Source organism: Vibrio sp. 10N.261.55.A10, assembly GCF_041470825.1.
Lineage (GTDB): Bacteria > Pseudomonadota > Gammaproteobacteria > Enterobacterales > Vibrionaceae > Vibrio > Vibrio crassostreae_C.
Genome location: NZ_JBFRNC010000007.1, coordinates 115343 through 164861, shown reverse-complemented (window position 1 = coordinate 164861; position 49519 = coordinate 115343). Strand labels below are relative to the sequence as shown.

Annotated in this window: 42 protein-coding genes and 1 pseudogene (1 of these 43 only partly in view); 14 read left to right on the top strand and 29 right to left on the bottom strand. The window is 44.5% G+C overall.

From position 1 onward, the window contains the following. Window positions 1-24: 24 nt before the first annotated feature. Both AB4274_RS02350 and AB4274_RS02345 read left to right on the top strand, forming a co-directional pair. Window positions 25-519 carry a hypothetical protein gene (locus AB4274_RS02350; protein ID WP_372110800.1) on the top strand — a complete coding sequence of 165 codons (495 nt, stop codon included), beginning with the start codon at window positions 25-27 and terminating at the stop codon, window positions 517-519. Window positions 520-617: 98 nt separating this feature from the next. Next, window positions 618-809 carry a hypothetical protein gene (locus tag AB4274_RS02345; protein ID WP_372110798.1) on the top strand — a complete coding sequence of 64 codons (192 nt, stop codon included), beginning with the start codon at window positions 618-620 and terminating at the stop codon, window positions 807-809. 44 nt (window positions 810-853) lie between these two features. Here AB4274_RS02345 and AB4274_RS02340 read toward each other — a convergent pair. Then, a pseudogene (locus AB4274_RS02340) lies at window positions 854-1185 on the bottom strand (DUF6575 domain-containing protein). A 312-nt stretch (window positions 1186-1497) separates the two neighbouring features. Between AB4274_RS02340 and trxB the strand changes: the two are divergent. From trxB to azu, 4 genes are all read left to right on the top strand, one after another. Beyond that, window positions 1498-2457: a thioredoxin-disulfide reductase gene (trxB, locus tag AB4274_RS02335; protein ID WP_017063580.1), complete on the top strand. Its 960-nt coding sequence runs from the start codon at window positions 1498-1500 to the stop codon at window positions 2455-2457. A gap of 161 nt (window positions 2458-2618) precedes the next feature. Beyond that, window positions 2619-4403 carry a heme ABC transporter permease/ATP-binding protein CydD gene (gene cydD / locus AB4274_RS02330; protein WP_017063579.1) on the top strand — a complete coding sequence of 595 codons (1785 nt, stop codon included), beginning with the start codon at window positions 2619-2621 and terminating at the stop codon, window positions 4401-4403. Then, window positions 4396-6117, top strand: a complete 1722-nt coding sequence (gene cydC / locus AB4274_RS02325; protein ID WP_372110795.1) for a heme ABC transporter ATP-binding protein/permease CydC — start codon at window positions 4396-4398, stop codon at window positions 6115-6117. Before cydD ends, cydC begins: the two co-directional genes overlap by 8 nt. A 274-nt stretch (window positions 6118-6391) precedes the next feature. Beyond that, window positions 6392-6844 (top strand): azurin, encoded by a 453-nt coding sequence (gene azu, locus AB4274_RS02320; protein WP_017063577.1) that lies wholly within the window; start codon window positions 6392-6394, stop codon window positions 6842-6844. Window positions 6845-6915: 71 nt separating this feature from the next. Here the strand turns inward: azu and AB4274_RS02315 are convergent, their stop codons facing one another. The 9 genes from AB4274_RS02315 to AB4274_RS02275 all read right to left on the bottom strand — a co-directional run bounded on the left by AB4274_RS02315 (window position 6916) and on the right by AB4274_RS02275 (window position 18890). Then, complete coding sequence (locus tag AB4274_RS02315) at window positions 6916-8799, bottom strand: methyl-accepting chemotaxis protein (RefSeq protein WP_017070254.1); 1884 nt, start codon at window positions 8797-8799, stop codon at window positions 6916-6918. Window positions 8800-9122: 323 nt separating this feature from the next. Further along, window positions 9123-10694, bottom strand: a complete 1572-nt coding sequence (locus tag AB4274_RS02310; RefSeq protein ID WP_017060963.1) for a BCCT family transporter — start codon at window positions 10692-10694, stop codon at window positions 9123-9125. 271 nt (window positions 10695-10965) lie between these two features. Next, entirely contained in the window at window positions 10966-12564 is a 1599-nt protein-coding gene (locus tag AB4274_RS02305; protein ID WP_017066829.1) for a BCCT family transporter, read from the bottom strand. 158 nt (window positions 12565-12722) lie between these two features. Then, window positions 12723-13361, bottom strand: a complete 639-nt coding sequence (locus tag AB4274_RS02300) for a response regulator transcription factor (protein WP_017060961.1) — start codon at window positions 13359-13361, stop codon at window positions 12723-12725. After that, window positions 13354-14709, bottom strand: coding sequence for a cache domain-containing protein (locus AB4274_RS02295; protein ID WP_017072488.1), 1356 nt, complete (start codon window positions 14707-14709; stop codon window positions 13354-13356). The genes AB4274_RS02300 and AB4274_RS02295 overlap by 8 nt, the downstream gene beginning before the upstream one ends. Before the next feature lie 104 nt (window positions 14710-14813). Next, window positions 14814-16097: a TRAP transporter large permease subunit gene (locus AB4274_RS02290; protein ID WP_029235146.1), complete on the bottom strand. Its 1284-nt coding sequence runs from the start codon at window positions 16095-16097 to the stop codon at window positions 14814-14816. A 9-nt stretch (window positions 16098-16106) separates the two neighbouring features. Next, entirely contained in the window at window positions 16107-16652 is a 546-nt protein-coding gene (locus AB4274_RS02285; protein ID WP_017060958.1) for a TRAP transporter small permease subunit, read from the bottom strand. A 197-nt stretch (window positions 16653-16849) separates the two neighbouring features. Then, window positions 16850-17944, bottom strand: a complete 1095-nt coding sequence (locus tag AB4274_RS02280; RefSeq protein ID WP_017060957.1) for a TRAP transporter substrate-binding protein — start codon at window positions 17942-17944, stop codon at window positions 16850-16852. Between the two features lie 553 nt (window positions 17945-18497). Next, a complete protein-coding gene (locus AB4274_RS02275) occupies window positions 18498-18890 on the bottom strand; it encodes a hypothetical protein (RefSeq protein WP_017060956.1) in 393 nt (130 codons plus the stop codon). A 220-nt stretch (window positions 18891-19110) separates the two neighbouring features. On the opposite strand from AB4274_RS02275, the gene AB4274_RS02270 reads away from it, so the two are divergent. Next, the gene (locus AB4274_RS02270) at window positions 19111-19911 is read left to right on the top strand and encodes a DUF2982 domain-containing protein (protein WP_372110792.1); all 801 of its coding nucleotides are present in this window, start codon (window positions 19111-19113) and stop codon (window positions 19909-19911) included. 111 nt (window positions 19912-20022) lie between these two features. On the opposite strand, the gene AB4274_RS02265 is transcribed toward AB4274_RS02270, so the two are convergent. From AB4274_RS02265 to nrfB, 15 genes are all read right to left on the bottom strand, one after another. After that, window positions 20023-20676 carry an MBL fold metallo-hydrolase gene (locus AB4274_RS02265; RefSeq protein ID WP_017060954.1) on the bottom strand — a complete coding sequence of 218 codons (654 nt, stop codon included), beginning with the start codon at window positions 20674-20676 and terminating at the stop codon, window positions 20023-20025. Window positions 20677-20881: 205 nt separating this feature from the next. Continuing rightward, window positions 20882-21430, bottom strand: coding sequence for a YcbK family protein (locus AB4274_RS02260; RefSeq protein WP_017060953.1), 549 nt, complete (start codon window positions 21428-21430; stop codon window positions 20882-20884). 198 nt (window positions 21431-21628) lie between these two features. After that, window positions 21629-23167 carry a murein L,D-transpeptidase gene (locus AB4274_RS02255; protein WP_372110789.1) on the bottom strand — a complete coding sequence of 513 codons (1539 nt, stop codon included), beginning with the start codon at window positions 23165-23167 and terminating at the stop codon, window positions 21629-21631. Window positions 23168-23247: 80 nt separating this feature from the next. Next, window positions 23248-24336, bottom strand: coding sequence for a DUF1513 domain-containing protein (locus AB4274_RS02250; RefSeq protein ID WP_372110786.1), 1089 nt, complete (start codon window positions 24334-24336; stop codon window positions 23248-23250). Further along, complete coding sequence (locus tag AB4274_RS02245) at window positions 24326-25387, bottom strand: imelysin family protein (protein ID WP_372110784.1); 1062 nt, start codon at window positions 25385-25387, stop codon at window positions 24326-24328. Before AB4274_RS02245 ends, AB4274_RS02250 begins: the two co-directional genes overlap by 11 nt. Window positions 25388-25545: 158 nt before the next feature. Continuing rightward, the gene (locus AB4274_RS02240; protein WP_372110781.1) at window positions 25546-26934 is read right to left on the bottom strand and encodes a di-heme oxidoredictase family protein; all 1389 of its coding nucleotides are present in this window, start codon (window positions 26932-26934) and stop codon (window positions 25546-25548) included. Window positions 26935-27045: 111 nt separating this feature from the next. Then, the gene (locus tag AB4274_RS02235; RefSeq protein WP_017063566.1) at window positions 27046-28305 is read right to left on the bottom strand and encodes an imelysin family protein; all 1260 of its coding nucleotides are present in this window, start codon (window positions 28303-28305) and stop codon (window positions 27046-27048) included. Between the two features lie 176 nt (window positions 28306-28481). After that, window positions 28482-29078 carry a GTP cyclohydrolase II gene (ribA, locus tag AB4274_RS02230; RefSeq protein ID WP_009848836.1) on the bottom strand — a complete coding sequence of 199 codons (597 nt, stop codon included), beginning with the start codon at window positions 29076-29078 and terminating at the stop codon, window positions 28482-28484. Window positions 29079-29327: 249 nt separating this feature from the next. Further along, window positions 29328-29504: a hypothetical protein gene (locus AB4274_RS02225; protein WP_017063565.1), complete on the bottom strand. Its 177-nt coding sequence runs from the start codon at window positions 29502-29504 to the stop codon at window positions 29328-29330. Between the two features lie 89 nt (window positions 29505-29593). Further along, window positions 29594-30034 (bottom strand): heme lyase NrfEFG subunit NrfF, encoded by a 441-nt coding sequence (gene nrfF / locus AB4274_RS02220; RefSeq protein WP_017063564.1) that lies wholly within the window; start codon window positions 30032-30034, stop codon window positions 29594-29596. Further along, window positions 30031-30585: a DsbE family thiol:disulfide interchange protein gene (locus tag AB4274_RS02215; protein WP_372110778.1), complete on the bottom strand. Its 555-nt coding sequence runs from the start codon at window positions 30583-30585 to the stop codon at window positions 30031-30033. The genes nrfF and AB4274_RS02215 overlap by 4 nt, the downstream gene beginning before the upstream one ends. Then, window positions 30578-32482, bottom strand: coding sequence for a heme lyase CcmF/NrfE family subunit (locus AB4274_RS02210; RefSeq protein WP_372110776.1), 1905 nt, complete (start codon window positions 32480-32482; stop codon window positions 30578-30580). The genes AB4274_RS02215 and AB4274_RS02210 overlap by 8 nt, the downstream gene beginning before the upstream one ends. Before the next feature lie 167 nt (window positions 32483-32649). Continuing rightward, entirely contained in the window at window positions 32650-33624 is a 975-nt protein-coding gene (gene nrfD / locus AB4274_RS02205) for a cytochrome c nitrite reductase subunit NrfD (RefSeq protein ID WP_017063561.1), read from the bottom strand. A gap of 2 nt (window positions 33625-33626) precedes the next feature. Continuing rightward, on the bottom strand, window positions 33627-34313 hold the full coding sequence (nrfC, locus tag AB4274_RS02200; RefSeq protein WP_017060985.1) for a cytochrome c nitrite reductase Fe-S protein: 687 nt from the start codon (window positions 34311-34313) through the stop codon (window positions 33627-33629). Between the two features lie 3 nt (window positions 34314-34316). Further along, window positions 34317-34901 (bottom strand): cytochrome c nitrite reductase pentaheme subunit, encoded by a 585-nt coding sequence (gene nrfB / locus AB4274_RS02195; RefSeq protein ID WP_372073720.1) that lies wholly within the window; start codon window positions 34899-34901, stop codon window positions 34317-34319. Window positions 34902-35383: 482 nt separating this feature from the next. Between nrfB and nrfA the strand changes: the two genes are divergently transcribed. Together nrfA and AB4274_RS02185 are read left to right on the top strand one after the other, a co-directional pair. Further along, window positions 35384-36814, top strand: coding sequence for an ammonia-forming nitrite reductase cytochrome c552 subunit (nrfA, locus tag AB4274_RS02190; RefSeq protein ID WP_372110773.1), 1431 nt, complete (start codon window positions 35384-35386; stop codon window positions 36812-36814). Between the two features lie 125 nt (window positions 36815-36939). Further along, window positions 36940-37284, top strand: a complete 345-nt coding sequence (locus AB4274_RS02185) for a rhodanese-like domain-containing protein (protein ID WP_017060988.1) — start codon at window positions 36940-36942, stop codon at window positions 37282-37284. A gap of 39 nt (window positions 37285-37323) precedes the next feature. On the opposite strand, the gene AB4274_RS02180 is transcribed toward AB4274_RS02185, so the two are convergent. Beyond that, window positions 37324-37953, bottom strand: a complete 630-nt coding sequence (locus AB4274_RS02180) for a tetratricopeptide repeat protein (RefSeq protein ID WP_017060989.1) — start codon at window positions 37951-37953, stop codon at window positions 37324-37326. A gap of 174 nt (window positions 37954-38127) precedes the next feature. Next, window positions 38128-40788 carry a DNA topoisomerase (ATP-hydrolyzing) subunit A gene (gene gyrA / locus AB4274_RS02175; RefSeq protein WP_017060990.1) on the bottom strand — a complete coding sequence of 887 codons (2661 nt, stop codon included), beginning with the start codon at window positions 40786-40788 and terminating at the stop codon, window positions 38128-38130. Between the two features lie 258 nt (window positions 40789-41046). Here gyrA and ubiG point away from each other — a divergent pair, with 258 nt between their 5' ends. The 4 genes from ubiG to yfaE all read left to right on the top strand — a co-directional run bounded on the left by ubiG (window position 41047) and on the right by yfaE (window position 46096). Then, a complete protein-coding gene (gene ubiG, locus AB4274_RS02170) occupies window positions 41047-41790 on the top strand; it encodes a bifunctional 2-polyprenyl-6-hydroxyphenol methylase/3-demethylubiquinol 3-O-methyltransferase UbiG (RefSeq protein ID WP_170926849.1) in 744 nt (247 codons plus the stop codon). Between the two features lie 508 nt (window positions 41791-42298). Continuing rightward, window positions 42299-44581: a class 1a ribonucleoside-diphosphate reductase subunit alpha gene (gene nrdA, locus AB4274_RS02165; protein WP_017060992.1), complete on the top strand. Its 2283-nt coding sequence runs from the start codon at window positions 42299-42301 to the stop codon at window positions 44579-44581. A gap of 103 nt (window positions 44582-44684) precedes the next feature. After that, window positions 44685-45818, top strand: a complete 1134-nt coding sequence (gene nrdB / locus AB4274_RS02160; protein WP_017063554.1) for a class Ia ribonucleoside-diphosphate reductase subunit beta — start codon at window positions 44685-44687, stop codon at window positions 45816-45818. Continuing rightward, entirely contained in the window at window positions 45818-46096 is a 279-nt protein-coding gene (yfaE, locus tag AB4274_RS02155; protein ID WP_010438115.1) for a class I ribonucleotide reductase maintenance protein YfaE, read from the top strand. The genes nrdB and yfaE overlap by 1 nt, the downstream gene beginning before the upstream one ends. Before the next feature lie 172 nt (window positions 46097-46268). On the opposite strand, the gene napF is transcribed toward yfaE, so the two are convergent. Next, window positions 46269-46784: a ferredoxin-type protein NapF gene (napF, locus tag AB4274_RS02150; RefSeq protein ID WP_017060994.1), complete on the bottom strand. Its 516-nt coding sequence runs from the start codon at window positions 46782-46784 to the stop codon at window positions 46269-46271. After that, window positions 46784-47350: a molecular chaperone gene (locus tag AB4274_RS02145; RefSeq protein ID WP_102393399.1), complete on the bottom strand. Its 567-nt coding sequence runs from the start codon at window positions 47348-47350 to the stop codon at window positions 46784-46786. The genes napF and AB4274_RS02145 overlap by 1 nt, the downstream gene beginning before the upstream one ends. A gap of 198 nt (window positions 47351-47548) precedes the next feature. Between AB4274_RS02145 and AB4274_RS02140 the strand changes: the two genes are divergently transcribed. Next, window positions 47549-49519, top strand: the 5' portion of a protein-coding gene (locus tag AB4274_RS02140; protein WP_372110769.1) for a DmsA/YnfE/YnfF family dimethyl sulfoxide reductase. It continues 468 nt past the right edge of the window; 1971 of the gene's 2439 nt are visible here — the first part of the coding sequence; the start codon lies at window positions 47549-47551; the stop codon falls past the right edge of the window.

Sequence of the window (49519 nt, the reverse complement as noted above, 5' to 3'; positions counted from 1 at the left end):
GGAAAGCCGCGATGAACCATTTTATTGGGGCCTGCTTACATTCTCCCAGTAGTAAGTCCTGTTTTCTTTGTAGGGCTGTTTATATTAGGGATCCAGTCCTCAACAAAAGAAAATACACGGCAAAAAAATACTTCGGGAATTAACAGCGCAGGTACGAAAACAGCCAATAGCACAGCAGCCACGGCCATAGCTACAGCCGCTACCTTAGACCTACTGGCGGATGATGACTCGCTATATGACAGTTCTAATTCATTCTCAGATCAGGATTCTCCAATCATTAACCCTGCTACGGGCTTAACTATGATGGGAGGGATTGATTCAGCTGGTAACCCATTTGGTACCGATTTGACCGATACATTACAAGATAGTTTTTCAAGTTTAGGTAGCTCAACCAGCTCTACGGGTTTTGATGATCCTTTCTCAAGCTCTTCTATAGATTTTGACGATTCTTTTTCAAGTTCTTCTATAGATTTTGACGATTCTTTTTCAAGCACTTCTATGGATGACGATTTTCTTTAGAACACTTAGGAAGCTACCGTTAAGGTTGTGCTATCAGAAACATAGCACTGACGAGATAGTTTAGGCTTACCACTAATGAAAATGAGGCAGGGAAAAGAATGAGACTATTCAGTAATAGTGAGCTAATCGGGCTCTTGTTAGGTTCAACAGCAGTTACCTGCCTATTAAGCGTTGGTACAGAATCGATACCAAAACTACTCTTTAACATCCTTATGGGTGTGGTTCTCGCCCATGTGTTAAAAGCAGGCCACAACATGATCAAAAGAACCCCAGAATCGAAAGCTGATTAAAACAATTATGTGAATTGAAGAGACCTTAACTCCCCTTGTACAAACTAAAACATACAAGCTTCTTCAAGGTCGATTTCAAAATCAACGGGCGGTAGGTTTACCAAGTGCTTGTTCATAGCTGTCAGCAGTTCGACTTTTGCGGGCTTCCCTACTTCGTTTGTATAGATAGTCGCTAAGTAAAGCTTGTCTGAACGGTGGAACGCATCATGAAAGCCCACTTAATGCACTGGCCGTTGTCGTAATCCCCACTCCAATACACCATAAACCTTTGGGTGTTTTCATTCTTAACCGTGAAGCATTTCGGCCCTAAGACGTCTTGATACACTTCCAGTAATTCCAATTTACCTAGCTGTGTGCCTGTTGGGAGTAAGTTCATTGCTCGTTCCTCATCTTTCTAACGTTGCCTATCAAACGTGCGTGCAATCTTATAATTAAATACTGTTTTTATATACAGTTATTTTGGCGTATTTTGACATGGCCGTTAGAAATCAAAAAGGCGGCAATAAGAATCCTCGAGGAAGACGGTGGTTTAGGCGATCTTCCAGCCACGAAAACGTTTGTCTCCATTAAGTTCTAAACTATAACGATTAATTACACTTCAACCCTTGTTTAACCTTTTATTGCCTCCATATTTTCCATACAATCCTAAGCGATTATAAATTAAAACAAATTCAATTTCGGAGTCCTCATGAGCGACGTAAAGCACTGTAATTTATTGATTCTTGGTTCTGGCCCTGCTGGCTATACAGCTGCAGTTTACGCTGCTCGTGCAAACCTAAACCCAGTTCTGGTTACTGGTATGCAGCAAGGTGGTCAGCTTACAACCACAACTGAAGTGGAAAACTGGCCGGGTGATGCGGAAGGTTTAACAGGCCCAGCACTAATGGATCGCATGAAAGAGCACGCAGAGCGCTTTGAAACAGAGATCCTGTTCGACCATATTAACGAAGTCGACCTTTCAAACCGCCCTTTCCGTCTTAAAGGCGATTCTGGCGAGTACACTTGTGATGCGTTGATCATCTCAACAGGTGCATCAGCTAAATACCTAGGTTTAGATTCTGAAGAAGCATTCAAAGGCCGCGGCGTTTCTGCTTGTGCAACGTGTGATGGTTTCTTCTACCGCAACCAGAAAGTAGCGGTTGTTGGTGGTGGTAACACTGCAGTTGAAGAAGCACTTTACCTATCTAACATCGCATCTGAAGTTCACCTGATTCACCGTCGTGATACGTTCCGCGCTGAAAAGATTCTTGTTAAGCGTTTAATGGACAAAGTAGAGAACGGCAACATTGTTCTTCACACTGACCGCACGCTAGACGAAGTTCTTGGCGACGATATGGGCGTAACTGGCGTTCGTATTAAAGATACTCAGTCTGACAAGACAGAAGATATCGACGTAATGGGCGCGTTCATCGCTATCGGTCACCAACCGAACACTGAAATCTTCAAAGGCCAAGTAGATATGAAAGATGACTACATCATCGTTCAGTCTGGTCTTGAAGGTAACGCGACACAAACAAGCATCCCAGGCGTATTTGCTGCGGGTGATGTTATGGACCACAACTACCGCCAAGCGATCACTTCTGCTGGTACTGGTTGTATGGCTGCTCTGGATGCTGAACGCTTCCTAGATGGCCTTAACGATAAGTAAATCTGAGATTGCAGATTTGATTATCGACGCTCTCGCCTTAGTAGATGCAGGGCGTCATCACATTTTGTTGTAAATCCCTAAAGCCCAGTGGTATATCCACTGGGCTTTCTTTTGTATACTAGCCGCCCTCAACGAATAATAATTATCATTAAGCCTTCATAATGGATAAGAAAAAACAACGCAGCTTGAATAAGTGGCTTAAGCAACAAAGTAAGTTAGCAAAACGCTGGCTTATGATTGCGATTAGCCTTGGCGTACTTTCAAGTGTGTTTTTAATTGCTCAAGCAGCGCTTCTCGCCTCTATTCTTCACCAGCTGATCATCGAGAATGTCGATAAATCTGAACTGGTTGGTCATTTCGCAGGCTTGGCATTATCGGTCGTTGGCCGTGCTGGCTGTACATGGGGACGTGAGATCGCAGGTTATCGCTGTGGTGAACAGATCCGTGTTTACATCAGGCAACTCATCCTTGATAAGTTACGTGAGTTAGGCCCTGCTTATATCAAAGGCAAACCTGCCGGTACGTGGGCAACCCTGTTGCTAGAACAAGTAGAAGACATGCAGGACTTCTTCTCTCGTTACTTACCTCAGATGTCTTTATCGGTAATGATTCCATTCATTATTTTGGTCGTGGTATTCCCTGTAAACTGGGCAGCTGGCCTTATCTTCTTGCTGACTGCGCCACTGGTGCCGATGTTCATGGCATTGGTTGGCATGAAAGCAGCCGATGCAAACCGTAAAAACTTCAAAGCACTGCAACGTCTTTCTGGTCACTTTTACGACCGTTTGCAGTCAATGACAACCATCCGTCTATTTGACCGCACAAACGCTGAAACAGAAGTATTGAAAGGTGCATCTGAGGTGTTCAGAACGCGCACCATGGATGTATTGAAGATCGCTTTCTTGTCGTCTGCAGTACTTGAGTTCTTCACGTCTATCTCGATTGCGATGACGGCGGTTTACTTTGGTTTCACTTACATCGGCGAGCTTAACTTCGGCCACTACGGCGTTGGCATTACGCTATTCGCAGGTTTGTTTATCCTTATCTTGGCGCCAGAGTTTTACCAACCTCTGCGTGATTTAGGTACTTTCTACCACGCGAAGCAACAAGCGGTTGGCGCAGCTGAAAGTATTGTCGAGTTCCTAGAAACCGACATCACTAAGGTTAAATCAGGCGACACTCAGCTTGATCCGGCTCAAGGCATCAATATTGAAGCTCAAGATCTCAAAGTGTTAAGCCCTGAAGGTGTTCAACTGGTTGGCCCTATCTCGTTTGCACTGAATACTCGCCAATCGACTGCGTTAGTTGGTCCAAGTGGTGCGGGTAAAACAAGTTTGATCAACGCCATTCTTGGTTTCATGCCTTATGAAGGAAGCTTGAAAATCAATGGCATTGAACTGCGTGACCTAGACTTAGCCTCTTGGCGTAAAACGATTAGTTGGGTTGGTCAAAACCCGTTGCTACTGCACGGCACAATTCGTGACAACGTTACTCTAGGTAAGCACGATATCACTGACCAAGTTGTCGAGAATGCACTTGAGCAGTCTTTTGCTAACGAATTCGTAAATGAGCACGGCTTGGATTACATGATTTCTGATCGCTCTGGCGGTCTGTCTGTGGGTCAATCTCAGCGTTTGGCTCTAGCTCGCGCAATGATTCAAGACGGTCAGTTCTGGTTGCTCGATGAACCCACTGCCAGCCTAGATACTCGTAGCGAACAGTTGGTAATGAAAGGCATCAATAGCAACATCGAAAGCCGCACTGCCTTACTTGTGACGCACCAACTTGCCCCGCTTCAATCGGTCGATAACATTCTGGTTATGCGCGATGGTGGTCTTGTTGAACAAGGTCATTACTCTCAGCTTTCGACTGCGGGTGGTTTATTCGAAGAGATGCTTAACGCGAACTTAGCTCAACAAGATAATAAGGGTAATTTAGATGCGTGATTTACTGCCTTACCTGAAACTCTATAAAAAGCATTGGTTTGGCCTATCGCTAGGCATGCTATTGGCTTTTGCTACTCTGTCGGCTTCTATTGGCTTGTTAACGCTATCAGGCTGGTTCATTTCAGCTTCTGCGGTTGCAGGCCTTACGATTGCACGTGAAACCTTCAACTACATGCTACCGGGTGGTGGTGTACGTGGTTTGGCAATGAGCCGTACTGCGGGTCGTTGGGGTGAACGTGTTGTCAGCCACAATGCAACATTCAAATTGTTAACTGATCTGCGTATCTTCTTCTTCAAGAAGCTGGCTCCGCTGATCCCAGGTCGTATTTCAAACCTTCGTGATGCTGATCTTCTGAACCGCTTGGTTGCTGATGTCGACGCGATGGATCACGTGTACTTGCGCTTAGTAAGCCCTGTGACGGTGGGTGTGTTCGGGATTTTCTTCCTGACTCTGTTCTTAATGTGGTTCGATAGCTCACTAGGTTTAATCTTAGGTTCTATCCTTCTGATCATGCTGTTGGTTTGGCCAATCTTGTTCTACAAATTGGGTAAACGTAACGGTGGTGAGCTGACACAGAACAAAGCGGATCTTCGTGTGACAACGCTAGATTGGATTGAAGGCTACAGCGAGCTAACTCTGTTCGGTGCTGAAGAGCGTTACCGTAATGCGATTCTAGAAACGCAACGAAAGCTGATGGCGAATCAGTTTGTGAATGCTAACCTAACCGGTATGGCTTCAGCTGCGCTAATGCTGTTCAACGGTTTGACGCTGGTTCTTATGCTTTGGCTTGCGGCAGATGGCGTGGGCGGTAATGCTCCAGACCCGTTCATCGCGCTAATGGCGTTCGCAACCATGGCAAGTTTTGAGCTATTGATGCCAATCGCAGGCGCGTTCCAGCATTTAGGTCAGACTCTGTCTTCTGCACGTCGCTTGAATGAAGTGATTCTGTCAGAACCTGAAGTTCAGTTCGCTGAAGAGAAACTCGACATCAACAAGCCGCTTGATATTACGTTCTCAAACGTGACGTTCAACTACCCTGACTCTGAGCGCAGTGTTCTGAACGCTGTCGACCTAACGATTCCGGCAACGAACAAAGTAGCGATTGTGGGTCAAACAGGTTCTGGTAAATCGACTCTGATCCAGCTTCTGACTCGCTACTGGGATCCTAAAAAGGGCTACATATCAATCGCGGGTATTGAACTGACGCAGTGGAACGAATCGCAGCTTCGTGAATCAATCAGTGTAGTAAGCCAACGTGTCGACATTCTAAATGGTACTTTGCGTGACAACTTGTTGATTGCAAGACCAGAAGCGACCGATGATCACTTAGCGAATATCCTAAAAGACGTTGGTCTAGAAAAGCTGCTTGAGAATAACGCACTTGATAGCTGGTTAGGTGACGGTGGTCGTCAACTATCTGGTGGTGAGAAGCGCCGTATTGGCATCGCACGTGCGATTCTTCATGATGCCCCTATCCTGCTTCTCGATGAGCCAACAGAAGGCTTAGATAAGCAAACAGAACACAGCATCATGACGCTGTTCGAGAAGCACTTTGAAGGCAAGACGGTTATCTTCATTACGCACCGTTTGATTGGTCTAGAGTCGATGGATTCTATCGTTCTGATTGAACAAGGCGAGATTGTTGAAAACGGCTCTCACGAGAAGCTGTTAAACGAAGAAGGACGTTATTTCCAACTTCGTCAGGCAATCTAGCTTCCCCTTAAGCTATAAAGAAAACTATTCAAGGCTCGAGTTTATGCTCGGGCTTTTTGTTGTCTGCGATTCTAGTCTCGAGCAACCATTCCCCCCTAAACGGTTGTTCATGCGCTGATTAGTTTTGCCCTTTCCTACAAAAACTTACCATTTACAAAGCAACGAGTTGCACACAATTCAAGTCGTAGCACATTACTATGATCATCTTTCTAGGATAATACGTATCAATCAACCTCATGGAATAACCTCCCCCTAAAATAATGGAGAACAGTGTATGTCTTTACGATTAATCGCAACAACGATAGCGCTTGTAGGTGCTAGCTTTACCGCTCAAGCGAGCTCGGAATGTGAAGTATCGATTGATGCTAGTGATCAAATGAAATTTTCAACTGACACATTAAGCGTTCCAGCGAGCTGTAAAGAAGTGAAGCTGACGCTAAACCATACTGGTTCTATGCCAGCCCAATCAATGGGCCACAACGTCGTTATAACAGACACTGCGTCGCTACAAGCAGTAGGCATCGATGGTATGTCGGCAGGTATCGACAATAACTACGTAAAACCTGACGACAGCCGCGTTTACGCCTTCACTCGTGTTATCGGTGGTGGCGAGTCAACCTCAATCACTTTCAGCACAGAGAAAATGACAGCCGGTGGCGACTACTCTTTCCTATGTTCATTCCCGGGCCACTGGGCAATCATGAAGGGCAAGTTTGAGTTTAAATAACTCGTTAGTCTAGATTGTACAGATACATCAAAGCCCGAACCTAAGTCGGGGCTTTGTTATATTGGCTTCGATTACAGCTTGAAGCGGCTGATTTCGCTTTCTAGCTCGTGAGACAGTTCAGATAACTGAGCAGCTTGCTCTGCAGCTTGGTGCGCTTCGTCTGCTAGCTCGTTAGATACGTCACGGATTCCTTCAGTATTACGAGTAATCTCAGACGTTACTGACGCTTGCTCTTCTGCAGCAGAAGCAATCTGTGTTGCCATGTCGCTGATGCGTTCAACAGCAGCATGGATTTGCGTTAGGCTTGCAGCCGCTGAGTTCGCGTCATCAACACTGGTTTCAGCAAGAGTACGGCTATCGTTCATGATGTTAACCGCTTTGCCTGTTGTACCTTGCAGCAACTCAATCGTTTGTTGAATTTCTTGCGTTGAACCGTGTGTACGTTGGCTCAGAACTCGAACTTCATCCGCTACTACTGCGAAACCACGACCTTGCTCACCGGCACGTGCTGCTTCAATAGCGGCGTTAAGTGCAAGTAGGTTCGTTTGTTCTGCAATACCTTGAATGTTAGACAAGATAGCGTTGATGCTGTTGCCGTGCTCTTCAAGCTCGAGAATCACGTTAGTTGCGATTTGAACTTCTTGAGCAAGGTTTTGGATAGAGCTTTGAGTCTGTGTCACTTGACCAGTACCGTGCTCACACGCGCCAACCGCTTCAGATGAGTTCTGTGCAGTGTGGTCTGCGTTACCTGCGATCTCTTGTGTTGCTGCAGCCATTTCATTAACGGCTGTTGCTACCATGTTGATCTCGTCTTGTTGCATTTGGATACGAGCACTACGTTCTTCAGCTTGAGAAGCCGTTTGACGTGCTTGGTTGCCTAGCGCAGCAGATACTTCGCTTAGCTTGATCACCATGGTGTGCATGTTACCCACAAAGCGGTTGAAGTTTGCTGCAAGCTGACCAATTTCGTCGTCGCTCTTAGGCTCAAGGCGTTGAGTAAGATCGCCCTCACCTGAAGCAATTTCTTCAAGTGCTGCTGAAACACGGTTCAAATCACGGAATAGGAAGCTTACTAACCAAGACACGAGTACGATTACGATGAGCGTAATAACGACAGCAGTGATGATCAGCTGAGTAAGTAGCGTTGAGTGGTTCGCTTCTTCTGTTGCTTTGTCCATCTGAACCGCGAAGATCCAGTTAGTGTTAGGCACCTTCGTGAAGTAAAGCAGCTTGTCTGCGCCGCGCTCTTTGATGATCTCGATGCTACCCGTACGCACTGCGTTTTCGATGATAGGCATAGAGATATCGTTTGAAAGCTGGCTTACCGGCTTCAAGCTTAGTGCTGAATCTGGGTGTGCTAGGAATGTGCCGTCAGAGGCATCAATTAGCATTGCGTAAGCGTTGTCACCAACATCAAGGCTGATTACATCGTTAACCAACTGGTCGATCAGTACGTCTGCACCAACAACACCAACAAGTTGGCCGTTGTGGCGAACAGGTTCTGCGATCGTTACTAGAAGTGCTTTGGTGATTGCATCTTGGTAAGCCGTAGTAATGATTTGCTTACCTGCAGCGTTTGCTTCTTGGTACCAAGGACGTTGACGAGGATCGTAATCTGCACGATTACGTTCAGGATGTGAACGGTACATTCCACCTTCTGGAGTACCTAAAAAGATATCGTCAAAGCCACCCGCTACACGAGCTTGTCTAAGGAAAGGAACAACATCATCCTCTCGTGAAAAGTCATTAAATGCTGATGCGATATCAGTACGGATATCAATCCAGTTTTTAATACCTTCAGATGCTGCTTCAGATACGCTTTCAGCTCGTAGGTATACGCCATTACGAGTCTGTTCAAATAATTGGTTTGCTGACAACCAAGTCAACGCTGTAGCCATAACGACAACAGCAGATAGGCTAGCGCCTATCAACTTCTGCTTTAGTGTTAGTTTCATGTCAAAGTTTCACGAGTGGTGGGAAATCTCGCGCATACTACCCAATATCAGTATTAAATTCGAGCAATTTTATAATTTAATATCGGAATATAATTTTAAGCAAACCATAAGCTTACCTAATGTCAATTCCTTGGCTTGTCGCCAAATTTAAGGCGGCATTATCTCTACGGTTATTAGTATTTTTATCGCACTTCACATGTTAAAAAGAGACAAGAAAACACGGTAAAGAAGAAACAAAAAAGGCAGAAGAGTTTCCTCTTCTGCCTTCATATTATTTACCACTCTACTGCGTATAAATTGCAGTAGATTTCAGCTTACAAAGCCTAGCGTTTTTCTGTACGCATACCCATTAGCAAGCTCACACACATCAGTAATAGAATGATGGTGAATGGCAATGCTGTAGAGATTGCACCCGCTTGTAGAGCTTGTACTGCTTCAGTACCACCAACCCACAATAGAGCCACAGCAATCGCACCTTCTAGGAACGCCCAGAACACACGTTGAGGCACAGGCGTATCAACTTTACCACCCGCGGTGATGCTGTCGATTACTAGAGAGCCTGAGTCAGACGATGTAATGAAGAATACTAGAACCAATACAACCGCAATGATTGAAAGCAGAGTCCCGAACGGCAGTGCATCAAACATTTGGAACATTGCTAGTGATACATCTGTTAGGCCGTCTTGACCAAGAATACCAACGTTATTCACGATTTGGTCAATCGCCATGCCACCGAATACTGACATCCAAATGATAGTCACTGTAGTCGGTACAATCAGTACTGCTGTGATGAACTCACGAACCGTACGACCTTTAGAAACACGTGCGATAAACATACCTACGAATGGAGACCATGAGATCCACCAAGCCCAGTAGAATACAGTCCAACCGTGCATCCACGTTTCATCTTCACGACCGTGAGGGTTACTCAACGGAATGATGTTTTCAATGTATGCCATCAATGTCGTTGGGATAGAACCTAAAGTCACCGCGTAGCCGATTAGAGCCACTAAGATAAGCAGTAGGAAAGCCACCAACATGTTGATGTTACTGATAACTTTAACGCCACCATCAATACCACGAAGTACTGATACTACCGCCAATAAAGTCACCGCTGTAATCACAATAACTTGCAGACCTAGGCCCGCTTCAATGCCGAATACATGCTGAATACCACTTGCCGCTTGTTGTGCACCAAGACCTAACGATGTCGCCAGACCAAATAGCGTTGCAAGTACAGCAAGAATATCAACAATGTGACCTGCCCAGCCCCAAGCTCTATCACCTAAAATTGGGTAAAAGATAGAACGGATAGAAAGAGGCAATCCCTTGTTGTAAGAGAAAAACGCAAGTGACAGTGCTACTACGCCATAAATCGCCCAAGGGTGTAGACCCCAGTGATACATGGTTGCGCCCAATGCCAGTTTTGCAGCTTCTGGTGTGTTTGGTTCAACACCTAACGGAGTTTCAAACCAACCCGTGAAGTAAGCCGCTGGCTCTGCCACACTCCAGAACATCAAGCCGATACCCATACCTGCGGCAAACAGCATCGATAGCCAAGAGAAGAATGAGTAATCTGCCGTCGCATCAACACCACCAAGGCGGATTTTGCCGTACGGAGAAACAATCAAACCTAAGCAGAAAATTACGAAAATATTACCCGACCAGATGAAAAGCCAATCAAACGAATTGATAATCTGGCCTTTAACGCCATCTAGCGCAGCCTTTGCTGAAGCGGTATCTGTAATAAGAACACCGATCAGGAACAAAGCGATAAGTCCCGCACTAATACCAAATACTGGGTTATGAACATCAAAACCCCATTTTTGGACGTTATCTTGACCGACAGTGTAATCCGTACTGTCGATACTGTATTTATCTATACCTTTAGTCATTATCCCTCTCTACGGAATTCTATTAGGGTCTATTGACCTCGTATTCCTTACTTACCTGCGACTTAATTACAAACTCGAACCTACGATCCAAGTAGTACAAGCTGTTGTCACAATAATTCAAATACTTGGATGTCTGAAGTTTAGCAGGTTAACTTGTTGTTTTCAGTAAACTAGAATCGGCTCGATGGAATTTCAAACAATATTCACGTAATTACTCAAGTTTATGACGAAAAAAAGGTCGACCCTGTCGACCTTTTTATCAAAAATACTTTTAACTCAAAGCATTTTGGTGCTTAACCAATTGATTTTCAGTTCGTAAACCTAGCAATAAGCTTAGGCACATAAGCAATAATATGAAGGCAAATGGTAGCGCCATCGATACCGTTCCAGCTTGCAGTGCTTGAATAGATTCCGTACCACCAACCCATAGTAGAACCGCTGCAATCGCGCCGCCCATCAACGCCCAAAATACACGTTGTGGAACCGGTGCATCCACTTTACCGCCAGAGGTAATGCTATCGATAACCAATGAGCCTGAATCAGAAGAGGTGATAAAGAACACCATAATCAAACCAATCGATACCACTGAAAGCACAGAGCTCATTGGCAGAGCATCGTAAGTATGGAAAAGAGAAAGTGTAATATCTTGCAGACCATTCACACCAATCTCGCCCACCTTGTTCGCCACTTGATCAATCGCGATGCCACCGAAAATAGCCATCCAGATGATGATTACTGTCGTTGGGATGAACAATACAGCAACGATGAATTCACGAATCGTTCGACCTTTAGAGATACGAGCGATGAACATGCCTACGAATGGTGACCAAGACATCCACCATGCCCAGTAGAATACCGTCCAACCTTGCATCCACGTTTCGTCATCACGACCGTGAGGATTGCTTAAGGGAATGAAGTTTTCAATGTAGCCCATTAGCGCGGTTGGGATTGCTTTAATACCCGCCATGCCACCAGCGATGGTAACGAAGATAAGTAAGCCCAAAGCAACCAGCATGTTCACATTACTCAGAAGCTTTACACCACCGTTGATGCCACGAACCACGGACATTGTCGCTAAGAAAGTAACCACAGCGATAACAATCAGCTGCATGCCAATACCGCCATCGGTACCAAATACATGGTTAATACCACTTGTTGCTTGTTGAGCACCTAAGCCCAATGAAGTTGCAAGGCCAAATAGCGTTGCAAGCACAGCGACGATATCAACAATATGACCAAACCAACCCCAAGTTCTATCACCCAAGATAGGGTAGAAAATAGAGCGGATTGATAGAGGTAAACCTTTATTGAAGGTGAAGAAGGCAAGCGCTAGAGCAACAACCGCGTAAATCGCCCAACCGTGCAGACCCCAGTTGTAGATGGTTGCACCAAGAGCCAACTTCGCCGCTTCAGGAGAGTAAGCTTCAACACCTAGTGGTGTTTCATACCAGCCAGTGAAGTAAGCTACTGGCTCAGCAACACCCCAGAACATTAAGCCAATACCCATTCCTGCGGCGAATAACATCGACATCCAAGATAGGTTTGAGTGCTCTGCTTTGGCATCATTGCCACCAATACGTATCTTGCCATACGGGGAGACAATGAGGGCAAAACAGAAAATTACGAAGATGTTTGCTGCCCACATGAAGAAACCATCGAAGTTACCAATGACTTTCCATTTGATTCCATCAAGCGCCGCTTTTGCGGTTTCAGGGTCTGCGACTAGAAGTGCCAACAGGAAGATAATGATCGCCCCTGCACTGATTCCAAATACTGGGTTATGAACATCAAAACCCCATTTCTGAACGTTATCTTGTCCTACTGTATAATCGGTATTTTCAATACTATACCTATCTTTTACAGGCTCCATGCTTCCTCTCTAATTTGCAGCGCACAGTTTGCAACATTGCATTCGGCGCTTAAATTTCGAAAAGAAGAATATCAACCTGTCGCAAAAATACTAAAAAAACCTCCATAAAGGAGGCATTTAGTAATTAAATTACACATTTAACGTTATTTAGCGTAAGATCAGTCCACAAGCCCGGAGCTGACCGCATATTTAGCAAGCTCTGCCGTAGAGTGAATATCGAGCTTATGCTTAATATTTTGCCTATGGGTTTCTACCGTTCGATAGCTGATATTCAGCGCCTTTGCGACCTCTTTACTGCTCTCCCCTTTTGCGACTAATTTCAGCACAGCCTCTTCACGTCTGCTCAATGGATTCTTGACAGATGGCGTGGGAGTAATCGGCTGAGTAAACAAATTCTGCGTGACTTTTTCACAGAAATAGGTCGATCCTTGATTGACCGTTTTGATTGCCTGTACCATTTTTTCAGCCGAAATCTCTTTCAACATGTAACCGACTGCACCCGACTGCATCACCTTCATGATGTATTCACGGTTGTTATGCATGGTCAGCATCAGGACCTTGGCTTCTGGGTCTTCTTCTTTAATCAGATGGGTGGCATCAATGCCATTCATGATAGGCATGCTGATATCCATCAACACCACATCGGGACGTAAAGACTTAACAACCTCTACCGCTTCTAGTCCATTGCTGGCGGTACCTATCACGCTAATATCTGGCTCGAGTTCCAATCTCGCCATAAAGCCATCCAGTACCACTTGGTGATCGTCAGCAATCACAACTCGAATAACTTCACTCATTCATTAATCCCTCTAGTGTCAGTAACACTGTAATTTCCGTTCCGAGGCCAATCTCACTCATCAATTCAAAGTCACCACCGATGAACTCCACTCGCTCTCTCATGTTACGCAGCCCGATCCCTCGTTTTTCCATCGCTTTATAGGTGTTGAAACCGACACCGTTATCTTGAATCAGTAGTTGCAACACATTACCAATTTGCTGAGCGATAACCGTTACTTTGGTCGCTTGCGCGTGTTTCTCGATATTATTCAGCGACTCTTGCACCACTCGATACAAGGTTGTCGCAGCCTCAGATTTCAACTTACCCTGTTGAGTGCTAAACAAGGTTTCTACTTCAATACCCGAATGCGCCTGAAAATCTAACAACAATGAAGACAATGCCGCCTCTAAACCAATATCATCCAACGAACTTGGACGAAGTTGATGCGAGATGTGCCTCACTTCTTCGATTGCTCGCATCAGTGAATGCTGCGACTTATTCAAATGTGCTTTAAGGTCTTCATTTTGTAGCTTATTACCGAGCAGTTCCAAATGGCAACGACTCGACACTAATAATTGGTTAATACCATCATGCAACTCACGCGCTAGATGCTTCTTCTCGTCTTCTTGGAACATCACCGTCTTATGCGCCAGCTCCTTTAAGTTGTTATCAGCAATCCGATGTTCATGCATGTTAATAGCCAAGGTCAGCACGATGATGACCGCGACCGTTACGCTCAAAATCACCACAATCGAAAAGAACGTGGTTTCAATATTCTTATTTATCGCAGCCTGCATCGAAGCCACTTCTTGGTGTACGTCTTCAATATACAAGCCGGTGCCAATCATCCAGTCCCAACGCTCTAACCAAGCGGCGTAGCTCAGCTTAGACACCACCTCACCCGTCGACGGTTTTTGCCACAAATACTGGTGAAACCCGCCTCCGGTTTGCGCTTCTCTTAACAGAGCCTCTATCAGAAAATCGCCATCTTCATCTTGCAGTTGGAGTAGGTTTTGGCCTATCAATTCTGGCTGAATTGGATGAACCAAGTTGGTCCCGAGGCGATCGTATGCGAAGAAGTACCCATCAGAGCCATATCTAAGTTTAGACAATATGGTTCGAACTTTTTTTTTGGCTTGGGCTTCTTGGATATTTGGATCGTTATAGACGTGTTCTATGGCGTCGAACGCGAGATCAACCGTGTCTTTGAGGGCGTTTTCACGCGACTTGATTAGGCTGTCTCTAAAGATCTCGACTTCTTTAGCGCCTAACGTCTTAGTCTGGTGCAGCGAGATCCAACTAATACTCGCCGTTACCAGCAGCAACGGGAGCAACGTCAGCAAAATCAGCTTGGCTTTTAGAGGCATTCCTTTCCCTCACAAAAAACGGCTTACTGAACATCAATAAGCCGTTTTACTTTAGCAATTTATAGATAGCCGTCGAAACATATCATTCACATTCTTGGCTTCACTCACATTCCATAGAAAGATGGGAAAGCGAGAAGTGATCCAAGTACGAGGATTTGAATCAGAATGAACGGCATCACACCTCGGTAGATGTCCTTAGTCGTCACGCCTTTCGGTGCTACGCCTTTTAAATAGAACAAACTAAAACCAAATGGCGGCGTTAAGAAGGAAGTTTGTAGGTTCATCGCAATAAGGATAGCGAACCATGTCATGTTGATGCCCATCAGTTCAGCAACTGGCGCAATGATCGGCACGATGATGAAACAGATCTCTACGAAGTCGATGAAGAAACCCAGAATCAGAATCACCAGCATGGTAATGATCAGGAAGCCCCATTTTTCACCTGGCAGTTGTAGCATCCACTCTTCAACCAGATAGTCGCCACCAGTGTAGGTAAACGCCATTGAGAATGCCGTTGCACCCAACAAGATAGCAAATACCATCGCCGTTACTTTCACCGTCTCTTTCGACGCCTCGTACACCATCGACCAACTAAATTGACCGTAAAGCAGTGCAAGTATCATCGCACCCGCGCCACCTAATGCGGCTGACTCTGTTGGCGTAGCAACACCTGCGAAGATAGAGCCCAGTACAACAATGATTAACGCTAGAGGCGGAAGAATCGCTTTCAGTGCATTAAACACTTCCTGCTTACGGCTGATGGAGTCATCACGTTCAATAGGTTGAGCCGCTTCAGGGTGTAGCTTTGCGTATATCAAGATATAAACGATGTACGCGCCGACCAGCATCACGCCCGGCCAAATCGCCGCTTGGAACAAGTCGCCTACAGGAACACCTAGAACATCACCCAATAGAATCAATACGATGGAGGGTGGAATGATCTGCCCTAGCGTACCAGACGCACAAATAGTGCCGCAGGCTAAGCCTTTGTCGTAATTGTACTTGAGCATTACAGGTAGGGAGATAAGTCCCATAGCAACAACAGAAGCACCAACCACGCCAGTAGAAGCCGCAAGTAGTGAACCTACTAATACGGTTGAAATCGCGATACCACCACGAACGCCGCCAAACAGTCGCCCCATAGACTCAAGCAACTGCTCAGCAAGCTTGGTCTTTTGTAGAACGAGCCCCATAAAAACAAACAATGGAACGGCCATCAGAACCGTGTTTTCCATAATGGATTGAATTCGATATGGCATGAAGGCAAACATTTCAATGCCCTCAGCCCAAACACCAAAGATTAACGCGATACCACCAAAGGTAAACGCCACTGGGAAGCCAAGTAAAAGCGCAAACAAGGCTACGAAAAACATTACTATTCCAATCATGTTCAGCCTCTACTTGTTTTTTGTATGAATATTGTTTGCATGGATAAGATGCGGATTAAAAATCTTATTCAGTGAATGCAGGATCAAACCTACGCCACTGAGTGCCATCAAAAAGAATGACAGCGGGATCATAGCTTTGATGATCCAGCGATACGGCAGGCCACCGGGATCGCCTGAGGTTTCACCCAGTTCATAACTCTCTTTGGCAACATCGATACCAAACCAAGCCACCAGCAGGCAAAACGGAAGTAGAAAGATAAGCGTGCCAAGCAGGTCAATAATCGCTTGTGCTTTAAAGCTCAGTTGCTCATAGAACACGTCAACTCGAACATGGCCACCAGCCTTGATGGCATAAGGAACACCGAGTAGGAAAACGGCGGAGAAAAGGTGCCATTCCATCTCTTGGAAGGCGATAGAGACATCGTTGAAGGCATATCTCATGACAACGTCATACACGACGTTGGCGATAAGTAAAATAAACAACATACTGGAAAGCCATCCCAGTGCGTCACCGATACGATTAAACAGGCGTTCAATATAAATTAGACTTCGCATTCCCGACTCCATGGAATTTGAAAAGACATCGCGCAGCTGAGGTAACGAGCTGTAGGACGTAGAAAAGGTTCTTGAGCGTAATACAGGATTTATCCTGCTTAGTTATTATGTTTTAAATGAACCCTCAGCTTATTCACTCTTAAATACTCAATAAGAAAAGCTTTGGGTTCATTTAGTTTCAGTTCAACAACTGTCGATTATTTCGCTTGGCTATTTAGGTAAGCTCTATGTGAAATATCCGTCCATGAACGTACTTGTTCTAGGTAGCTTGCTTGTGAAGCTTGAATCTCTTTTGCCAGCTCATCTTTCTCAGCATGGGCCGCAAGTAGGCGATCGTTCGCTTCTTTCAGAGCAGACATAACCTCTGGCGGGAAATCTTTCACTTGTACATCAGGGTATTCAGTCTTCATTGAAACCCAGTTCTTACCACTTTCGTGCGTTGCTTGTGTGTACATGTCATAAGCCGCTGTACGCATGGCAACACGCAAGATCTCTTGTAGGTCTTCAGGAAGCTTGTTCCATGTGCGCTTGTTCACTAGGAATTGAAGCTCTGAACCCGGCTCGTGCCAACCTGTGTAGTAGTAAGGCGCGATTTTGTGGAAACCCATACGAAGATCAAGTGATGGACCTACCCACTCCAGTGCATCGATTGTGCGACGCTCCAAAGAGGTGTAAAGCTCACCCGGGGCAATGTTCGTCGGTTTAGCACCTAGCTCAGCAAGAATCTCGCCTGCAAAGCCCGGGATTCGCATTTTCAGACCTTGTAGATCTTCAACGCTGTTGATCTCTTTTTGAAACCAACCCCCCATCTGGATATCCGTGTTACCACCAGGGAAAGACATCAAGTTATGTGGAGAGTAAACCTGCTCCATTAACTCCATACCACCACCGTGATAGAACCACGCGTATTGTTCTGCTGGCGTCATACCGAAAGGCATAGAAGTGAAGTAAAGAGTGTTTGGAACTTTACCTTTCCAGTAGTAAGAGCCTGAGTGACCCATGTCGTATTGACCAGACTTAACCATGTCAAAAACGCCAAGAGGTGCTTTGTGTTTGTTTGCTGAATCGATTCTGATTTGCAGTCGACCATTCGACATCTTCTCAGCCATCGCCGCCATGTTTTTGGTTGCATCACCGAAAACTGGGAAGTTTGGTCCCCAAGTTTCCGCAAGTTTTAAACGGTAAACCTTATCAGCGGCTGTAGCACCAGTAGCGACCAAAGCTAAACAAGCCGCAGCAGTTACTGCAACGTTTTTAAAAACTCGTGTGAGGGAGTTAGAAATGAGACTCATGTTCACGTCCTTTGTTGGGTTAACACTCTTTCTATGAGCATTTTTTATGATTCAACATAAGAGTGCACCGTGATGAGGCAACAAGATATCAGGGAGAGCACGCACGCATGGCGTTAACAAAGTTACGTATTAGACCAAAGGATTAAGTAGAACTACGTAGGAGATGATTGAATAGTGTCGATTTCAAAGGAGTTTGGATATTCACCAAGGCAATGCGTATTGATAAATACCTAAGTATTAATAATTAAATACTCTTAACAATTGATTGCCATTTCGTGATGAAGCTCTATTCATTGCTGTATTTTAGGGGAAAAAATCAAGGCTTTGCTCTCTTGATCTACCTAGCTAACGCCCTAATTTAGTGCTTGCTGATTCGAAGCTCTGACACGAGACAACACTAATCAGTTAAGCCGTATATCGAATTGGAATTGAGATTATAGAGCCTAGGTTTAGGCTTGGATTTGGGCTCGGACTTGGCATAATGTGCCAGATACAAAAAAGCCTCGAAAATCGAGGCTTAAAAACTTAACGAAGCGAATGTAATCCCACAGGATTAGATAGCTTTGTAGATAACCTTGTTACCTGCTAGCTGCTCTTTCGCTACTAGGTTTTCTTCAAGAAGTTTTTTCAATGCGCCTGTTGCCCATGAAGCTGCTTTCGCGTCTTCTTGACCAGCTTCTAGGCCGATACCTTTAGGGTTAATGCCTTCAGCATTGCTAACAACGATGTCTAGAACTTGTTGTTGCTTAGGAGTCAGTGCTACTGCAACTTCTTTAGTTGCTGCTACTGCTTTCTCTACCGCTGGTTTTGCTGCTACAGTTTTTTCTGCTACAACTTTCTCTGCGACAGGCTTCGCTTTTTTCGGCGTTGCCACTGCTTTAACTACAGCCGCTTTAGTGCGTTTCTGCAGTTTAGCCTGCACCTTACGCTTATGAGCAAGTCTCATTGAATATTTCTCCAGTTCACTGCTCTTTTCGCAGTGGTGAAAATTTGAAGCGCGATTTATACCAAAAAACAGGAGCTATTTGTAGAGTGAAGCGTCGAAAGTCGACGAAAAATACCGATATTGTCTACTAGCGTCTATTATTTAAACATCGACTTATCAATTCAGGGTCATATACACTGGTTATCCATCCAGACAAAAATATGAAAACTTGGTGTTACCTATGGACACTCGTCACCTTAGTAATTTCTCTTTGCCTTCATTCACTCGCTCGTACCGTATCCTCGCCATTATTTTAGGCTTCATTTGCTTGATCGTTTCGCTCTACAGTGACAATCCAAAGTTACTGATCGTGGGTGCTTTTTGCAGTATTGCGCTTCTGGGAACTGGCTACTATTTGATGCTGCGCAGCCGAGTGATGTTCACACTTACCCCGACTCATTTTCAGCAGCACTTTTACAAAGGGGGTTGGGTTTTAAAATGGAGTAACATCCAAAAAATTGGTCTTTGCACTTATGAACAAGATGGTTGGCATCAACCTCTGCCCTGGGTCGGAATTAAAGTAAAAGATTACTCGCTCTACCTCGATTCGATTTGCCCTAAAATAACTTGTGAATTATTGCTCAGCCAACGAGCACTTTTGTACTTAGGAGCCAAACAAGCAGGCAAAGAGTCCAACTTTGAGGATATGGTTCTCGACTCATCGCATTACCATGCGCGTTGTACTGAAAGTGGCTGTGTCGAACTAAGCCAATACAAAGAGTCGCAGAATACCGACAACGTAAATTTCAACGATAACCAATCACAGGACAACCTTGATTCACCGAATGAGACAAACAGTCCAAACGCGGTGATTAAAAACTATTCTGGATTGCAGGCGATGCTTGCCAACAGAATGAAATATCAAAGGGGCTTCCACGGTTATGACATTTTCATATCAACCCATGATTTGAATATGAGTGGAGAAGAGTTTGTGGGGCTGGCTCGACGCTACTTGGCTGCCGCTGAACGTCTTTCTGATTAAGGTTTACCAGTAAGTTCACACACAATAAAAAAGCTTAGCTTTCAGGACAAAAGCTAAGCTTCATTTTCAATCAATCGACACAAATAATCGTTTGGAAAATCAAAGATTTAATTAGTACAGAGGCATTTCATCTGCGACGAACGGGTTTGATGCACGCTCGCGACCGAATGTCGATTCAGGACCATGGCCCGGAACGAATGTTACGTCACTGCCTAGTGGCCAAAGCTTAGTCTTGATTGAAGCGATAAGCGTATTGAAGTCACCTTGTGGGAAGTCAGTACGGCCAATTGCGCCGTTAAACAACACATCACCCACAAACGCTAAACGAGCTTGCTCACTGAACAGTACAACGTGACCTGGCGTGTGGCCCGGCGTGTGAATCACATCAATCACTTGATTACCAAAAGTGACTTTGTCGCCCTCTTCTAACCAAGTGTTTGGTTCAAAAGCTTTACACAGTGGGAAACCAAACATCTGACTTTGATTCTCTAGACCTTGTAGCCAGAAGTTGTCTGCCTTATGCGGGCCCACAATTTCAACCTTCAAGATCTCAGCAAGTGGTACCGTACCGCCAACATGATCTAAGTGACCGTGCGTCAGTACCAAGTTCACAACCTTAACACCGAGTTCTTCAATGATAGCCGCGAGTTGTTGAACATCACCGCCCGGATCGACAACGATGCCTTCCATGGTTTCATCACACCACACAATCGAGCAGTTCTGAGAAAAAGAGGTAACAGGTACAACTTGATACTTAAGAGACATATACAAACCTTAAAGAGCGAATCTGGTGAACAACTCGAATATCGCTATGTTATTGGCAACAAACCCAACAATAACAAACTAAACAGCAACAAACTGAGCAGCAATAAACCGAATTATTAGAACAAACTGAAATTTGGGCAAACTATGACATTGGATGTCTACTTTGACAAGTGCCTACCGTATCACTCAATAACTCAGCTTAGCTCTACCAGCTGCGAACTGGACCAGTATCAATGTGGATGAAGTTACTACGAGCGTAATAACCAACACCACCTGCTTGCAGACTTTTAGCTACGTCTCTCAGTTCCTTTAAATCAACACCATCGATACGAAAATCGATCGCTTTACCAAGCATGTGATAGCTCTTTTTAGCGACACCACTCGACTTAGAGCGCAACGCTTCGTTGGTTGCTGGAGAGCGGTAGCCAGAGATGATTTGAACTTCTTTTTGAATACCCAGTACATTTTGAATCTGAGTGATCTGATCAAACAGGTTCTTATCCATTGGATGAATCTCATTGCGGCGGAAGTCACGGCACAGTTTGCTAAGGCGTGCCATCTCGTCACCAACATAGTTAGTGCCATCGAAATAACAAGTCTCTAATCGCTCACCAGTGTGAAGATTGTTCATGCTAATCGTTCTTGGTTGATCCGGGTATGAAGCGAAAGCGATAGAAGGAGTAAGAGAGGCGACTACAGCAGTACCACCAGCGTAAGTCAGAAACTGACGGCGTGAAAATAAACTTTGAGACATACAGCAAAAAAACCAATTAGATCGAACGAAAAATGCACGATACATAATGGAATTTGCTGCGTCAACGTACAAAAACCGTGCAAAACGTTAGTATTTGTAACCTTTGCACGGTTAGTTATTGATACTCATTATAATTTTATCAATAGAAGCTTGGTTGTCATTTTTCAGTCAAGATCACCTTTCTTGACCATATTTCAATCAACCGCCCTCTTTATCATATTGGTAGATATCACCGCGGTATTGTATGCCTCCTTCTTCAAACAACACGGTTTGATAAATGATATGCACTGGAATTCGCTTCTTGAGACGAACCTTAGTATTGGGCGCAAGTTCATCATCCTGATTCGGCACTTTCTTTACCTTAGTCGCAAATAACAACTCCGCGAGTTCCTCGGCATGCTCAACACGAATACAACCAGAGCTATAGGCGCGGAAGTCATCGTTAAACAAGCTTTTACTTGGGGTGTCATGGAGATAGATGGCTCGCTTGTTGGGCGTATTGAACTTATACAAACCCAATGCGTTACTAGAGCCTGCTTGCTGGCGCATTCGATAAGGAAAAGAGTTAAAGTTAATCGTTTGCCAATCTATCTCGGTAGTATCGACAGTTTCCATCGAACGCCAACCATCGATCACTTGAAAATTGTGTGTTTCAAGATAACTCTCGTCGGCTTTTACTTTAGGTAAGATATCTTTAACCATGATTTTCCATGGCACGTTCCAAGTCGGATTTAAGATAACCGAATCAAGCTTTATCTCTAAGAGTGGTGTTTTTCTCGATTTTCTCCCAACCACAACTTTAGATTCAAAAACCTCTTCCCCATCTTCCCAATACTTCATATCAAAACTAGGTACATTCACCACAATCAGTGAGTCTCTATTTCTTGGCCATAAGCGGGCACGCTCGGCGTTCAATGCTAGGGAAGTAAGTCGATCATCAAAGCCCATATTGATCCATTTGATCGTATCTGGCCCGACGATCCCATCATCCGTAAGACCGTGCATGCGTTGGAAAGATTTAATCGCCTTTTGCAGATCTCGATCGAACTTGGGAAAATCGACCGCGATCATCGAGGTATCAACACCAACCAAAGCAATGCGCTCAACAAGAACCGTCTTGTCTGAAAGCTCGTCACCCAAGCGCTTCAAACCTTTCTGTCTATATCGTTCAATATTGAGTTCAGAGGCGGTTTCTAACACCGAATAGGTTGCTTTGAATTGGTCAAAATCCCCAACAGGCGGCGCGTAAGACAACACCATCTCCAATAAGTAATCATTGGCAACGCTGCTTTTTAAGCTCATCAGAATATGCGGAGAAGGCGCAGGTAATTTGGAATGCAACTTGCCCGAGAAGTACCAATCTTTACCGGCAAGCGGCGCATTTTCAACGTAGCTCAGGTAGTAGATAAAAGTATCGGTAAGTAATATGTCCAACTCTTGCCATTGAGCATGGGATTGATAGTGACGGATTTGCTTGAGTTGTCGCTCGAAGAGTGGTGCCATTTGCGCTTGTTCAAGAAGCGACAATTGGAACTCAAACGCTTTAACCAGCTCAGGAGAATCCCAAAGGATAGGCAGAGAAGTGTCTTGATAGATACTCTGTGTGAGCTCTGGATATATAAGCATGAAAGAGAGTTCTGATTCCGCCGGAATGAAACGGCTCTCGTCAGAACTCGCATAGCTCCATGCGTGCACAGAAACTAGAACTAATAATCCACAGAAGTATTTTGCGAACATGCTTAACTCCATCACCAACCATCTCATAAGTATGGCAAAGAAATCGGAGTAAGCATGTTATTTTTAAGAGGCTTTATAAATCAGATTGAACTCCAATGGTTATCCCACTGGACCGATGATTGTTGAGTTGATTTCTCATAAGGCATGCTCTGGCTTACCACACTGCCCGACCCAGAGCTTAATCGAAACTCACCATCAAGCAGCACAGCGCCAGAAGCATCAGATAATGCAGAGAGTTCTACTAACTCTTTGGTCTCTTTAGACCAAATACCGTAGCAGTTGCCTCTTGGCGAAGTCGCAATAATCCAATCATCTGACGCCGCAATACTGGCGATATAGTGATTGAACCTTGCCCATTGCTCTGGCTCTGCGTTCAGTGATTCAAACTTTCCGCCTTTAGTATGCATCGCCAATAGCGAAGGATACTCATCTGGTTCACCACGATATTGCTGGCCACAAAGCACGGATTCAGCACCATCATGGGCTAAGTGTCGAATGCTCAGCTTCTTATCCAACAATTCAACCTGATCAAGTAACACACCTTCAGGAGAAACATAACTCAAGCTCGGCTGCATCGAATCGAGGTTTTTCGGTGTTCTACCATCAGTATGAACGCCACCAACGCCGATCGCGAGATTACCATCCGGCATGATGATCACTTCATGAGGCCCAATACCAAAACCGCTGAACTCTTCGACCTTACGATAGCCTTGCGCGACATCGTAAACGCCAATCACACCTTGGCTGCTGTCCGTTTTCCCTTCAGTGGCATACAGTAACTTGCCATCTAATGAGTAAACGCCATGACCATAGAAGTGACGGTTGTTACCTTTCACGACCATTTTGATCTGCTGACCGTTTTTATAGTCAAACACCATAAAATAGTCACCAGGACGACGAGCAAACACCACCGCATGTGATGAGGTTGGGCAAATCGCGACGCCATGACCACGATCTGGGATCGGCAGTTGACTCAATGGCATTCCATATTCGTCAGCCACAACCGCTGAATATTGACCTCGCCCATTCAGCGCACAACCGATTAATTGAGGCTCACTAGATGAGCTCACAGCACCAGAGCGGCTAGCGCAGCCAAACGGAAGCAATGGAACAGCTGCACAACCCAGTGCAGCCTTGAGTAGCGTTCTTCGCGTAATATCAGTCACCATCGGTAGCATTAAATCCTATTACCACGCCAAGCTCTATCGCCACTTCTTCATGAATGAGGTACTTCAAACGTTCTAGTTTGTTGTATTGAGTCAGCACATCTCTATAGCCCTCTTTGCTCTGTAATAGAGTAAACAAGCTAGAGTCTGTAGGCCAAGTATCTAAGGTTAGCGTGAACTGGGCAGCTACACGATCGGCAAGGTCATTTAAGCCCTTTTCTCTCAATAAACCATCAAGACCATTACCATCTGCTAAGTACAATTTCTCTAGCGCCGCTACGTTCGATTTCAGCTGAGTCATTGAGGTTTGAGCGCGCCATGATTCCGAGAAGTAAGGGCGTGGATGACCAATTTTAGCCATCGGACGACTCAGTTTTTTCATGCTGTAATCAAGTTGATTGGTCAACAAAGCGATGTACTCCGATTCCCAACGCATCTCGTCCAGTGCTAACCACGGGTTAACCTGCCAAGCTTCAGCAATAGAGGCCGATTTCATCGCCAGGTTTTGTGCGATAGCTTGTGAAGATAGACAACCTGAAGCTTTGTCTTGAAGCAATGGAGATTGCTCGTCGTACAGAGACCACTCCAAGGCGCCAAGCCCTTGAACAGTCACACTCTGCTGTGCGATTTCGTCTTGAGTCCAAGCTTTGTTCTGCTGAGTTAGCTGACGCATCTTAAGACCCGTCGTGTTCTTTTTGTCTGGCCAGAATTGAACATTCCAGCTCTCTTCAAGCGCTGCTGTTGGACCTCTTTCTTGGCCTTGTAGTGCCATCCAGCTGTTCATTGTGATCTGCCATTGATCTTTCAAAGCGTCTAACTCAACGTTATCCGTTTCACAGTAACCTTGCATCAGAGCTTCTAATTCGCTCGATTGCTTCGCGAATAGCACCGCTGAATCAAACTCTTGTTGATAGACACTGCGACTGATGTGGTCGGTCGTGTCTGCTTGATAAGACACACCGTTAACCTCAGATGAAGCGGCTTGCTCACCCGATGATTGGCAGCCTGCCATAATTAATGCCGACAAAGGCATTAACAAAAATTTATGTGTCATGCTGTTACCTTACTTCCTAATTTTTCTTTTAATTATATGAGTTCATTAAATGCGAAACGACCGCTGGCCTCGTATTGCTACAAGTTCAGCGGTGCTAAGTGGTTTAATAGCGGCTTTCTTAAGTCATTAGCCGTTAACTAAACTGAATTCAACTCAGCTTATAACGAGTTTAAAAACGCCAATAGTGCTTCACGCTCGCTGCTACTAAGATCTAAAACGTTTTGTTTCGCCATTTCTGCTTCACCGCCATGCCAAAGCACAGCTTCCATAACATTTCTCGCACGACCGTCATGAAGTAAGAAGGTGTGACCATTCACTTCTTTGGTATAGCCTAATCCCCACAATGGCGTGGTGCGCCACTCTTGACCGTTTGCTAGATACTCTGGGCGATTGTCGGCTAAGCCTTCTCCCATATCGTGCAGTAACATATCGGTATATGGGCTAATTAACTGATTAGATAATGCAGACAGACCTTCTCGCTCTGCCGTGCGAATTTCAGCTTGGTGACAGCTTTGACAACCAATCTCTTTGAACAGATTTTTACCTTGAACAACCGCTGGGTTATCGACATTACGACGAACAGGTACCGCGAGATGCTGCGAATAGAACTCAACAAAATCTAAGATGTTGTCACTGACTTCTGGCTCGCCACCATTTGGAAAATCATCACAGGTTGATTGCGCTGATGTGCAGTTTTCATTCGGAAATAAGCTGCTTGTCAGGCCTAAGTCACCGTTAAATGCCGCCGCGTTTTGCTGCATTAAGTTTGGCTGCCCGGCTTTCCAACCGAAACGACCTAGCGCCATTTCATTGGTTTGAACATCAAGAACATAGTTGGCTTTACCCGACACGCCCTGTTTGTCTGCCAATTGCTGCTCTGCAAATCCAAGAATCGTTTCTTGTGGGATACTTTCAAGCAAACCAAGACCAATCATTGGCGGCGCCACTCGAGCTGAAAACTCGGTCTTAGGATGCATCTCGCCGAAAGCAAGTTCAGTAATATTTAAAGTGGGTTTACGCAGAGTAACGACGGTGCCGTCTTTGAATTCAACAGGAACATCCGTGTAGCTAATGTTCACTTTGCCCTCTGGTTTTACACCTTGAAGCGCAAAATCTTGTAGCTGACCGCCGTACGTCGGCTCTGGAATTCCACCATCTCGAATGAAGGCTTGTCGCTGCTCAGGCGTTTCAGCCGGAATGCTTAAACGAACCAACATGGATACTGCGTTCTCATCTCCTTCTTCTGGCGCGTGACCACGACCATCTTTGATGTGGCAGTTTTGACAGCCGTTAGTATTAAATAGTGGTCCTAACCCATCACGAGCATCGGTTGATGACGGTGCAGGAACCCAAGGGTTTCTAAAGAAGCTATTACCTACGCTGAAATCCAAGCGCTTACTCATTGGTAGATTGGCTGCGGGAAGGGAAAAAGCGTTCGCTCCTTCTTTCTTCACGGTCGTTTTGCCGCCAGAGTAGGTTTCATGAGCGTGTAATGGAGATACGAAAAACAGTGCGGTTAATAGTGAGGCTGAGAGATACGACTTCATACATTGCCTTGCTGTGTTTTTGATTTTAGTTTTTATGTGGGTGTGGCTTTCTTGAGGATCAAACAATTAAGGGCTCAATCAGAGCCCTTACATTTGTGTCGGCTCGGGTTCTTAGAACTCGTGATCCGCTGTGTCTGGGTTTAGGCTATCAATGCCAATCACACCCGCAGCACGCTCAATAGCCGCTGTTTGAGACACTAGCGCAACAATTGTTTTGTTTACTAGTGCATTACCCGCAGCGTTGTCAGCAGCGATTAGCTGATCGAAGTGCTGGTTGTTTTTCTCTGCAGACGTTACTAATTCGCCTACTTGTGCACGTGCTAGGTCAAACTGCTTTTGAATCTCTTTCGCAGCTTGCTCATCTTTTTGCTCTACTAGGTCGAACAGGCTTGGGCCGGAAAGCAGAGTACCGTCTTCACGCTTGTATAGACCCGTGTAAACGTTGTAGATGCCTTGCTCGTTGTAGTAGTGAGAGTTGTGCGTGTTATCAGAGAAACAATCGTGCTCGTCTTCAGTAGAGTTTGCTTCTAGTGCAACCTTCATACGCTCACCCGCTAGCTCACCTAGAGACAGTGAACCCATGCCAAACAGCATTTTACGAAGACCATTCTCGCTAGATTCTGAAAGAAGCTCTTGACGGTAGTTGCCTTTCTCGCCTTCAGCCCACTGCTTTTCCATCCATTCTAGGTCTTGGATAAGTAGCTCAGCAGATGCTTTTAGGTATGCGCCACGACGGTCACAGTTGCCGTTAGTACACTCAGCGCCAACAACGAAATCAGTGTAAGCACGCTCACCTGCACCGCTGTTTGTACCGTTTAAATCTTGGCCCCAAAGTAGGAATTCAATTGCGTGGTAGCCAGACGCTACGTTCGCTTCAGAACCACCGATCTCGTTCAAGTCTGCGATTAGCTCAGGGGTGATGTTGGTTGCATCAACGGTAGTCTGACCAATTTGGAAAGTCTTGTTAGCCACGATGTTTGCGCTAGCGCCTTCGTTACCAAGTTCATATTGGTAATCAGTCGAAACATAATCAATCAGGCCTTCATCAAGTGGCCATGCGTTCAGTTGGCCTTCCCAATCATCAACAACAGCGTTGCCGAAGCGGAAAACTTCTGACTGTTGGTATGGTACGCGAGACTCAAGCCAAGCTTGTTTTACTTGTTCGAAGTTGCCAGCAGAAGGAGAAGCTAAGAAGGTATCAATAGAAGAGTTCAACGCTTTTGCTGTAATTACTGAATCAGCAAATACCGCGTGTGCAATATCTGCGTAATGTTCTACTACTTGATCTTGAGTTACTGCTGCGAAAGAAGAAGCAGAGGCAAAAATGAGTGACGAAGTTACGGCTTTTGTCACTAAAGATTTAATGGTCATGAAGCATCCTTGTTGAGCTTTAAATTATTATTCGTAGTAATAGTGCAAACCATTATCATTTGCACTACGGATTGAAATAATACAAACTTACAATTTTATTGCAAGATAAATACAAAAAAACCTCACATATGTGAGGTCTTTAAACATTTTTATGTTAAGCGTAACAAAGAGGCTAATCAGATATCCAGATTATGCTTACCGTGTGAGACTTTTGCCTTCAGGTAGCTTTCATTACCCGATTTGATATGAGCAGAGGTATTCACCACTTCTTCAATCTCAATACCAAAAGATTTTAGCTCATTGATCTTCTTAGGGTTGTTGGTGACTAAGCGGATTTTTGTAGTACCTAAGGCGCGTAGCATTTCAGCAGCTTCAGTAAAATCGCGTAGGTCATCGCCAAAACCTAGGTGGTTGTTGGCTTCATAGGTGTTCATGCCTTCGCTTTGCAGACGGTACGCATCGATTTTGTTGTACAAGCCAATACCACGACCTTCTTGGCGTAAGTAAAGAATCACCCCACCCGTCTCACCCATAATTCTAATGGTTTCGTCTAACTGCTCGCCACAGTCACAGCGAGAAGAATGGAAAACATCACCAGTCAGGCACTCAGAGTGCATACGAACAAGAGGTATGTCTTGTGTCTTGTCTGCTGATTTAAATATCACAGCAACATGCTCTTTATCTGTTTTCAATCCATGAAAAGACAGAAGTTCAGCATCTATACTGCTTGTTACCCCTACTTTGAAATCTATTCTGGCACGCACTTCCGCCATAGCTATACTCACTTGAAAATTCGATGTATTTAACAACACTACATTATATGTCTAGGCAATATTTTGTAGCTAACTATCTAATGATAGACACTATGAGGCTGTTAACAATTTTTTTCAAGGTCGACCTCGTACAAATTGTTATAATATAACAATTATTTTTCACATAAGAAAAAACCCCACATTGGGATGACCAACATGGGGTTATAAATTAATCAGTTGCGGCTAAGACTACGATTTTTTACAGAACGATCAACTTACTTGAGTTTGCTTCCAGATGACAAGCTGAACCCAAGCGTTCTCTAATTCGGTTAACTCTTCTTGAGTAAGCGTAGAAATGCTCGACTTTGCACTGTATTTTTCTGCCCATTTATCAGATCGGACATGAGTATGGAACTCTTTCTTTAAATTTGAGATTACGTTATCCACAGATACATCCTTATATAGCAGTGCTTAGCCTTTATAATCGGTCAATGTTACAAAATACAGGTCAATTGGTAAACAGTAATACACAATTTTTATGAGCTCTTCCTAACACTTTTTACTGATAAATATATAAATAAGAGAAATAATAGGCTCGGTAGCAACCAAAGTAATAGATTTGAAACCTTCATCGCCGGCTTATAAAGTACAAATTCACCAAATCTTTCCGTCATATATCGAGTAATCTCATTATTACTCTTCCCTGCTTTCACCATATTGAACACAACAAGGCGTAAGTCTTTTGCTATTGGTGAGTTGGATTCAATCAGATTTTGGTTTTGACATTGTGGGCAGCGTAACGTTTTCGCCAAGCTAATAGCACGTTGCTGTTGTTCTGGGTTTTCAAACTCAAACAGTTCAACTTGAATACTCGTCTCTGTATTACTGGCAGTAAACAGATCTTCAGCCATGGTTGAAAGGCTAATCACTAAAAGAGCTGACAGCATAAACAAGGTTTGTATTAGAGACTTCATCATCCATTCACACCATCAAAATACATCGCAAGCTCATCTTTCCATACCATTTCATTAATCACGCCCAATAGCTTTTTAATGATCTGGCCATTGGCATCAACCAAATACGTTTCAGGTGTGCCGATTACGCCCAACTCTAACGCTAACTTGCCTTGAGGGTCACTGATCACGGTTAAGTACGGGTTGCCATCGTTCGATAACACGTTAATCGCAGCCCCAGAGTTATCTCGATAATTGAGCCCAACGATGGGAATGCCTTTATCGTGAAGTTGAAGCAAAAATGAATGTTCGGTTTTACATATCCCGCACCAAGATGCCCATACATTAACCAGTTGATAAGGGTGCTGCGTGACATCAGTAAGCGTAATTTTCTGCTGACCACTGACGCCTTCACTATTCACTAACGCACTCGATGTAAATTCTGGAAATGCCCTTTGTTGTTCAGACACCATGGTCGATTGCTGCTTATTATCAAGCGCAAAGACAAATCCCAGCACCACAATCAATGCTAAGGCAATTAGAGTAATTAGCTTGTTACGAACGCTGTTATGCATACTGTGACGCCTTAACGGTTTTCTTTTTACGATGAGTCAATGAGAGCAAAGCGCCGATAATGGAGAACAGCCCACCAAACCAGATCCAGCGCGCATACGCCTTATACTGAACACGAAATGCGTAAGCGGTGGAATCGACTTTCTCGCCCATGGTGATATAAACATCACCATGCCAGAACCATTTCATTGCGGGCTCACTCATGTTCATAACTCGAACTTGGTAGTGTCTTCTTTCTGGCGCGATGGAAAAGCTTTGCTCGCTAGCATCTAATTCGAGTATCGCTTTTTCTGCAGTAAAGTTGGAGGCGACATAGAGCTCGGTATCACGATGAGAGAGCGTCCAGCCCATAAACTCAACCTCTTCACCTGGGCTCAATTTGTAACTTCGCTCAAATGAATGGTAACTGTTCATCGCGGCACCTATCGCTAATACTGCGACACCCACATGCGCCAACGTCATCACCCATACTTTGCGTTGAAACTTAGAGTTGCGCGTTACCGCTAAGCCGTAAACATGAGTCAGGGCTACCCAAAACGCAAGTGACCATGTCATTAGCACCATCACTTGGATCGCTTCAACTTGCAAAACATAAGTTACAAAGCCAAGACAGAGAGACAATAAGGCAATAATTCCAATCACACCTTTCGACGCTTGAGGTTTGATACTGAGCAATGGCGCTAACCCTATCACTCCCATCGCAAGCAGAGCCAATGGCACAATAAGAAGATTAAAGTAAGGTGCGCCCACAGAGATATTTCCAAGGCCAAGTAATTCAAAAACCATTGGGTAGAAGGTACCAAACACCACCACCGCCGTACCCAGTACAAATATAAGTACCGCCACTAAACTCAAAAAACTTTTACTCGCAAAGCTAGTGATTGGATTCGACTCGAAAGATTCACCACGAACAATAAGAAGAGAAAACGAACTCACTAACACCAAAACCAGTATCAGCAACAGCGCGATACCTTTGGTTGGGTCAACAGCAAAAGCATGAACGGAAGTGAGGACGCCAGATCGAACAATAAAAGTACCGAGGATACTTAAACAAAACGTAATGAAAGCAAGGCTAAGTGACCACTTCAGCAACTGTTGCTTGCCTTTAGCAACACCCAAACTGTGCAATAGAGCGGTTGATGTTAGCCAAGGTAATAGGCTGGCATTTTCTACCGGGTCCCAGAACCACCAACCACCCCACCCTAACTCGTAGTATGCCCACCAAGAACCAAGAATGATCCCTGCGGTTAAAAAGATCCAAGCGACCAAACAACAACTGCGACAATGAGCGACCCAATCGAACTCAATCGGATCCACCAGCAAAGCGGCCACAGCAAATGCCAAGACCACAGAGAAACCAACATAACCCAAATACAACAGAGGCGGATGGAATATCAAACCAACGTCTTGCAGCATTGGGTTAAGGTCACGCCCTTCAAGTGGCAAGGTCGAATTCAGTTCAAATGGGTTCGAAGCAAATAAGGTAAACCATGCAAATATCGCGAGTAACACATTCATCACCCACAATACGCGGCTCTGATACTCAGAAGAATATTGCTTTTGTAGGGCAATCACACCCGACCAACAGCTAATGGTTAAGACCCAAAATAGCAATGAGCCTTCATGTCCAGCCCACACAGCGGCCATTTTGAAGAAGGTGGGTAATTGAGTATTGGAGTGTTCTGCAACATAGAGGATGGAAAAGTCGTCACCTACAAAGGCATAGCCAAGTAAAACGATAGCGCCAATGGAAAACAAAGCGCTAGAGAGGGAGAAACTGCGAATTAAAGCCACATTTTGTGCTTGTTTAGTTAGCATTTGATACATCGAATACACAGCGATAATGCTGCTGAGAACAGCGACCAAAATTAAACTAAACAGCCCCAAAGAACCGACCATATCACCTCAATCAGGCTCTACCTAAGCAGAACCAAGTTAAACCATTATTGGCATTGATTGCTCAACTAGCTGATGTAACTCAGCTAGCTATTGCTACTCAGCGAAAAGAAATTTAGTGAGCAGATGTTTAGTATCCAACATCCACTCACTTATAACCTTGAGCGAAATTAAGCTAACGTTAATTGTCCTGCATAAAGGACAAACGTTCTTAGCATTAATACGCCCATCAGACTCAATGAAGTAACAGAGAAAATATACACAGTACTATGGCGAACCGATGCTGGTGTCACGGCGTTAAGCAACAAGGGTAAAACCATACCCACACCAATTACGCCATACCAGAACCAACTTGCCCAGAAACCACCGCCAATCGCGTTCCATACTGCCTGCTCACTTTGACCACCAGCAAATATCAACCCAGTGAAGAAAGTAACAAGGACAAACAGTTCAAACATAACAACAGGACGTTCGAAGCCGTGGATCCAAGAAATACTCGCACTATGCGGAGACTCCTTAAAGACCAACACACCAAATAAAATACATGCCGCCGCTCCCGAGGATAAACTCGAGAATAAGAACAATATCGGCAACACTGGGTTATTCAGCATTGGGAAGGTATTTAGCGCAGAGAGTAAGAAGCCAGTGTAAGCCGCAAGTAATAGCGCAAGCACAGCTAAGAATATTTCAAAAACATTCTCAAAAGATTCTAATTTGCCAATCCAGTTACTGACAAAATCGAGTCGCCCTTTTAACCATGCTTGATCACTCAAGAATACGGCAATCTGATTTCGGAATATAATGCCGATCCAAACAAATAGGATCACCATATACACTTGGAATAAGATCACACCCATCGACATCACTGACGTCGGATTATAAAAGATCATGATCTTCCAAAATGATAGTGGTTTCGTCAGGTGGAAAACCAAGATCAATAAACCTGAGATGATCCCGAATGGTGCTAGAAAAGCCGTTGCCTTTAATACACCATTATTCGCTGGATCGTCCTCAATCACCTTTCTCTTAAGGTAAATCGAGATCATCACTGCACCCGCTGACATACCCGCCAAAAACAGATAGATAGCAATGATCCAGTCCCAAACCACGGTACCTGATTGAAACGCTGTATCCCATGCACTCATAATCAAATCTCCCCTTTTTGGTGTGGCACTTTATAGAGTTTTGGCTGAGTACCTAGATAAGCCTTATCTCTGTAAACCACTTCAGATTTAAGTACCTGGTTTATCTCGCTCTTAGGGTCATTTAAGTCGCCAAATATCAGCGCATTGGTAGGGCAAGATTCAACACAAGCAGGTAATTTACCTTGCGCAAGATTGGTATCGCGGCAGAAGTTACATTTGTCGGCCGACTTATTCTTAGGATGGAAGAAGCGCACTTGATATGGACAAGCTAGCAGGCAATAACCACAGCCGACACACTTCTCTTTATGTACATCAACAATTCCTGTCTTCTCATCTTTATAGGCGGCGCCTGTTGGGCAAACCATCACACAAGGTGCATTATCACAATGTTGACAAGAGTTACGAGTGAAACGGTAATCAACATTTGGATATTCACCTTGAGGTTCGCTCTTTATGATTTCTAAGCGCGATACGCCTTCAGGCACTTTGTTTACTTCACGACACGCCTCAGTACAAGCAGTACAGCCAATACAAGCGGTTTCGTCATGAACCATTCCGTAACGCTTGGTGCCATCTTCCTGAACATTAGCCAGCGTTTTGCGGCTTGTAACCGCTGCAGTACCTGCAACACCAGTTGTGAAAATAACGGCACCCGCGCCAGCTAAAAAGTTTCTTCTTGAGCAGCTCATAGATTACTCCCCTTCTTTCTTCTGGTTGAAGTCTGAATGGCAATCCACACACAGCTTGATGGTTTGCTTTTTATCTAAGCCAAGCACCTTCGCTTCACTCGCATGCACATCGTGACAGTTTGAACACGTTAAGTTTTGTGCGTGTACGTCATGAGTCCAACTCGCTTCGCGCAGATCATCAGGCTTATGACAATCTATACATTGGCTGTTGGCATCTAGGATTAAGCTAGGATCGAGGAAAACCTTTTCGGTTCCGGGTTGTGATTGAGCCGCGCGATACTTCACCACCTCAGGTGCACCATCACGGTGATCGGGGCCAATAGAACTATGACAATCTGTGCAATTCACTTCACGGCCAAGCAAAGCGTGCGCACTCTCACCATGTGAACCCAATACCGTTTCTTTAGAATCTTTATGGCATTGGACACACTTGTAATCTTTGTCACGTATTAATTCGACTTCATGTCTTGTTGACTCTCCTACTGGCGTAACAGCAGGCTCTGCAACAGCATGAATGGAATAACCATAGAGGCAGAATGCTAGAAGGGATTTAAGCATTATGACTATGGCCAATTTAATATTGCCCATTTTATCCTTTCCTTATACCGGCATTATTTAACTCTCAACTAAATAATATTCCGGTTAAACAAAAGTACCCTTAAACGATATTATTACCGCTTAAATGATATCAATTCTTATTTTGGATAAGCCACAACGCTTTCTATATTTAGAATATACCCCTAATTAGGTAAAGCGAAATATACAAAGGGTAATATGTGAACACAATCACCCTATTTATAGTGAGGGTATGTCGGGTAATTATTTGTTATATATGATAATAATTCTCAATAAGACCAGTCTAACTTGATGTCCACATACCCCTTTAGGGCTATATAAACTTCAACGTGATTGAAGTCACTGTCATTAATTGATCTAAAACAAGCAAACATCCGACACGTAACAAAATGTGTTTATTTATGAATTAATATAAACAGCAATTCTCCAGTTCTTAATTTGAATAGCAAACTCACAACGCTTGGTATAAAAATCAGTATATTGGAGATATCACTGTGAAAAAGCATTGGATACGTAATTCCGTCACAGCATTATTAATGGTTAGCGCATCACTAGTAAGCGCGACCAGTTTTGCTGCGTCTGAACAAAAAGAAATTGGTGATCCTCGTAACGACCAGTTCGAGCAAAACCACCCAGATCAATATCATTCATGGAGACAAACTTCAGAAAGCGAAGCCATTGAAGACGCACTAAAAGAAGATCCAAACATGGTTATCATGTGGGCTGGCTACGGCTTCGCAAAAGATTACAACAAGGCACGTGGTCACTTTTATGCGATTGACGATGTACGACAAACGCTTCGTACTGGCGGCCCAACGGACGAAAGCTCAGGCCCTATGCCAATGGCGTGTTGGAGTTGTAAAAGCCCAGACGTAGCACGTGTTATCGAAGAGCGTGGTGAAGACGGTTATTTTGAAGGTAAATGGGCACGTCTTGGCAACGAGATTGTGAATCCTATTGGCTGTGCAGATTGTCACGATACCCAAAGCGAAGGCTTTAAAAATGGTGAGCCAGCACTGAAGGTGACACGCCCTTATGTTGAACGTGCATTTGAAGCGATTGGTAAAAAGTTTGATGAGCAAAGCCGTTTAGACCAACAAGCTTCTGTTTGTGCTCAGTGCCACGTGGAATACTACTTCACAGGGCCAACTAAAGGCGTGAAGTTCCCTTGGGACAAAGGGACTCGTGTTGAGCAAATGGAAGAGTATTACGATGGAATCGGCTTTAAAGATTGGACGCACAAAGTATCTAAAGCGCCAATGCTGAAAGCACAGCACCCAGGCTTCGAAACATGGCGCGAAGGCATCCACGGTAAGAACAAAGTCGTTTGTGCTGACTGTCATATGCCGAAAGTGACCAAAGAAGATGGCACCGTTTATACCGACCATAAAGTGGGTAACCCATTCGACCGCTTCGAAGATACCTGTGCAAACTGTCACACTCAATCTAAAGAGACCATGCTTAACATCGTTTCAAGCCGTAAAGCGCAAGTGCTGAACATGAAGCTGACTGCTGAGAAACAAATCGTAGCCGCTCACTTTGAAGCTGGCGCAGCATGGGAAGCGGGTGCGACCGAGCAAGAGATGGAACCTATCCTACTGGATATTCGTCATGCTCAATGGCGCTGGGACTACGCTATTGCATCTCATGGTGTTCATATGCACGCCCCTGAAATCGCTCTAGAAGTACTAGGTACTGCCGTTGACCGCGCAGCCGATGCTCGAACTAAGATTGTTCGTCTACTGGCGAAGAAAGGCATCACTGATCCAATCGAGATTCCAGATATTTCGACCAAAGAAGCGGCTCAAAAAGCGCTTGGAATGGACATGGATAAGATGAACGCTGAGAAACAACACTTCTTAGACACGGTTGTTCCTAAATGGGAAGAGCAAGCTGAAAAGCGTGAAGCCAACTACGAATACTAGTTTCTTCAATTAGACCATTAGGTAAAAACCAGTCACACTATTATGGTGTGGCTGGTTTTTTAGGTTTGGGGCAATACACATCAATATCTCCTCCCCAATCCACTCGCCAATTCAAGGAATAGACAATGAAAACCTTACTTTCACTTTCAACATTATGTATCGCACTACTCAGTTCAGGCGTTTACGCTTCTGAGCGTGCTGAGACTGGGTGGGAATTAATAGAGAAAGGCGCATTAGTGGTTGATGTCAGAACAGCTGCAGAGTTCGAACAAGGGCATCTAGACAACGCCATCAACTACCCTCTTTCTGAAGTGGCTACTCACTTCGCTAAGATAGATAAAGACCAACCGATCGTGTTGTATTGCCGCAGTGGTAATCGCTCAGGACAAGCCTATCAATTCTTACAAGCTCAAGGGTTTACTCAAATCCACAACGCAGGTGGCCTGATTGAAATGCAGGAAAGTAAATAGCCAAAGGCTAACGATTAACGACTAGCGATTGGGCCAAGCTTAACGGATCATCTGTTTGGCTTGGTTGATCGAGTGGATAATAGAAACACGATCAATCCCCTTCTGATTAGAGTCGAGAATTTGAGTCCAAGCATCGATCGCTTGTTGATAGCGCATACTGATGAAGTGATCGGTCGCGATTAACATCAAGGCCGTTCGATCGTTCGGATCAAGATCCATAGATTGCTCTAGCAGTTTGTTGACGTCATCACTCATCGCTTGTGAACTGAGATAATAAAGTGCGGTAGCTTTAGCGGCATACAAGCCTGAAGGCGCTTGAGGGTCTAAGCGAATCGCGTAGTCGTAACAGGTAAACGCCGCATCAAACTCCCCTTTCTGCATATAAACACCACCAAGCTTAAACCATAAATCAGATTGATTCGGGTCTTGCTTAAGGCTTTGTTGCAGCTCATCTTGGAAATCTGTTGTGGTGTAATTTTCGTTGTCATTGGAAGGAGGCTGAGGCAGCTCTTGCTTCATTTGAAACCAGATAATGCCACTGAGTAGCACTGCGGTGAGTGATATAAGAAGGTTCCCCTTAAGGCTACGACTGTTTTTGTTTGATGCAACGACAATCACCACCAAAAATAGGCTCATCAATAACAAAGCAACCAGTAACCAGATATCCATTTTACTCTCCCTTTTTATCCGCCCATTCACTCTACCTCTTTCACCACAAAGCAAACTTGATCAAGTTATAGCTATTGGCATTTAACGATTTTCCACAAACCACAGGCAATAAAAAACCGAGCACTTAGGCTCGGTTTTTTCAATGATAAGCTTAATTACTTAGCGTAATCGAGATTACTCAGTGTCTTGCTCGCTATCACTTTCAGAGTCAGAAGCATCTGATGCTTGCTCTTCGCTTGATTCAGCAACGTCAGCGTTAATAGTTTCAGCACCAGCCTCTTCAGCTTCGCCTTCTACAACCTCAGCTTCTTCTACTTCGTCGATACGTTGTAGACCTACAACGTTCTCGTCTTCAGCAGTACGAATCAGTGTTACACCTTGAGTGTTACGACCAACTTGGCTTACTTCCGCTACGCGAGTACGTACTAGTGTACCTGCGTCGGTGATCATCATCATTTCATCGCCTTCTTCAACTTGAACAGCGCCAACGACTGGGCCATTACGTTCAGAGACTTTGATAGATACTACACCTTGCGTTGCACGGCCTTTTGTTGGGTATTCAGCTAGCTCAGTACGCTTACCGTAACCGTTTTGAGTCACAGTTAAGATATCGCCTTCGTTAGAAGGAACAATCAGTGAAACCACTTGATCGTCTTCTGGAAGCTTCATACCACGAACACCAGAGGCAGTACGGCCCATTGCACGTACTTTGTCCTCGTTAAAGCGAACAACTTTGCCCGATTTAGAGAACAGCATGATGTCGCTATCACCGTTAGTGATGTCAACGCCAATCAGTGAATCGTCGTCACGTAGGTTAACTGCGATTAGGCCGTTAGCACGTACGTTTGCGAATTGATCCAGTGATGTCTTCTTAACTGTACCGTCACCCGTTGCCATGAAGATGAATTTCTCGTTAGAGAACTCAGAAACTGGCAGGATAGCCGTAATACGTTCACCTTCTTCTAGAGGAAGAATGTTCACGATAGGCTTACCACGAGCAGTACGACTTGCTAATGGCAGTTGGTAAACTTTCAGACGGTATGTCTTACCACGAGTAGAGAAACATAGGATGTTATCGTGAGTATTAGCAACAAGCAGACGCTCAATGTAATCCTCATCTTTCATCTTAGTTGCACTCTTACCTTTACCACCACGACGCTGAGCTTCGTAGTCGCTTAGGATTTGGTACTTAACGTAACCTGCGTTAGAAAGCGTTACTACAACGTCTTCTTGAGCAATCAGCTCTTCCATGTCGATGTCATGAACTGCCGCTGTGATTTCTGTACGACGCTCGTCGCCATAGATTTCACGTACTGCTTCAAGTTCTTCACGGATAACTTCCATCAAACGCTCAGTGCTTGCAAGAATGTGCATTAGCTCAGCGATTTCTTCTAGAAGGGCTTTGTACTCGTCTAGAATCTTCTCGTGCTCTAGGCCAGTTAGGCGGTGAAGACGAAGTTCTAGAATAGCTTGTGCTTGTGTTTCCGTTAGGAAGTATTGACCATCGCGGATGCCGTATTGGTCTTCCAACCAATCAGGACGAGCCGCATCAGTACCTGCACGCTCAAGCATTGAAGCAACGTTACCAAGATCCCAACCACGAGACACTAAACCAACTTTAGCTTCTGCTGGTGTTGGCGCGCTCTTGATCAGTTCAATGATTTCATCAATGTTAGCAAGTGCTAGAGACAATGCTTCAAGGATGTGTGCACGGTCGCGTGCTTTCTTCAATTCGAAGATAGTACGACGAGTCACAACTTCGCGACGGTGGTCTACGAAGCACTTAAGCATGTCTTTGATGTTGAACAACTGTGGTTGACCGTTATTCAACGCAACCATGTTGATACCGAAAGTCGTTTGCAGTTGAGTTTGAGCGTATAGGTTGTTAAGAACCACTTCGCCTACTGCATCACGCTTACATTCAATAACAATACGCATACCGTCTTTATCAGACTCGTCACGCAGTGCACTGATGCCTTCTACTTTCTTATCTTTAACCAGTTCAGCAATCTTCTCGATCAAACGAGCTTTGTTTACTTGGTAAGGGATCTCAGTAACGATAATGGTTTCTTTACCATTCTTCTCTACTTCGATATCCGCTTTTGAACGCATGTAAACCTTACCGCGGCCAGTCTTGTAAGCATCTACGATGCCTTTACGACCACTGATAAGTGCTGCTGTTGGGAAGTCAGGACCAGGGATATAGTCCATTAGCTCATCAATAGTGATATCTTCATTATTGATAAATGCTAAACAGCCATCAACAACTTCACCAAGGTTATGTGGTGGGATGTTGGTAGCCATACCTACTGCGATACCAGAAGCACCGTTTACCAATAGGTTAGGAATTTTTGTAGGAAGTACTGCTGGAATTTGTTCTGTACCATCGTAGTTCGGTACGTAATCCACAGTTTCCTTATCAAGGTCAGCCAGGAGCTCGTGAGCAATTTTCGCCATACGAACTTCGGTATAACGCATTGCAGCCGCGGAGTCGCCATCGATAGAACCAAAGTTACCTTGGCCATCAACTAGCATGTAACGCAGTGAGAACGGTTGCGCCATACGAACAATAGTATCGTATACAGCACTATCACCATGTGGGTGGTATTTACCGATTACATCACCTACTACACGAGCAGACTTTTTATATGGTTTGTTCCAATCATTACCTAGTACATTCATCGCGAACAAAACGCGGCGGTGTACAGGTTTTAGGCCATCACGCACATCTGGAAGGGCACGACCAACGATGACGGACATCGCGTAGTCTAGGTATGAACCTCTAAGCTCATCTTCAATATTTACGGGCGTGATCTCTTTCGCTAGATCGCTCATAGAGCCATTTTCCCTCTATAGTCAGATCGTATTTTTGAATACGTATAAGACCGAAAAATATAACACAAATTTACCTACGGAGGCATCACTTTCCCTCTCCTTTTACCATCTTGTGACCCTTGTAGCCAATCAATTGATGAGAAATTGCACCTCCGCATCATATCTTGCTGAAACATGGTCACTTTACATCCAATAAACTAGCAAAATTGTAGATCTTCTGGTCAGCGCGAAAAGGCAAGTTATAATGCCTGCAATTTCATGGATGCATTATTTAACTTGGAAATGCCGATTATGACTAAATCACAGAACGTAGACCCAGCAGAAATCAAGAAATTCGAAGACATGGCGTCACGCTGGTGGGATCTAGAAGGCGAATTTAAGCCACTACATCAAATCAACCCACTGCGACTAAATTACGTATTAGAGAAGACTGAAGGCCTATTTGGTAAGAAAGTCCTCGATGTTGGCTGCGGCGGCGGTATTCTTGCAGAAAGCATGGCGGTTGAAGGTGCGATAGTGACAGGCCTAGACATGGGTAAAGAACCGCTAGAAGTCGCGCGCCTTCACGCATTAGAAACGGGCACCAAGCTCGATTACATCCAGAGCACTATCGAAGACCACGCAGAACAGAACCCACAGACGTACGATGTGGTAACGTGCATGGAAATGCTTGAACACGTTCCTGACCCACAATCTGTTATCACTGCCTGTTCGAAATTGGTGAAACCGGGCGGCCACGTGTTCTTCTCTACCTTGAACCGTAACTTCAAATCTTACCTGTTCGCTATTGTTGGTGCAGAAAAGCTACTTAAGATTGTTCCTGAGGGCACTCATGAGCACGAGAAGTTCATTCGCCCTGCAGAACTTATCAAGATGGTCGATAACACTCCGCTGCAAGAACTAGGGATTACAGGGCTGCACTACAATCCTCTTACGGACACTTATCGTTTAGGCACAAATGTAGACGTAAACTACATCGTCCACACGCAAAACTTTGGCTAAAAAATATCGGTAGCCCTACCGTAAAACCTTTTGTAAAAAAGACGAATGAAAAGAGTTGCAATTACCATAACTTTGCGACTTTTTTCAGTCTAAATTTCGTGCGCTAGCTTCCATTTTGACCACCTCGATTTAAATTTAATCGCCTAAAATCAATCGCCCATTTTGGCCAAAGATCAAGGAGTTTTTTTTTATGGGTGTGCAAAAATAAAGCATCATTAAAAGCCGACTTTTATACAATCAAGTCACATATAACCTCATCAGTTAGTGGTCACTTACAGTTTTTTTTCAATCCACCACTTATCCACAAGCAACCCCATTTCTTTACCTTGAAAAATATCAGTTGTAGCACTATCTTGTAACCCAACAAACAAATGACCCCTATATGTTGTGTTTGAACTACAATGTATGGGTAGACCAAGATCACAAAGCCGAAACGTAATTTACAAAAATTACACAGAAATACACAAAAACACGGCCTTGTTCAGTTTTGTTAGGGAAATTAAGCAGAATGAACCAACAACTTACTGTTACCAAGCGTAACGGGCGCAAAGAAACGATCGATCTAGAGAAGATCCATCGCGTGATTACATGGGCAGCTGAAGGCTTGCACAATGTTTCTGTATCACAAGTAGAATTGAAAGCTCACATTCAGTTTTACGATGGCATCACCACTACTGACATTCATGAAACTATCATCAAGTCAGCAGCGGATTTAATCTCTGAAGAGACTCCTGATTACCAATATCTAGCAGCACGTCTGTCTGTATTCCACCTACGTAAAAAAGCGTACGGCGAATACGAGCCGCCTGCACTGTATGACCACGTTGCAAAACTGGTTGATATGGGTAAATACGATAGCCACCTTATGGAAGATTACACGAAAGCTGAATTCGAAGAGCTTGACGAGTACATCGACCACAAACGTGACTTAGACTTCTCTTACGCAGCGGTTAAGCAGCTCGAAGGTAAATACTTCGTGCAAAACCGTGTAACGAAAGAAATCTACGAGAGTGCTCAGTTCCTTTACATTTTAGTTGCTGCGTGTCTATTCGCTAAATACCCGAAATCGACTCGTCTTGACTACATCAAACGTTTTTACGACGCATCGTCTACGTTTAAGATTTCTCTACCTACACCGATCATGTCTGGTGTACGTACGCCTACTCGTCAATTCAGTTCTTGTGTACTGATCGAGTGTGGTGACAGCCTTGATTCAATCAACGCGACAGCAAGCTCAATTGTTCGTTACGTATCTCAACGTGCTGGTATTGGTATCAACGCAGGTCGTATCCGTGCGCTTGGTTCTGAAATCCGTAATGGTGAAGCGTTCCACACAGGCTGTATCCCTTTCTACAAATACTTCCAAACAGCAGTAAAATGTTGTTCTCAAGGTGGTGTTCGTGGCGGTGCAGCAACGGTATTCTACCCACTATGGCACGGTGAAGTTCAGTCTCTATTAGTACTGAAAAACAACCGCGGCGTTGAAGAGAACCGAGTTCGTCACATGGATTACGGCGTACAGCTGAACAAGCTTATGTACTCTCGCCTAGTTCAGGGTGGCAACATCAGCCTGTTCTCACCTTCAGACGTACCTGGTCTTTACGATGCGTTCTTCGAAAACCAAGACCGTTTTGAAGAGCTATACGTTAAGTACGAAAACGATCCTTCAGTGAAGCGTGAAACGGTTAAAGCCGTTGAGCTTTTCTCTCTGCTAATGCAAGAGCGTGCTTCTACTGGTCGTATCTACATTCAGAACGTTGACCACTGTAATACACACAGCCCGTTTGATTCTGAAGTAGCACCTGTTCGTCAATCGAACCTATGTCTAGAAATCGCGCTTCCTACTAAGCCACTTTCTAACGTAGAAGATGACGAAGGCGAAATTGCACTATGTACGCTTTCAGCATTCAACCTTGGCGCAATCAATGAACTGGACGACCTAGCAGAGCTTTCTGAGCTGGTTGTTCGTGCTCTAGATGCACTGCTTGATTACCAAGACTACCCGCTTCCAGCTGCATACAAGTCGACAATGAACCGTCGTACTTTAGGTGTAGGTGTAATCAACTACGCATACTACCTAGCGAAGAATGGTGTTAAGTACTCTGATGGCAGCGCGAATGGCCTGACTCACCGTACTTTTGAAGCAATTCAATACCACTTGCTAAAAGCATCTGTTGAACTAGCGAAAGAGCAAGGCCGTTGCCCATCTTTCCACGAGACCAACTACGCGAAAGGCCTACTGCCAATCGATACTTACAAAAAAGATATCGACTTAGTATGTGAAGAGCCACTGCACTACGATTGGGATTCTCTACGTGAAGAGATCATGGAGCACGGTCTGCGTAACTCTACGCTAACAGCGCTTATGCCTTCTGAGACATCGTCTCAAATCTCGAACGCGACTAACGGTATCGAGCCACCACGTGGTTACGTATCAGTGAAAGCATCGAAAGACGGCATCCTTAAGCAAGTGGTTCCAGATTTCCTAAATCTTAAAGAGAACTACGAGCTACTTTGGAACATTGGTTCTAACGACGGTTACCTACACCTAGTGGGTATCATGCAAAAATTCGTTGACCAAGCTATCTCTGCAAACACTAACTATGACCCAAGTGTTTACGACAGCGGTAAAGTACCAATGAAGAAGCTGCTTCAAGACCTACTAACAGCGTACAAGTACGGTGTTAAGACGCTTTACTACCATAACACTCGTGATGGTGCTAAAGACGACCAAGGCGATGCAGTTCAAGTGCCGGAAGAAGATTGTGAAGGCGGCGGTTGTAAGATCTAAACCGCAATAAACATTAAGACCCCAGAGAAGAGTTATCTTCTCTGGGTTTAAAGCATTAACAGGGTCCGTTTTATTACGGGTCTTTAAAGGATTTGAGGCATTTATGGCTTACAGTACTTTTTCTCAGCAAAAAAATGACCAACTAAAAGAACCAATGTTCTTGGGTCAGTCGGTAAACGTTGCACGTTACGACCAACAAAAATTCGAAATCTTCGAAAAGCTTATCGAGAAGCAGCTTTCTTTCTTCTGGCGTCCAGAAGAAGTAGACGTGTCTAGCGACCGTATCGACTACAACAAGCTTCCTGAGCATGAAAAGCACATCTTCATCTCTAACTTGAAGTACCAAACGCTTCTAGATTCAATCCAAGGCCGCAGCCCTAACGTTGCCCTACTTCCATTGGTATCTCTACCAGAAGTTGAAACTTGGATTGAAACTTGGTCTTTCTCTGAAACGATTCACTCTCGTTCTTACACGCATATCATCCGTAACATCGTGAATGATCCAGGCGTAGTATTCGACGACATCGTTGAAAATGAAGAGATTCTGAAGCGTGCTAAAGACATCGCTTTCTACTACGACGACCTAATCAAGCTAACGGCTGACTACCACCGCTACGGTGAAGGCAACCACAGCATCAACGGCGAAGACGTCAAGATTTCACTTCACGACCTGAAGAAGAAACTTTACCTATGTCTAATGTCTGTAAACGCACTAGAAGCGATTCGTTTCTACGTAAGTTTCGCATGTTCATTTGCATTCGCTGAGCGTGAGCTAATGGAAGGTAACGCGAAGATCATCAAGCTAATCGCTCGTGATGAAGCCCTTCACCTTACTGGTACACAGCACATGATCAACTTGCTACGCAATGGTCAAGATGATTTTGAATTCATGCAGATCGCTGAAGAGTGTAAGCAAGAGTGTTTCGACCTATTCAAAGAAGCGGCTGAGCAAGAGAAAGAGTGGGCAGAATACCTATTCAAAGATGGCTCTATGATTGGTCTGAACAAAGACATTCTTTGCCAATACGTTGAGTACATTACCAACATCCGTATGCAGGCTGTTGGCCTAGGTACGGCTTACCCAGCAGCAACGTCGAACCCAATTCCATGGATCAACGCTTGGTTGTCTTCAGATAACGTTCAAGTTGCTCCACAAGAAGCAGAAATCAGTTCTTACCTAGTTGGCCAAATCGACAACGAAGTAAAAGCTGACGACTTTGAAGGATTTGAGCTGTAATGCCAACAATCAAAATCAACAAACTGACTTCAATTGAATCTAACCCTTCAAACACTCTGTTGGAAACAATGGAACAAGCTGGGTTAGAGCCAGAATACAACTGCCGAGATGGTCACTGTGGCGCTTGCCGCTGCACGTTGGATTCTGGTGAGGTCGAGTACGTTGGTTTTGCTATGGCTTACACGCAAGGTAATGAGATATTGCCTTGTATCTGTAAAGCAAAGACTGAGCTATCGCTGAGTAACGTTATTCATAGAAACAAGCAAAAACGCGCATAAGCCAGCTGGCTTTAGGTCACTTTGTTCGAATATCGTCAATAAGAATCAAAAAAGGGTCCGCTTCCTTTAGGAATGCGGACCCTTTTCTATTTATGTCTTTAGGTATCTAAAGCGACTCGTCTATCACTCAACCAAATCTTCCTGTTGGTTTGTGTCATACAAAGCCAAACGTTTATTGCTGAGTCAGGTTAAGAGTCACAGAGCCAATATAACAAGCGCTTCGGCACTCTCCACAGCCGTTACACTTATCTTTGTCCACTGTAGGCAACTCTCCTACTTCGATGTGTATTGCACCAGCTGAACACGCCGTTTGGCATGCTGAACAGTCCATTTGCATGTAATTATTGCAGCTATCCGCAAAGCTCGGCTTGAGGTCGATATAAGGCGTGACCGTTGGATGAAGTGCGCCGGTCGGACACACTTCAGTGCATTTGTTACACATAGAACAACTGTTGTAATCCAAATTCAGCAGCGCACTGCCCTCTAGCATCTCAATAACGCTATTTGGACACGATTGTTCACACAATCCACAACCGTCGCAAAGACGCTCAAACAGCACCTCATCGACCGCTCTTGGCGGTCTTGCATGCAAGCGCTGTGATATCTCTTCATAATTCGCGGCTGCTTTAACCGGTTTAGAAAGTCGAGTTAAGAAACCGCGTCTATTTGAATTTATTTGTTCAGACATTAGTCGATATATAACTTTTTAGTAGCAACGTTTAAATTATATTCAGATATTAAGTACTTAAACCAATCTATTACATCAACCGATAGCTTTTTATAAAAAGATAACTCTGATGCTTTATTTAGTTTTTCTAAATAAACAGAAGACCAAGTTAATAAGTGACCCTCAAGTAATTCACCGGCTGAATTAATATTATTATTTTCTAACAAATACGCATGAGCGAATAACATTAAACCAAATTGATCTTCCGGCTCTCTTAACCCAGTGTCTAATTCAATCTGATTCAATTCTAAAAACTGGCGATACTCAACCGTAGAAGCACCAAACACAACGCGGTCTTTATCTAGGTACACAGAACCCCAAGGCGGAGCTGGCATGTCTCCAACGCCTTCAAACAGGCGGCTGAACTCTGCTGCGAGCGCATCTTCGTCTTCGCTTCTTAATGCCTGAAAGCATTCTTCAGAGAGTACTTCGCTCTCAACCAAAGCTTCGACAATGGTGATTAACTGTTCTTTACTTGTCGCTTGATAAAATAGCGAACCCAACAATTTATGCGTATCGATAATCATTATTATTTATACCGTTATAGGTTTAAAGATAATTATATTAATTAACTCATTTCATTCTTTGATCTATTTTATACATTCAATTCATAAACTTTAAATTCCACACTTATTTGATGCCAATCAATCAATAATTCGAAATAAATACATAAAGAACAAACTACCTATAAAGTGCTAGCTATCAATAGCAAAAGGCATCTTAGAATGACGAATAAGAAAGAATCTGGGGTAATGAATCTTACTCGAAGAGGCTTCATGAAAGCTTCCTCTGCAGTAGGTAGTGCAGCTGCACTTGCGGGCGGTATTGCATTACCTTTCAAATCCAAACCAGTAGCGGCTGCAGTTGCTGAAAATGTGGATGAGAAAATCGTATGGAGTGCATGTACAGTAAACTGTGGCTCTCGCTGCCCACTGCGTATGCATGTACAAAACGGTGAAATCAAATACGTAGAAACAGACAACACAGGCACTGACGAATACGGTCATCACCAAGTTCGTGCGTGTCTACGTGGTCGCTCGATGCGCCGCCGTGTTTATAACCCAGATCGCCTAAAGTACCCAATGAAACGTGTGGGTAAACGTGGTGAAGGTAAGTTTAAGCGTATTAGCTGGGAAGAGGCTTATGATGAAGTCGCTGGCACCATGCAACGCCTTATCAAAGACTACGGTAACGACACTATCTACCTAAACTACGGTACAGGTACGCTGGGCGGCACGGTTACTAAATCTTGGCCACCAGCTCAAACGCTGATTGCTCGTCTAATGAACCTAAGTGGTGGTTACTTAAACCATTACGGTGACTACTCAACAGCGCAAATCACGAAAGGCTTGAGCTACACCTACGGCGGTTGGGCAAACAACAACTCTTTCTCTGATTTAGAGAACACTAAACTTAACATTCAGTTTGGTAACAACCCTGCTGAGACACGTATGTCTGGTGGCGGCCAGATCCACCACTACGTTGAAAGCAAAAACAAATCAAACGCAAGAACGATCATCATCGACCCTCGCTACACCGATACTGCCGGTGGCCGTGAAGATCAATGGATCCCAATTCGTCCTTCTACAGATGCGGCATTGGTAGCGGGTCTTGCACACGTGATGATCACTGAAGACCTTGTCGACCAACCGTTCCTAGACAAATACTGTGTCGGTTACGATGAGAAGACCCTTCCTGCATCAGCGCCTAAAAACAGCGACTACAAATCTTACATCCTAGGTTTAGGTGAAGATGGCGTAGAGAAGACACCAGAATGGGCTTCTAAGATCACGGGTATTCCAGTTGACACCATCGTTAAGCTTGGCCGTGAAATGGGCACAGCGAAACCATGTGCGATTCACCAAGGTTGGGGCTTACAACGCACTGCGAACGGTGAACTAGCGTGTCGTGCAATCGCGATGCTGTCACTGCTCACTGGTTCTGTGGGCGTATCAGGCGGTTCAACAGGCGCTCGTGAAAGCGACATCAACATTCCATTTGTGCGCTTCCCTACCGTGCCAAACCCAGTTGAAACGTCTATTTCAATGTTCATGTGGACAGACGCGATTTACCGTCACCATGAAATGACCGACATCACTGATGGTGTTCGCGGTGCAGAGCGCCTTAAGAACCCAATCAAGATGATCTGGAACTACGCAGGTAACTGCATCATTAACCAACACTCAGACATCAACAAGACTCACGCGATTCTTCAAGATGAAAGTGCGTGTGAAATGATTGTCGTGGTTGATAACCATATGACGTCTTCAGCGAAGTACGCCGATATCATCCTGCCAGACTTAACAACGTCTGAGCAAGACGACTGGTGTATGGACGGTAAAGCGGCAAACATGCCTTACTTCATCTACGCGCAGAAAGCGATTGAGCCTCAGTTTGAAGCAAAATCTATCTACGAGATGTGTACTCAGCTTGCGAAACGAATGGGCGTAGAAAAAGAGTTCACCGAAGGCCGTACTCAAGAGCAATGGATTGAGCACCTTTACGCAGAAACTCGTAAGAACGATCCAACACTGCCAACCTTCGAAGAGATGAAAGAGCTGGGTATCTACAAACGTAGCTACGACCACCACTACATCGCTTATGAAGATTTCCGTAAAGATCCTGAAGCGAACCCACTGACCACACCAAGTGGCAAGATCGAGATCTACTCAGAGCAACTGGCTGATATCGCGAAG

Bases quoted from the DNA above. Each gene is read 5' to 3' on its own strand.
- AB4274_RS02345 (WP_372110798.1), top strand. From the start codon at position 618: ATGAGACTATTCAGTAATAGTGAGCTAATCGGGCTCTTGTTAGGTTCA.
- trxB (WP_017063580.1), top strand. From the start codon at position 1,498: ATGAGCGACGTAAAGCACTGTAATTTATTGATTCTTGGTTCTGGCCCT.
- cydD (WP_017063579.1), top strand. From the start codon at position 2,619: ATGGATAAGAAAAAACAACGCAGCTTGAATAAGTGGCTTAAGCAACAA.
- cydC (WP_372110795.1), top strand. From the start codon at position 4,396: ATGCGTGATTTACTGCCTTACCTGAAACTCTATAAAAAGCATTGGTTT.
- azu (WP_017063577.1), top strand. From the start codon at position 6,392: ATGTCTTTACGATTAATCGCAACAACGATAGCGCTTGTAGGTGCTAGC.
- AB4274_RS02315 (WP_017070254.1), bottom strand. From the start codon at position 8,799: ATGAAACTAACACTAAAGCAGAAGTTGATAGGCGCTAGCCTATCTGCT.
- AB4274_RS02310 (WP_017060963.1), bottom strand. From the start codon at position 10,694: ATGACTAAAGGTATAGATAAATACAGTATCGACAGTACGGATTACACT.
- AB4274_RS02305 (WP_017066829.1), bottom strand. From the start codon at position 12,564: ATGGAGCCTGTAAAAGATAGGTATAGTATTGAAAATACCGATTATACA.
- AB4274_RS02300 (WP_017060961.1), bottom strand. From the start codon at position 13,361: ATGAGTGAAGTTATTCGAGTTGTGATTGCTGACGATCACCAAGTGGTA.
- AB4274_RS02295 (WP_017072488.1), bottom strand. From the start codon at position 14,709: ATGCCTCTAAAAGCCAAGCTGATTTTGCTGACGTTGCTCCCGTTGCTG.
- AB4274_RS02290 (WP_029235146.1), bottom strand. From the start codon at position 16,097: ATGATTGGAATAGTAATGTTTTTCGTAGCCTTGTTTGCGCTTTTACTT.
- AB4274_RS02285 (WP_017060958.1), bottom strand. From the start codon at position 16,652: ATGCGAAGTCTAATTTATATTGAACGCCTGTTTAATCGTATCGGTGAC.
- AB4274_RS02280 (WP_017060957.1), bottom strand. From the start codon at position 17,944: ATGAGTCTCATTTCTAACTCCCTCACACGAGTTTTTAAAAACGTTGCA.
- AB4274_RS02275 (WP_017060956.1), bottom strand. From the start codon at position 18,890: ATGAGACTTGCTCATAAGCGTAAGGTGCAGGCTAAACTGCAGAAACGC.
- AB4274_RS02270 (WP_372110792.1), top strand. From the start codon at position 19,111: ATGGACACTCGTCACCTTAGTAATTTCTCTTTGCCTTCATTCACTCGC.
- AB4274_RS02265 (WP_017060954.1), bottom strand. From the start codon at position 20,676: ATGTCTCTTAAGTATCAAGTTGTACCTGTTACCTCTTTTTCTCAGAAC.
- AB4274_RS02260 (WP_017060953.1), bottom strand. From the start codon at position 21,430: ATGTCTCAAAGTTTATTTTCACGCCGTCAGTTTCTGACTTACGCTGGT.
- AB4274_RS02255 (WP_372110789.1), bottom strand. From the start codon at position 23,167: ATGTTCGCAAAATACTTCTGTGGATTATTAGTTCTAGTTTCTGTGCAC.
- AB4274_RS02250 (WP_372110786.1), bottom strand. From the start codon at position 24,336: ATGGTGACTGATATTACGCGAAGAACGCTACTCAAGGCTGCACTGGGT.
- AB4274_RS02245 (WP_372110784.1), bottom strand. From the start codon at position 25,387: ATGACACATAAATTTTTGTTAATGCCTTTGTCGGCATTAATTATGGCA.
- AB4274_RS02240 (WP_372110781.1), bottom strand. From the start codon at position 26,934: ATGAAGTCGTATCTCTCAGCCTCACTATTAACCGCACTGTTTTTCGTA.
- AB4274_RS02235 (WP_017063566.1), bottom strand. From the start codon at position 28,305: ATGACCATTAAATCTTTAGTGACAAAAGCCGTAACTTCGTCACTCATT.
- ribA (WP_009848836.1), bottom strand. From the start codon at position 29,078: ATGGCGGAAGTGCGTGCCAGAATAGATTTCAAAGTAGGGGTAACAAGC.
- nrfF (WP_017063564.1), bottom strand. From the start codon at position 30,034: ATGATGAAGTCTCTAATACAAACCTTGTTTATGCTGTCAGCTCTTTTA.
- AB4274_RS02215 (WP_372110778.1), bottom strand. From the start codon at position 30,585: ATGCATAACAGCGTTCGTAACAAGCTAATTACTCTAATTGCCTTAGCA.
- AB4274_RS02210 (WP_372110776.1), bottom strand. From the start codon at position 32,482: ATGGTCGGTTCTTTGGGGCTGTTTAGTTTAATTTTGGTCGCTGTTCTC.
- nrfD (WP_017063561.1), bottom strand. From the start codon at position 33,624: ATGAGTGCATGGGATACAGCGTTTCAATCAGGTACCGTGGTTTGGGAC.
- nrfC (WP_017060985.1), bottom strand. From the start codon at position 34,313: ATGAGCTGCTCAAGAAGAAACTTTTTAGCTGGCGCGGGTGCCGTTATT.
- nrfB (WP_372073720.1), bottom strand. From the start codon at position 34,901: ATGGGCAATATTAAATTGGCCATAGTCATAATGCTTAAATCCCTTCTA.
- AB4274_RS02185 (WP_017060988.1), top strand. From the start codon at position 36,940: ATGAAAACCTTACTTTCACTTTCAACATTATGTATCGCACTACTCAGT.
- AB4274_RS02180 (WP_017060989.1), bottom strand. From the start codon at position 37,953: ATGGATATCTGGTTACTGGTTGCTTTGTTATTGATGAGCCTATTTTTG.
- gyrA (WP_017060990.1), bottom strand. From the start codon at position 40,788: ATGAGCGATCTAGCGAAAGAGATCACGCCCGTAAATATTGAAGATGAG.
- ubiG (WP_170926849.1), top strand. From the start codon at position 41,047: ATGGATGCATTATTTAACTTGGAAATGCCGATTATGACTAAATCACAG.
- nrdA (WP_017060992.1), top strand. From the start codon at position 42,299: ATGAACCAACAACTTACTGTTACCAAGCGTAACGGGCGCAAAGAAACG.
- nrdB (WP_017063554.1), top strand. From the start codon at position 44,685: ATGGCTTACAGTACTTTTTCTCAGCAAAAAAATGACCAACTAAAAGAA.
- yfaE (WP_010438115.1), top strand. From the start codon at position 45,818: ATGCCAACAATCAAAATCAACAAACTGACTTCAATTGAATCTAACCCT.
- napF (WP_017060994.1), bottom strand. From the start codon at position 46,784: ATGTCTGAACAAATAAATTCAAATAGACGCGGTTTCTTAACTCGACTT.
- AB4274_RS02145 (WP_102393399.1), bottom strand. From the start codon at position 47,350: ATGATTATCGATACGCATAAATTGTTGGGTTCGCTATTTTATCAAGCG.